The organism is Brenneria sp. g21c3 (genome assembly GCF_040240345.1).
In the GTDB taxonomy this organism is placed as follows: domain Bacteria; phylum Pseudomonadota; class Gammaproteobacteria; order Enterobacterales; family Enterobacteriaceae; genus Brenneria.
In genome coordinates this window covers 1-57,465 of sequence record NZ_JBEIAB010000014.1, presented here as the reverse complement: position 1 = coordinate 57,465, position 57,465 = coordinate 1, and the positions used below count along the sequence as shown (strand labels likewise).

Genomic DNA, 57,465 nt, shown 5'->3' with positions numbered 1-57,465 from the left:
GAAGGCTGTTATCACGGACATGCCGACTGCCTGCTGGTGAAAGCCGGCTCCGGCGCGCTGACGCTGGGGCAGCCCAACTCGCCGGGCGTACCGGCGGATTTCGCCCGCCATACGCTGACCTGCACCTATAACGATCTGGCTTCCGTGCGCGCCGCCTTTGAACAATATCCGCAGGACATCGCCACGGTTATCGTCGAACCCGTGGCCGGGAATATGAACTGCGTGCCGCCGCTGCCGGACTTTCTGCCGGGGCTGCGCGCGCTGTGCGACGAGTTCGGCGCGCTGCTGATTATCGACGAAGTGATGACCGGTTTTCGCGTCGCGCTGGCCGGCGCGCAGGCGCACTACGGCGTGGCGCCGGATTTGACCTGTCTGGGGAAAATCATCGGCGGCGGCATGCCGGTGGGCGCCTTCGGCGGCCGGCGCGACGTGATGCAGGCGCTGGCCCCCACCGGGCCGGTTTATCAGGCGGGAACCCTGTCCGGCAACCCGATAGCCATGGCGGCGGGTTTCGCCTGCCTGAGCGAAGTCGCCAAACCCGGCGTGCATCAAAAACTGACCGCACTGACGGAACAACTGGCGGCGGGTCTGTCCGCGGCGGCGCAGGCGGCGAATATTCCGCTGGTGGTCAATCAGGCCGGCGGGATGTTCGGGCTATTTTTCACCGATGCCGAGCGCGTCACCTGTTATCAGGAGGTGATGACCAGCGACGTAGAGCGCTTCAAGCGCTTCTTCCATCTGATGCTGGAGGAAGGGATCTACCTGGCGCCTTCCGCCTTTGAAGCCGGCTTTATGTCGCTGGCGCACAGCCCGCAGGATATTGAACGCACGATAGAAGCCGCGCATCGTTCTTTTGCGCGGCTGTAATCAAATGGCAGGCCCGGTTGTCCTCACTCCGTGGGGCTTTATCGGGCCTGCCGGCGCAGCAGATAAACGAAATACGGCGCGCCGATAAAGGTCGCCAGCAGCCCGGCCGGAATCTGGTTCGGGAACAGCAACATTCTCCCGCACCAGTCGGCCGACACCATCAGCCCCCCGCCAAGCAGCGCGGAAGCGCAGATCTGCGGCATGATACGGCTGAACCCCATCATGCGCGCCAGATGCGGCGCCATCAGTCCCACAAAGCTCATCGGCCCGACGATTAACGTCGCCGCGGCGGTCAGTACCGAGGCCAATAACAGCACCAGCAGACGCACCGGGGTAACCGCCACCCCAAGCGAGCGGGCGGTGGCGGCGCCTAACGGCAAAATGCGTAGCCAGCGCTGACACAGCGGGACTATCAACAGCAGCGATACGGCGATAACCACGGATCGCACGGCATCCGGCCCTTCCACGTTATAGGTCGACCCGGACAGCCAGGTAAGCACGCTCGCCACCCGCGGATCGCCGCTGGCCAACAGCAACGTAATCACCGTGGCGAACACCATGCTCAGGGCGATACCGGCCAGCAGCATGCGCTGGGTGGAAAAGCCGCCGCGCCCGGCAATCATCACCATCGCCAGCAGCGCCGCCGCGGCGCCGGCGCTGCCGGCCGGGATCAGCCACGCAAAGGCGTCGCCGGGTACGAAAAACAGCAGAATGATGACGCCGAAGGAGGCGCCGGAGCTGATCCCCAGCACTTCCGGGCTGCCCATCGGGTTGCCGGTCAGTTTCTGTATCAGCGTGCCGGCCACCGCCAGCATCACCCCGGCGGCCAGTGCCGCCAGCACGCGCGGCCAGCGCCACGGCAATAGCTGCGTTAACTGATCGCCGCCGCTCCAGTGCCACCCCTGCGCGTTTTTTCCCAGCGTCAGCGCGATTAACGCCACGGCGATCAACAGCGCGCCGCCCGCCAGCATCCACCATCCCCACCGGCGTCGCTCCGTCTCCCGTATTCCGCCCGGCTCCATCATCGAAGGCTGTCCGCCGGTGCGCAAACGCGGCAACAGCCACAGCAGCAGCGGCGCGCCAATCACCGCCGTCGCCGCGCCGGTCGGCACTTCGCGCCATACGCCGCTCAACCAGATGACGAGTTGATCGGTCACGCCCAGCAATAAGGCGCCGAGCAACGGGGCCAGCCAGAGCCGATGCAGTAAACGCCTGGCGCCCAGCATTTTGGCCAGCAGCGGGGCAAAAAGGCCGATAAAACCGATAATGCCGGCCGCATTGACCAACTGAGCGCTAAGGAAAATAGCCAGTCCGAGAGCGCCCAGCCGCGCCAGCGATATGCCCAGCCCCAGATTGCCGGCGACGGCGTCGTCCAGTCCCAGCAGGGTTAGCGGACGCAGCAGCAGCAACGCCAGGCAGAAACAGAGCAACAGACGCGGAAAGATAAAGCTCACGTTACTCCAGTCCTGCTGATTCAGCACTCCGCTGCTCCACAGGAACATATTCTGTAGCTGGTCATGATAAAACAGCGCCAGCAGTTGGTTGAGCGCGCCGCAGTAAAAGCTCACCACCAGCCCGGCCAGAATCAGCGTAACCGGCGACAGGCGTCTTCCCCAGGCGACGCCGAACACCAGCGCGCCAACCGCCAACGCGCCGATCATCGCCGCTATTTGCTGCATAAACACGCCGCCGGGCAGCGCCGCCAGCGTGACGGCCGTCACCCCCAACTGCGCCCCGGTGGCGATGCCCAACGTCGAGGATTCCGCCAGCGGATTGCGCAAAACCTGTTGAAACAGCACCCCGCTCAGCCCCAGCCCGGCGCCCACCAGCAGCGCCAGCGCCATACGCGGCAGCAGACTATAGTGAAACAGCAGTTGGCGAATATCCTCGGAGGAAGGCCGCCATAATCCCTGCCACCACTGCGCCGCGGGCAGTTGCCGCAACAAATTGTAACCGCCCAACAGCAGTAGCGCCGTCAGCAAAAAACCGATCGGCAACACGGGCGACAGCCGGTTTCTAGTTAACGTCACGCCGCGCCTCCAGAGCCTGTTCCAGCAGACGGCAGAAGCGCATGGCCGACAGCGTGGCGCCATACAGCCAGACCGGGGGTACCCGCTGCAAGCGGCGTTCACGCACGAACGACATCGCCTGCCACAGCGGGCTGTCCGCCAACTGCGCCATCACGGCGTCGTCGCCGTGACCGAAGCAGAGGGCGTGGGCGCCTTCAATCCCGGCCAGACGTTCAATGCCGACAATGGTGCTTCCCCAGAAACTGGTTTCGCCGCGCCAGGCGTTTTCTATCCCGACTTCATCCATTACTTCCTGAAACAGGCTGTTTTCGCCGATCACCACCGCGTGACGCAGATCCAGCAGGGTAAACAGCAGCAACGGACGACGGGTATAAGGCTGTAAACGCGTTTTTGCCTGCTGCATAAATTCGGCGAACTGGCGTAAATGCCGGTGCGCCGCCTCGGGCATGCCCAGCGCCTCCGCCAGCTTCTCCAACGAGGGCTTGGCCAACGCCAGCGGCTTGCCGCTTCCATCGTTAAAACCGAACCCCATGGACGGCGCGATACGGACGAGTTTCTCCGCCGACGGGCCGTAACCTTCGGAATGCAGGATCAGCGAGGGGCGCAGTTCGGCCAGCAGTTCCAGATTCGGTTCGGTACGAAAACCGACATCAATCACCCCCGGCGGCAGTTCGGGTTCCGCCACCCACAAGCGGTAATTATGGATATCCGCGACGCCCATCGGCGCAATCCCCAGCGCCATCAGCATTTCAACCTGCCGCCACTCCAGCGCCACGATGCGGCGGGGGTCGGGATAGGCCGCGGCGCGGCCGGCGGCGGAATAAAGAAGCGGGGAGAGCGCCAGCGCGGTCAGCAGGCGGCGGCGCACAATATCGGCGCTACGGCCGGACGATAATGGATAAGACATAGTCAGCAAACGAAACTTACCGGCGCGCCGCCGCCGGGATGAGGCAATATTCCCATGGGAATCCCATAAATACTTTCCAGCACCGGACCTTGCATCAGCGCCAGAGGCTCGCCTTGCGCAATCATTTCGCCGCCGCGCAGCGCCACCAGATAATCGCAATAACGCGCCGCCATATTGATGTCGTGCAACACGGCGATCACCGTCAGCCCCCGTTGCCGGCTCATCCGCTGGATCAACGCCAGCACCTCGACCTGATGCGCGATATCCAGCGCCGACGTCGGCTCGTCCAACAGCAGACAACGGCTATCCTGCGCCACGGTCATCGCCAGCCAGGCCCGCTGCCGCTCGCCGCCGGACAGGCTATCCACCAGACGATTGGCGAAGGACTTCAACCCTACCAGCCTAATCGCCTCGTCGACCTTTTCCCGATCGGCGCCGCCGAAACGCCCCAGAGCGCCGTGCCACGGATAGCGCCCGATGGCGACCAGTTCGCGCACGGTCATGCCTTCCGCCGCGGGCAGTTGTTGCGGCAGGTAGGCCACCTGACGGGCAAAGGCTTTACTGTCCCAGCGTTCGAGGGAACGTTCGCCCAGCCACACCGAACCGCCGCTGGCCGGCTGGTGGCGGCCAAGAATTTTCAGCAGTGTGGATTTGCCGGAGCCATTGTGTCCGATCAGACCGCAGACTTTCCCCACGGGAAAAGTCAGGGTCAGCGGACGCAGCAGCATACGGTCGGCAATAGAAAAGCTGACATCGTCCAGCCTGAAGGTGGTATCGGGCAGTGCATGTTGGTTTTGCATAACGTTTTGGATTTCACCGCCGGCCTGAAATCAAGGCGGCTAATGGTTATCAAACTAAAGGACAATGATAATAATTATTATAAAGATTGCATAATAGGCGTAACGGAATGCGCTCCGCAAGGAATTTACACGGCAGGAAATCAAAGAAGGAGACGCCGAAACGCCAGAAACAAAGCGGAAAGCCCCCCGGCGACGCGCTGTCTCTTATACACAAATGCGGGAGCGCTGACGGAAGTGGGTGTTACGCGGCGTAAAAAATTATGCTGAGGCGATAGCAGGCTTAGGATGAGCCGCAAGGATGCGGCGAAAGCTTGCGCCACGTCTGGAACGTGTCGCAAGCGGTCCGTTAAGCCTGATACCGACGAAGGCACCGCACAGCGGCATAATTTAGCCGCAAGCCCGGGTTCATAGGGGGCTGGCGCTTGAGCCACCTATGTCGGGCGCGTGCTACGACGTAGCATGGAAATGGCGGCATTGTGGCGCACGAAACTGCCTCTGAGTCCGCATAAAAATGTGACTAAGAGACAGCAGCGACGCGGGGGCGGAAGCAAAAATTATTGCCCGAACATTTCCCTGATCCAGTCCGCCACGCCGTCGCCGTTTTGCTGTGCTGGCTGCGCCGGTTGCGTCGTCTGCGGCTGGCTGGCCTGACACAGCGCCTGCGGATTATCCGTCCAAATCGGTAAAGACCGCCCGGCGCTGCTGCCGTTACAGATAAAATTGCCGCTGGCATCCACCGTCATGGCCGCAATGCCTTCCGGCGGCGTCAGCATCAGCGGCAACGGCGTCTGATTTTCCAGGTAGCGGCGGTAGAGGGTCAATGCGCCGTTCGCGCCGGTCAGCTTCGCCGGCCCGTTGTTGTCGCGCCCCACCCAGCTTATCGCCACTTCCTTGCCGTCCACCCCGGCAAACCAGCTATCGCGCAGATCGTTGGTGGTGCCGGTTTTCGCCGCCAGGTGGTAATTCGGAAATTTAACCGCCAGCGAACGCGAAGTGCCGCGTTCCACCACCTGCTGCATGCCGTACAGCGTCAGGTAGGCCGCCTGGGCGGGAACCGCGCGCTCGGCCTGCGGGAAACTCTGGAACAATACCGTGCCGTCTTCGGCAATCACCGAACGTAAAGACGATAATGGCGCGCGATTGCCGCCGCCGGCGATGGTCTGGTATTCCTGCGCCACTTCCATCGGCGTCAGGCTGATCGCCCCCAGCAGCATCGAAGGCATCGGCGAGATCACATTTTCAGGAATCCCCAGCCGTTTCAGCGTGGCGGTAACCTGATCCAGTCCCACCGCCATCCCCAGATTCACCGTCGGCACGTTAAGCGAGTTAGCCAGCGCATCGACCAGCATCACGCGTCCGCGGAACTGGCGATCGTAGTTTTTCGGCTGCCACAGCTGGCCGTTGGGCTGCTTGAGCGACAGCGGCTCATCCGCCAGCCAGGTATTCAGCCGATAGGTATCCGGCTGGCTGAGCGCCGTCAGATAAGTCGGCGGTTTAGCCAGCGAACCGACCGGACGACGCGCCTGCAAGGCGCGGTTGAACCCGGCGTATTGCGTCTGCGATCCGCCGACCATCGCCCGGATCTCGCCGCTGAAACGATCGACGATCACCATGGCGGCTTCCAGATCGTTAACGCCGCGCGCGGCCCTTAATGCCGGAATCCCCTCTTCCACCGCTTTTTCCGCCGCATCCTGCGAGACCGGATCAAGGGTGGTGAACACCTTCACGCCGGACAGATCGCTGACCTTATCGCCCAGCTTTTGCTGTAATTCCTGCCGCACCAGTTGCATAAACGCTGGCTGAGGACTGATGACCCCGCCCCTGGGCTGTACGCCCAGCGGACGCGCGCTCAGCATGTTATACAGTTCGACGTCTATCACCTGCTGGTTCTGAAGCAGGCGCAATACCAGATTGCGGCGCTCCAGGGTGAGTTTAGGGTTGCGCCACGGATTATACAGCGACGCCCCTTTCACCATCCCCACCAGCAGCGCCTGCTGATCGAGACTGAGCTCATTCACCGGACGGCCGAAATAGTAAAGGCTGGCCAGCGGGAAACCGCGGATCTGATCGCCGCCGCTCTGACCGAGGTACACTTCGTTGAGATACAGTTCCAGAATGCGATCTTTGCTATAGCGATAATCCATGATCAGCGCCATATAGGCTTCGTTGGCTTTACGCCACAGGGATCGCTCATTGGTGAGAAACAGGTTTTTCACCAGTTGTTGCGTCAGCGTACTGCCGCCCTGGATCGCCCGTCCGGCGGTGATATTGGCTAAAAACGCGCGCCCGATCGAGAACAGGCTGATACCGTCGTGCTCGTAGAAATGACGATCTTCGGTCGCCACCAGCGTATCCACCAACAGATCGGGGAAGCCGGAACGCGGCACAAACAGACGTTGCTCGCCATTCGGCGACTGCATCATGGTGATCAATTTCGGATCGAGGCGGAAGAAGCCGAAGTTACGCTGATTCTCCAGATTCTGGATCTGCGACAAACGCTCGTTGCTGAACGTCAGACGGGCGTGAATCTGCCCCTCTTTGCCATCGGGGAAATCAAAAGGACGGCGCAGCATTTCAATGCTGTTGCCGCGTACGCTGAATTCCCCCGGGCGGGTAATACGGCTCACCTGACGATACTGCATCCCTTCCAGCAGACTAATCATCTCTTTCTGGTTATAGGGCATGCCGGGTTCAAGATTGAGCATTCGGCCGTACACCGCCGCCGGCAACTGCCACACCTTGCCCTCGATACGGGTGCGGATTTGGCTGTCGAGATACACGCCGTAAATGGCCAGCGTCACGGCAAAAATCAGGGCCAGTTTGATGAACAGTCCCAGCCAGCGACGTTTCTTACGCGGTTTGCCGGTCATGCTGTCCTCGTCATCATAGCCATTATCATCGTCATCAAAATCATCCTGATCATCTTCATAATCATCATCATAGTCGTCATTCCTGCGGCGCCGAACTGTTTGCCTGCGCGCAGGTTTACGTCCCGACGCTTTTCCCTTGCGTCCAATAGGTTCGCGATCATCCCCAGACATGCTTGTTGCTTCTCCGTCAGGTTGTCACAGCCATCCGCTTTACGCTTAAGCCGCCTTACTCTGTTTCCCGCGCCTTTCTCAAGGAAGAGGAAACATCTGAAATTAATGATTCTGATACTTTTTGGTGCGTCGCGTCGGGAGCGCATTCGCCGGGTCGTCCGGCCAGACGTGCTTGGGATAACGCCCCTTCATCTCTTTTTGCACCTCGCGATAAGCGCCTTGCCAGAAAGCGGCCAGATCGCGCGTAATCTGCAAAGGGCGTTGAGCCGGCGATAACAGCTCCAGCACCAGCGCGACGCGGCCTTCCGCCAGCAGCGGACTTTGCCGCTCGCCGAACATTTCCTGCATCCGCACCGACAATACCGGCGGTTTGTCTTCATAGTAGGTAATCGCCAACCGGCTGCCGCCCGGCACGGTGTAATGGCTGGGCAACGCGCTATCCAGCCGTTGCCGCAACGGCCAGTCCAGCAAACGCATCAACGCCTCGACCAAATCGATTTGCCGCAATGCGCGCAGATCCCTCACGCCGGATAAAGACGGCTGTAGCCACTGTTCCAGCGTCGCCAGCAGGGTTTCGTCATCCACCGTCGGCCAATTCGCCTCGGGCAACCACTGTCGGGCGCACAACAGCCGGACGCGCAGCTGTTGCGACGCCGTATCCCAATTCAGCGCGGCAAGCCCTTGTTCCCGCAGCCAGGCCAGCAGCGCCAACTGCAACTCCTCATCGGAGGGCTTATTTAACGGCCGGGAACGCAACGTCAGGCATCCTATCCGACTGTGTTTGCCGGCGCGCAGCGTACCTTTTTCTTCGTCCCAACGCACCACATTATGTTCGCTAATCAAGCCGGGCAACTGTTGTTCCAGATGCGCGATATCCAGCGGCAGCGCCAGCAGGATGCGCGCATCCGCACTATGGTCGTTCTGTAATAAAGCCGGCGCCATCAGCCAGTCGGCGCCGGACAACGCTTCGTCCGGCGACATCATCGCGCCGGCGCCGTTCGCCAACTGGTAGCGGCCGTCCTGACCGCGCCGCCGGGCGATGCGATCGGCAAATCCCTGCGCCAGCAGCCAGGCGGCCCATCCCGCATCGATACGGCCCGCCGCCGCCGATAAACGGCGCGTAAGCTGTTGCGAACGCCGCAGCCAGTGCGGCAGCGGACGATGCAGCCAGTCCAGCAGATTCATCGACCCGCCGCGCGGCGGCTCTTCCAGTATCGCCGCCAGACAGCCCGCCGTCGCCAGCGCATCTTTCTCCCGGCGAGCCGCCGCAACCAACATCGTCGCCAGCCGCGGATCGCAGCCGAGAGCGGCGATTTTGCGGCCATCCGACGTCAGCTTGCCCTGCCCGTCGGTAGCGCCGAGTTGACGCAAAAGCTGACGCGCGGCCTGCAAGGCGGGAAGCGGCGGCGGATCCAGCCAGACTAACTGTTCGACATCCGTGCAGCCCCACTGCAACAGATCCAGCCAAAAACTGCTGAGATCGCTATTCAGTATTTCAGCATCGCTTTGCGCGGCGGCGCGTTCGGCCTGTTCTCGGGAACATAAGTGCCAGCAGATACCGGCGCTCAACCGGCCGGCGCGCCCGGCGCGCTGCACCATTGACGCCTGGCTGACGCGCTGCGTCACCAGACGGGTTAAACCGCTTTTGACGTCAAAACGCGTGGTGCGTTCCAGACCGCTGTCCACCACCAGGCGGATCCCTTCGATGGTCAGACTGGTTTCGGCGATATTGGTCGCCAGCACCACCTTGCGCCGTCCGTCCGCCGCCGGCAGGATGGCTTTCTGCTGCTCCGCCAGCGTCAGGGCGCCGTATAAAGGACACAGATCCACATCCGCCGCCATGCTATCGGCCAGCAAGGACTGTACCCGTTTGATCTCCGCCACGCCGGGCAAAAACAGCAACAGCGACCCGGACTGTTCGCTCAATAAGCGTCTTACCTGGCGGGCTACGCCCTCTTCCAGCCGTTCGTGGCTATTTAACGGATGATAGTGCCGTTCCACCGGATAACTGCGCCCTTCGGAAACCACCGTCGCCGCCTCAGGCAGCAGCGCCGTCAGCCGGGTATTGTCCAGCGTGGCGGACATGATCAACAGCTTTAAATCCTCACGCAGCCCCGCTTGTACATCCAATAATAGCGCCAGCGCCAGATCGGCCTGCAAACTGCGCTCATGAAATTCATCCAGAATCACCAGCGCCACGCCGTTCAGTTCGGCGTCCTGTTGCAGCATGCGCGTCAAAATGCCTTCGGTCACCACCTCCAGACGGGTGGCGGGGCCGACGCGGCTTTCACCACGCATCCGATAACCCACCGTCTGACCTGGCTCCTCGCCCAACTGCTGCGCCAGACGCCAGGCGACGCTTTTCGCCGCCAGACGACGCGGCTCCAGCATAATTATCTTGCCGTCCGACTCTCCCAAGCAAAACAGTTGCAACGGCAGCCAGGTTGATTTCCCCGCACCGGTCGGCGCATGCAATAAAACCTGAGGCGACACGCGCAGCGCTGTTATCACGTCATTCAGTACGGCACTGACGGGCGGTAAAATCACAGAAATCTCCGTAAAGGTTAACTTTCGACGGCGGGCATTGTAGCATCGGATGGAATCAGAACTTAAGAGAGCGACATGCACCCGACCCGACGCCTGTTTTTTGCCCTATCATTGCCGGAAAAAATCCAGCGGGAGATCGTGCGCTGGCGCGCCGACCATTTTTCTCCGGAGGCCGGTCGTCCGGTGGCGGCCGCCAATCTTCACCTGACGCTGGCTTTTCTTGGCGAAATCAGCGAACAAAAAGAACTGGCGCTGCGTACGCTGGCCGGGCGCATCAGCCAGCCTGAATTTACGGTCGACCTGAATGACGCCGGCCAATGGCCGCGCCCCGGCGTGGTATGGATGGGTTGCCGGCAGGCGTCCCGGGGGTTATTGCAACTGGCCGACCTATTGCGCTCGCAGGCGGCCCGCAATGGCTGCCATCAAAGCGCGCAACCGTTCCACCCGCATATCACGCTGTTACGCGGCGCGACCAGACCGGTCGCCCTGCCGCCCGCGGATTTCAACTGGTCGATCCCCATGCGCCGTTTCTCCCTGTATCAGTCGCTGTTTGAACATGGCAAAACGCGCTATCAGACCATCGCCAGCTGGCCGCTGACCAAACAAAAATAGGATACCGATGCAATACACGCCCCGCTTACAGCCGGCCCGGTTAATTCAACGCTACAAACGTTTTCTTGCCGACGTGGTGACGCCGGAAGGAAAAACCCTCACCCTTCATTGCGCCAATACCGGCGCGATGACCGGCTGCGCCACGCCCGGCGATACCGTCTGGTACTCCACCTCGGACAACCCCAAACGTAAATATCCGCACAGTTGGGAGTTGACCGAAACGCAGCGCAACGACTGGATTTGCGTCAACACGCTGCGCGCCAATACGTTATTGCACGAAGCCTTGCTGGACAATCGGGTGGCGCCGTTGGCGGGTTATACCGCTTGCAAGACCGAGGTGAAGTACGGCGCGGAAAACAGCTGCATCGACCTGCTGCTACAGGCGCCGGACAAGATTAACTGCTATATTGAGGTGAAATCCGTTACATTGCTGCAACAGGGACAGGGCTACTTCCCCGATGCAGTCACCCTCCGGGGGCAAAAACATCTGCGCGAACTGCAACAGGTCGTCGCCAACGGTGAGCGGGCGGTGCTATTTTTCGCGGTGTTGCATTCCGGCATCAAACAGGTTTCCCCTGCCCGTCATATTGACCCGCGTTATGCCGAATTATTCACCGCAGCGCGGCGACAGGGGGTTGAAGTTTTATGTTACGGCGCCACATTATCTCCCGATGGCATCAAGTTAGCCGATCCGTTGCCGTTATTGATATGAAAGATAAATAAAGTGGCCATGCAATAACACGCTAACACGTTGTTTATCATCCGATGATAATACGTTGTTCCTCACACTTTATCAGGCCGGTGTCAGGAACCATTGCCAACCTAATCTTCATCTGCTATTTATAGCGGCCTGTTTTTCCCCCTTGGGGGATCGATATACCCAGTAATTGGATTTGCAGTAAGCAAAACGAATGAATCTGACGCGCCGGCGAAAGTCGGTCAGTCAGGTAAATACGGGCCGCTGAACAATGCTGTAACTTCGAGTGAGAAGGGTATAGTGCGTGTCGTGTTATGTAGGAGAAGCAACATGCAAGAAGGGCAAAACCGTAAGACATCTTCTCTGAGCATTCTCGCAATTGCCGGAGTAGAGCCGTACCAGGAGAAGCCGGGCGAAGAGTATATGAACGACGCTCAGCTGGCTCATTTCAAGCGTATTCTTGAAGCATGGCGCAACCAACTCAGGGACGAAGTGGATCGTACTGTATCGCATATGCGCGATGAAGCAGCGAATTTTCCCGATCCGGTGGATCGTGCCGCTCAGGAAGAAGAGTTCAGCCTGGAGCTGCGCAACCGCGATCGTGAACGTAAGCTGATCAAGAAGATCGCCAAAACACTGCAAAAAATCGAAGACGAAGACTTCGGTTATTGCGAATCCTGTGGCGTAGAGATTGGCATTCGTCGTCTGGAAGCCCGTCCAACGGCTGATTTGTGTATTGACTGCAAAACGCTGGCAGAAATACGCGAAAAGCAGATGGCAGGATAATTATCCATCCTGACAGCCTACGCCTGCGGGCAAGGTCATCTGACCCAGGGGTAGGCTGTACGGGATTTACCCCGCTTAATTGATTGAAACTGCCGCCGTACTTTGATGTTCACCACGCAATAGCGGCGTCGTGCTTGTCTATATGTCCGAAACAGATCATTACATCGGTCGCTTTGCGCCTTCCCCGTCCGGCGATCTGCACTTTGGTTCACTGATTGCCGCGCTCGGCAGTTATCTGCAAGCTCGCGCCAAACAGGGACGCTGGCTGGTGCGCATTGAAGATATCGATCCCCCGCGTGAAGTTCCCGGCGCCGCCGCACGAATACTCTCTCAGTTAGAACACTACGGCCTTTATTGGGACGGTGAAGTCACCTATCAGTCGCAGCGCCGCGCGCTTTATCAGGAGACGCTCCACTGGCTCGCCCAACAGGGATTAAGTTATTACTGCACCTGTTCCCGCAGCCGTATCCAGCAGTCCGGCGGCCGATATGACGGCCACTGCCGGGAACTCGCCCTGCCGGCGGAAGGCGCCGCTATCCGCATACGCCAGACTTCGCCGGTATTCAGCTTCCATGACGGCCTGAGCGGCGAGATTCACGCCGATCCCGCGCTTGCGGGCGAGGATTTTATTATTCATCGCCGAGATGGTCTGTTTGCCTATAATCTGGCCGTGGTGGTCGACGATCATGCGCAACAGGTTACGGAGATCGTGCGCGGCGCCGATCTGATTGAACCAACGGTACGGCAAATTTCGCTATACCGGCTGCTGGGATATCAGGAACCCGATTATATTCACCTGCCGCTGGTGCTGAATGCGGACGGCCACAAGCTCTCCAAACAGAATCACGCTCCGGCGCTGCTGGATAGCGATCCGCGTCCGGTATTAATCGCCGCCCTGGAATTTCTCCATCAGCCGTTGCCGGAAAGCTGGCAAGACCTGACGCTCACGGCATTGCTGGCCTGGTCCGTGGCCCATTGGTCGCTCTCTCCCATTCCCCGTCAGGGGGCAAAAACCGGTCCGCGATCACTTCAGCATTCTCAAATCGAGCCTGGTGAGCTATGATTAGCCGCTATTTTTTTGGTTGTGTTTTTAATTATTGATCACTATCGAGGTGTATTATCTTTACCCGAGTCGCTAATTTTTGCCGTAAAGTACTGAATCGTGAGCACGAAACGGTCAAAGCCGAGGAGCCGCGTCAACATCTGACCGTGATCCCTCGCGACCAACATAATATTTCACGCCGCGACATCAGCGATAATGCGCTGAAGGTACTTTACCGTCTGAGCAAAGCGGGCTACGAAGCTTATCTGGTCGGCGGCGGCGTGCGTGACCTGCTGTTGGGCAAAAAGCCTAAAGATTTTGATATCACCACCAGCGCAACCCCCGATCAGGTACGCAAGCTGTTCCGCAACTGTCGTTTGGTGGGCCGCCGTTTCCGTCTGGCTCACGTGATGTTCGGGCCGGAGGTGATCGAGGTCGCCACGTTCCGCGGACACCACGATCAGCATCAGGAACAGAGCGAAGCGAAGAATTCCGCCCAGCAGGCCCAGAGCGGCATGCTGCTGCGCGACAATATTTTCGGCTCCATTGAAGAGGACGCGCAGCGCCGCGATTTCTCCATCAATAGCCTGTATTACAGCATTGCCGATTTCACCGTCCGAGACTACACCAACGGCCTGAACGATCTGCGTCAGGGCGTGATCCGCATGATCGGCGACCCGGAAACCCGCTATCGCGAAGATCCCGTACGCATGCTGCGCGCCGTTCGCTTCGCCGCCAAACTGGATATGACCATCAGCCCGGAAACGGCGGAGCCGATCCCTCGCCTCGCCTCGCTGCTGCACGATATCCCGGCGGCGCGGATGTTTGAGGAGTCGCTGAAGCTGCTACAGACGGGTTACGGTCATCCGACCTACAAAATGCTGTGTGAATACCAGCTTTTCCAACCGCTGTTCCCATTGATCAGCCGTAACTTTACCGAAGCCGGCGACACCACGCTGGAACGGATGCTCGAACAGGTGCTGAAAAACACCGACCAACGTCTGCAAAACAATATGCGGGTCAATCCGGCGTTTCTGTTCTCCGCCATGCTGTGGTATCCGCTGATTGAACATGCGCAGAAACTGACGCAGGAAAGCGGTCTGGCTTATTTCGACGCCTTCTCGCTGGCGATGAATGACATTCTGGATGAACAATGTCGTTCGCTGGCGATCCCCAAACGCATTACGTCATTAGTCCGCGACATCTGGCAATTGCAACTGCGCCTGTCGCGGCGTCAGGGTAAACGCGCCTACAAACTGATGGAGCACCCTAAATTCCGGGCGGCCTACGATCTGCTTTGCCTGCGGGCTGAAATAGAAAAACATCAGGATCTTCTGCGTCTGGCGCAGTGGTGGGGAGAGTTCCAGGTCGCCGCGCCGCCGCGTCAGCAGACGATGTTGCACTCGCTGGATGACGGCCCGACGCCACACCGTCGCTCTCGCCCGCGGCGATCGCGCAAACCGGCGGCCGCACACAGAGAAAAAGCCTGATGACGCGCGTTTATCTGGCGCTGGGCAGTAATCTCGCACAACCCTTACAACAGGCGCATGCGGCCCTGACGGCGCTGGATAACCTGCCGCAAACCCGTCTGGTCGGCTGCTCCTCTTTTTACCGCAGCCGGCCATTGGGTCCGCAGGATCAGCCCGATTACCTGAACGCCGTCGCGGCGCTGGAAACCGGTCTGGATGCCGAGCGACTGTTGGATCATACGCAAGCCATTGAGCGGGAACAGGGCCGGGTGCGTAAAGCGCATCGCTGGGGGCCGCGCACGCTGGATCTGGATATTTTGCTGTTCGGCAACGACGTCATCCGCACGGCGCGGCTCACCGTCCCGCATTACGACATGAAAAATCGCGAGTTTATGCTCTATCCGCTGGCGGAGATCGCCCCTGAACTGGTTTTTCCCGACGGACAATCCCTTGCCCATCTTCTGACAAGCATCGATCGCAACGGCCTGACGCTGTGGCATAACGACGCCGACTGACCGCTGTTCGTCCAAGTGGGCGCTTGATCGCTATCGCTGCCCGCCTGCATCCATTAGAATGATCTCCCTCTATTCTTTGTCCTATTGATTGAATCAGGAAGGCTGTCATGAAACCGACGACCCTATCTCACTTGCGCCGATGGAAACAAGAGCAGCGGAAGTTCGCTTCAATTACGGCTTACGACGCCAGTTTCGCTCGTTTGTTTTTTGAACAAGGCATCCGTGTGATGCTGATTGGCGACTCGCTGGGAATGACATTGCAAGGGCATGATTCCACCCTGCCCGTCACCATCGACGACCTGGTTTACCACACGCACTGCGTGCGCCGCGGCGCGCCGCTGGCGCTGATTCTTTCCGATATGCCGTTTATGAGCTGCGCGACGCCGGAACAAGCCTGTAATCAGGCGGCCAAACTGATGCGCGCCGGCGCCAACATGGTGAAACTGGAAGGGGGCGCCTGGCTGGCCCCTACCGTGCGGATGCTGACGGATCGCGCGGTTCCGGTCTGCGGCCATTTGGGCCTGACGCCTCAATCCGTCAATATTTTCGGCGGTTATAAAGTTCAGGGTCGGGATGAAGCGGCGGCCAATCAACTGTTTGATGACGCCCTGGCCATAGAGCAGGCCGGCGCGCAGTTGCTGGTGCTGGAATGCGTGCCGGTCGCGCTGGCAAAACGCATTACGGAAGCCCTCGCCATTCCGGTCATCGGCATCGGCGCAGGCAACGTTACCGATGGACAAATTTTGGTCATGCATGACGCATTAGGCATCACAGGCGAGAAAACACCCAAATTCGCCAAGGATTTTTTAGCACAAAGCGGCGATATACGCGCAGCCGCGCGTCTTTATGTGCAGGAAGTTGAACAAGGCATTTATCCAGCCGAAGAGCACGCTTTCTATTAATATCGCTGCGTTCGTTAAGGAGTATAGACGTGTTGATTATTGAAACCCCTCTGTTGTTACGTCGTGAAATCCGCCGCTGGCGCCAGGATGGGAAACGTATCGCCCTGGTTCCCACGATGGGTAACTTGCACGACGGACACATGAGGTTGGTTGATGAGGCCAGAGAACGGGCCGACATCGTCATTGTCAGTATTTTTGTCAATCCGATGCAGTTTGAACGACCGGATGATTTAGCCGGCTATCCACGAACCTTGCAGGAAGACTGCGAGAAGCTGACCCGCCGCGGCGTCGATCTGGTTTTCGCCCCCGCGCCGGAGGATATCTATCCGCACGGGCTGGAAGAACAAACCTTCGTCGAAGTCCCCGGCCTTTCCTATATGCTGGAAGGCGCCAGCCGTCCCGGTCATTTCCGCGGGGTCGCAACCATTGTGAGCAAGTTGTTTAATATGGTGCAACCCGATCTGGCCTGCTTTGGCGAGAAAGATTACCAGCAGTTGGCGTTAATCCGTCAGTTGGTCAGCGACATGGGTTATGACATCAGCATTATCGGCGTGCCGATTGTGCGCGCCAAAGACGGGCTGGCCCTCAGTTCGCGCAACGGCTATCTCAGCCCTGAGCAGCGCCGGATAGCGCCGCAATTAAATCAGATCATGGCGACCCTCGCGGCGCAACTGGCTGACGGCAATCGTCAGTTGGACGAGTTAATCGCGCAGGCTGAAGTGTCCCTGAGACAAGCCGGATTCACGCCGGACGAGCTATTCATTCGCGACGCCGAAACGCTGCTGCCGCTGACGGTAGACAGTTCCCGCGCGGTGGTATTAATGGCCGCCTGGTTGGGTAAAGCGCGATTAATTGATAACCAGCAGGTCGATTTGACTGTTTGAACCGAGGTGATAAACCATGATACGCACCATGTTGCAGGGTAAACTGCATCGGGTAAAAGTGACCCAGGCTGATTTGCACTATGAAGGATCCTGCGCCATCGATCAGGATTTCATGGATGCGGCCGGCATACTGGAATACGAAGCGATTGATATCTATAACGTCGATAACGGCCAACGCTTCTCAACCTACGCGATCGCCGGCGAGCGAGGCTCGCGGATTATTTCGGTCAACGGCGCCGCCGCGCGCTGCGCCTGCGTAGGCGACAAACTGATTATCTGTTCCTATGTGCAGATGTCCGACGAACAGGCGAGAGACCATCATCCCAAAGTGGCTTATTTCGCCGGCGACAACGAGCTACAGCGCCAGGCCAAAGCCATTCCGGTGCAGGTAGCCTGAAGAAAGGCGGCGACATGCCGCCTCAGGCTGTAAAAAGCCCTTCCGCTTCCAACCCCATTGCCTTCCCATTGCAGGAAGGCAATGGGCGTCGTTCTCCCCCAACCATCGATGGATGGTTATTCCTCCCGACGGCTGCTGCCGATCTGCCAGATAAAGGTGGGCGGCGTGGCGCTGATCTCCCAGGCGCCGATATTGCGTAGTTTATAAATGACCGGATTATGCGACGCCACGGTGCGCGCGTTGCGCCAGTGGCGATCCAGCGCCTTATCGGCGCGGGTATCGGAGGCGCCCAGCGCGTTAAACAGCTCCGTCGCCGCTTTGGGGATCAGCTCGGTGGCGATAGCCTGGGCTTTGGCCGCGTCGACTTCGGCGGCGATATTCGCCTCCAGCTCCAGCGCCTCGTCGCCGCTGAAGTGCGCCTCGTAGGCGCGCTGCAACGATGTCGCCGCCTGAAGAACCGAGGCTTCCACCGCGTAGGACCAGGCCGATATCTGCCCGACCACCTGCTGAACCTGTACGTCGTCCTTAACCAGATCGCCGTTGCCGTGGCTGTAGATGCGCTTGCGCCGGCTGACGCCCTGCGCCGCATCGCGGGTCACTGCCCTGCCGATGCCCGCCTGCACCGCCAGCAGCACCTGCTGATAAAAGGCGGTCTGGTAGCGGAAGCGATCGGCGAAATCATACACATGCTCGGCCTGCACGTGCGCCTGCTTAAAGCGGGTGGTGCCGCTGCCGGTCAGGCGCTGGCCGAAACCGTCCCAGTCGTCGTCGCGCTGTACCGCCGCCTGCGCGGTGCTGACCAGCGCAATCACCGATCCGCCGTTGTCGGCGCGCTCGGCGTAGACGTCAATCCAGTCGGCAAACAGCGTGCCGGTGCTGTAAAACTTCTCGCCGTCCAACCGCCAGCCGTCGGCGGCGGGCGTTACCCGGGTGTTGACCTCCCCCAGCTTCACCGCGCCGATTTCGCTCCAGGCGCTGCCGACGGTCTCGCCGGCGACGAAACGGCGCAGCCAGCGCTCGCGCTCCGGGCTGTCCGGCGCATTCAGACGATCCTCGACGAAGGCCAGATGTCCGCGCAGCGCCTGCGGCAGGTTGGGATCGGCCTCGGCCAGCTCAATCAGCAGTTGGAACAGCTGCGGCAGCGAGGCGCCGTCGCCCCCTTGATCCTGGGGAATACGCACCGCGCCGAATCCGGCCTCCTTCAGCCAGCGCAGCGGCTCATCGGGCAGTTGGCGCGTACGCTCCCGCTCCAGCGCGCCCGCGGCGATGCGGGTAAATATCGGACGAAACCGGGCGGCCAGCCGGACGTAATCGGCGCCGGTCGCAATCAGCGGATTTGCGCTCATGCTTCACTCCTTTCATCAGTTACATCGTCGATATCCTGTTTGGTCGGTTCATGACGCACCGCCAGCAGGAAAATAATCGGGATAATGGCGCTGAGCGATACCAGCCAGAACATATCGGTGCCGAAGCGCGCCTGCAAAATGGGCAACACGAACAGCGCCAGCGCGCTGCCTATCCCCGACAGCGAGCGGCTGAAGCCGACGCCGGTGGCGCGAATCGACGTAGGATAAGAGAGCGCCGGATAGATCATCAGCTGCGCCCCCGGCCCGAAGCCTTCGGCAAACAGCCACAGCGCCAGCATGCTGACCGCCAGCACGATGCCGATGGTGGCCTGCGGCTGACCAATCAACGCCAGCGCAATCAGGGCGATGAATTGCAGCGCGAAACCGGCGATCGCCACGTGGCGCGACGGAAATTTCCACGCCAGCCGCATGCCGAGCAAACCGCCGGTAAAGGCGAACAGCGCGTTCAGCCCCAGCGATGCGGAGATGGTTTCAAATACCCCGGCGCCGAGGAACTGGGCCAGAATCGAAGGCAGGAAGAAGGCGATGGCGGTATATTCGAAGGCGATACACAGGTTCATCACGCCCGCCACGATGGTGCGTTCCCGGTACGGTTTCTGAAACAGCACGCGGAAGCTGACCTTGGGCGGCTTGGGCTTCTCCTCCACCGGGCGATCCGGCTCCGCTTCATGGGCCTGGATGCCGTAGGACTCGCGCAGAATGCGCACCGCGCTTTTCAGGTCGCCCTGATTGGCCGCCCACAGCGGCGATTCATTCATGAATTTGCGCCGCACGGCGATAATCAGCAGCGCCGGCACCGCGCCGAACAGCAGCGAGGCGCGCCACAGCCAGTCCATATGCTCCGCGGGCAGCAGAAAATAGAGGCCGAAGATAATCAGAAAGCACATGGATGAGGCGGCGTACCACATCGGACACCAGGCGGCGAGACGCGCGGCCTTGTTGCCTTTGCCGCTGAATTTGGAAAACTCCGCCAGATAGGCCATCGCCACCGGCAGATCGATCCCGACGCCGATCCCCATCAGGAAACGCGCGCCGATCAACACCCAGACGTTCGGCGCCAGCCCCGCGGCGATCGCCGACACCACGAAGAACAGCATGTCGGCCATAAATACCGAGTAGCGCCCGTATTTATCGGTCAGCCAGCCGCCAATCAGGTTGCCGATAATGGTGCCGATCATGATAGACGAGGTGACCAGCCCGGTGACCACCGGCGTCAGCGAAAACTCTTTCACCACATCGTCAATACCGTAAGAGAGCGTGGTGAGGTCGTAGGCATCGAGAAATATTCCGCCCAGCGCCAAAAACACAATCATGCGCGCATAGCTGGTGCTATCGGTGCGGGTGTTAATCAGCCGCGCCACATCGCCGGCCGAGCGCACCGGCGCCGATAACGATGGATCGATTCCATCATCGATATTTAATGTACTCATAATTCCCTCTAGCTATCGTTTATTTATGCAGGTGACTCACTCGGCGGAAACCGGCACCAATACGCCTTGCACCAGCGGATCGTCGGTTTCCCTTAACCACTGCTGCACCCTTGCGTCGGCAAAGGCTTTTTGCAGTTTTATAATGTTTTCGTTATGTAAATAATCGGTGCCGATCACTAACTGCGAGGCGAAGGTTTTCGGCGCCGGCGGAAATAAAATGCCTTTCTCACGCGGCACTTTGCCGGCGTCGAATTGCGAAACATAACCAATGGCGGCGTCCACCGAATTCAACGCGCGCGGCATGGTGAGCAGATCCAGTTCCTTAAAGCTAAAGCGGCGCGGATTCTCCCTGATATCTTTTAATTTGGCGGTACGCGGCTCTATCGCCGGATCGAGGCCGATCACATTCAGCCGCTGCAACAGCCACAGCGCCTGCCCCTGATTGGCGCCGTCGTTGGGGATGACGATTTCCGCGCCGTCCGGCAGGTCGTCGAAGGAGCGATAACGATCGGAATAGATGCCGAACGCCCACTGGAACACCGGCAGCGTGGGGGTCAGCTTGAATCCGTTGGCGTCCACCACCTGTTTCAGCCACCACTGGTGCTGGTAAATGGTGGCGGCGTATTTCCCCTCCGCCACCGCCCGGTTGGCCTGCACCGGGTCCTGCAAGCCGCTGGCAATCAGCGTCAGGCCGTAGTCCGGCGCGATATGCTCGGCGACGAACTGGATCACCCGCTCCTCCCCGGCCATCGCCGGTTCGAAATGCACCTCCAGCGTGCTGCCGAAATTCACCGCCTGCGCCTTCTGCTGGGCGAAATACCCGACGCCGACGGCGATGGCCGCGACAACCGCCAGCGCCAGCAACCACGGCCAGCGTCGTTTTTTACGTAATGTGAAAGTCGTCTGATGGGTCATGATGAATGCGTTCCCTGTGGATGACGTAGTGCGGCAACCAGCCGGTCGCCGATAAACTGAATCAATTGAATGGTGACGATCAGCGCCACAATGGTGGCGATCATGATGTGATGATCGAAACGCTGATAGCCGTACACCACCGCCAGATAGCCGATGCCGCCCGCGCCGATGGTGCCGGCGATCGCCGAGTATTCGATCATCGAAATCAGATTGAGGGTGATGGCGGAGACCAGCGCCGGCAGCGCCTCGCTCAACTGGGCGCGGGTAATGATCTGCCAGTGGGAGCCGCCGGACACCAGCCCGACCGCGGTCACCTCCGGCGGCAGCTCATTCAGGGCGTTCTCCACCAGCCGGCCGAAGAACGGCACGCCGGCGACAATCATCGGGATCACCGCCGCCGGGATGCCGATGGTGGTGCCGGTCAGCCAGAAGGTAAAGGGTATAATCGCCGCCATCAGCACCAGAAACGGCAGCGAGCGCCCCATATTCACCAGCCAGCTTAATGTCCGATACGCCAGCGGACGGGGAAACAGACCGCGCGTCGAGGTGTTGAACAACACCACCCCGACCGCCCCGCCGACGGCGACCACAAACAGCATCACGATGCCGACCATCAGCCAGGTTTCGCCATAGGCCGGCAGCATCAGGTGATGAATCTGATCCCAGGGGGTATCCTGGCTGATAACCTTGCTTGCCGTTTGCGTCATACCGCCTCCCGCCATGCTTCAGACTCACCCGCCACCTGGGCGATAACCCCATAGTGGCTAAGCTGTTCCACCAGCGCCCCGGGCGCCAACGGCGCGCCCTGAAAATGCACCGCCAATTGCAGCCGGCCCGCCAGTTGACCGCCCACGCGTTCGATATGACCGCCGAGCAGATCGATGCGCAACTGCCGCAGTTGGCTGATGTGGCTGATCCAGTCGGCGGCCACCGGCTGCCGGGCGGAATAGGTGACGTGCAGCAGCAGATCCCCCTGGGCGTCGACGGCCTCCAGCGGGAACAGTTGCCTTCCGAGCAGCGAATCCGGCGCGGCCAGTAAATCCCGCACCGCCCCTTGCTGCACGATCGCGCCGTCGCGCAGTTCCGCTACCGCATCGGCGGCGTTGCGCACCGCCTCCATCTCATGGGTAATCAAAATAATCGACAGGCCGAATTCGTCGCGCAGCCGTTTCAGCAGCGTCAGAATGGCGCGCGTCGACGCCGGGTCGAGACCGGAAGTGGCTTCGTCGGCCAGCAGCACCGACGGGTTGAGCGCCAGCGCCCGGGCGATGCCGACGCGCTGGCGCTGGCCGCCGGAAAGCTGCGCCGGATAGTTCGCCGCCTTATCGCTCAGCCCGACGCTCTCCAGCAGATGGCCCACGCGCTGTTCGATTTCGGCCGGGATCACCCCCAGATACTCCAGCGGCAGCGCGACGTTTTGCCACGCGGTTTTGCGTTGCAGCAGCGCCGATGACTGAAATACCGTGCCGATGGCCCGCCGTTCGCGGCGCAACGCCTCGCCGGACAGGCGCGACAAATCCTGTCCGTTGACCTGAATGCTGCCGCTGCTCGGCCGCTCCAGCAGGCTGATGCATTTGGCCAGCGTCGATTTTCCGGCGCCGCTGGGGCCGACCACCGCGGTAATCGATCCGGCCGGCACCTGCAACGACACGCCTTTCAGCACCTCGACGCTCTCGCCGTTGCGCCCGCGATACTGTTTATGCAGTTGCGAAATATCGATCATGGCTGCCGCTCTCCCACCGGTTGTTCCGTCGGGTTGAGCGCCGGCCCGCGCCGGTAGGCGGCCCCCGGATGCGGCGCGGCGAGACGCGGCCCCTGTCCGAACAGTTTTTCCCGCAGGGTGCCGGGCGCATAGTCGCGTTTGAATACCCCCCGGCGCTGTAGCTCGGGAACTAACAATTCCACCACGTCGCTGAAGGTCTCATGGGTGACCGCATAGGCCAGATTGAAGCCGTCGACGTCGGTCTCCTCCACCCAGGACTGCAACTCGTCGGCCACCGTCGCCGCGCCGCCGACCAGCAGCGGGCCGAAGCCGCCGATCCCTACCCAATCCGCCAGCCCCTGCACCGTCCACTGGCGATGGGGATCGGCGGTGGAGAAGTTTTCCACCGCCGACTGGATGGCGTTGGTATGCAGATGCTTGAGCACCTGATCCGGCCGGTATTGCCCGAAATCGATGCCCGTCCAGCCGGAAAGCAGCGCCAGCGCGCCTTCATAGCTCACCCAGGACTTATATTCCCGCCATTTGTCCTGCGCTTCCTTGTCCGTCTCGCCGACAATCACGGTTTGCAAATTAAAAATTTTGATGTCGTAGGGATCGCGCCCGGCTTCGACGGCGCGGCGGCGAATATCCGCCACCGTCTTTTTCAGCAGCACGCGGGAGGGCGAGGCGACGAACACGCACTCGGCGTGCTGCGCGGCGAACTGTTTACCGCGGCTGGAGGCGCCGGCCTGATACAGCACCGGCGTCCGCTGCGGCGACGGTTCGCACAGATGAATGCCCGGCACCTGAAAGAAGTTGCCCTGATGGTTGATCGGATGAATTTTGCTCGGATCGCTGAAAATGCGCCGCTGGCGATCGCGCAGAACAGCCCCCTCTTCCCAACTGCCTTCCAGCAGTTTGTACACCACCTCCAGATACTCGTCGGCGTAGTCGTAGCGCGCATCGTGGTCGGTCTGGCTCTGCTGGCCGATATTGCGCGCGCCGCTTTCCAGATAGGAGGTGACGATATTCCAGCCGACCCGCCCTTTGGTCAGGTGGTCGAGGGTGGAGAGCCGGCGGGCGAAGGGATACGGATGCTCAAAAGAGAGCGAGGCGGTCAGCCCGAAGCCCAGATGCTCGGTGACCAGCGCCATCGGGGTGATCAGCGCCAGCGGATCGTTGACCGGCACCTGCGTCGCCTGGCGGATGGCCGCGTCGCCGTTGCCGTTCAGCACATCGTAAATCCCCAGCACGTCGGCGATAAACAGACCGTCGAACTTGCCCCGCTCCAGCAGGCGCGCCAGATCGGTCCAGTATTCCAGATCCTTGTACTGCCAGGAACGGTCGCGCGGGTGCGCCCACAGGCCGGGCGACTGATGACCGACGCAGTTCATATCAAAGGCGTTAAGCCGGATTTCACGTTGCGATGACATAGTTTTCTCCATAGCGATCCCGGACCGGTGCCCTGTCTTGGCCGGGTTATTGTTATCGGGTTAACTCAGTAGAGAAGATTCAGGATGGCGCGGGACATCGCTGCGCGTCGCCGGAAGTGACGGCGGCCAGCAGTTGGTGGGCGATGGCCTCGGCGTGGTCGGCGACCTGCGGCAAACCGATCAGTTCGCCAAAACGCCCGCGTGCCGCGGGGCCGGCCACCAGCAGGCGCGGATTCGCCCGGCCGTGCCGGTCAATAACCCGACTGTGCTCATCGACCAGCAGCCCCAGCCCGAGCGGGTCGGCGCGCAGCTCGCCGCGTTGAGCCAGCGCCCGGAACAGCGGATTGCTCTCCAGCAGCGTACCGTGGGCCGGGCCGGTGGTGACGACCAGCCGGTCGACATGCAGGGTTTCCGCGCCGCCGCCGCGTTTTCGCAGTTGCAGCGCGATGGCGTTATCGTCGCCCACCGACGCCTGTTGCAGCCGGGCGGCCAGCACCCGCAGGCTGCCCTGCGCGCGCTGTTGCGCCAACAGCGCGCTGACCTGCGGAGCGACGCGGTAACGGTGTACGTCCCAGTAGGCGCGCAGGTGGCGCAGGAAACGCCGCTGCTCGGCCTGCGGCCACTGCTGCCATAGCTGTTGCCCGTTGACGCGAATCTCATCCAGCACCTTTTGCCAGGGCTGCCGCTGGAGGGCGGCGCGCTGAACTTCCTGGCGGATGAGCCTCAGCAGCGCGCGCGGCGTGGCGGCCTGCGCCGGCGATATCTCCAGCGTCCAGTCGGGAAAGTCGCCGCCGACGTTGGGGCGGGACAGCAGGCCGCGGCGGGAAAACGCCACGATGGCGCCGCGATGCCCCCGCCGTTGCAACGACGCCACCACGTCGGCCATGGTTAAACCGCTGCCGATAATCGCCACCCGATCGTTCTCCGCCACCGCATCCAGCGCGTCGTGACGCCAGGGGTCGGCGATCAGTCCGGGATGACGTACCTGCGCCAGCGGACTCGGCAGCGACGGCTGCGGATGACTGACGGCCAGCGCCACGCCATCGGCTTTCAGCCTGACGCCCTGTTCCGTGACGATGAATCCGTCCCGCCAGTCAACGGCGCGGTCTTGCAGATGACGCAAATTCCCGCCCGCCGCCTGGGCGAATTTCTCCGCCATGTAGCGGCCGAACACGCCGCGCCGCGGGTAGATTTTGCCGTCCCGCCAGCGCGCGTCGGGGTCGTCGCGCAGGCCGCCGGTTTCCTCGAACCAGCGCTCGAAACTGTCTTGCTCGGCGCGCGACAGCCACATCCTTTCCGCCGGCACGTTGATACGGTGCGCCGCGTCGGCGCTGGAATAGGCCACGCCCTGCCCCACCTGCGCGCGCGGCTCCACCACGGTTATCTCCAGCTCCGGCCGGGCGGCGCGCGCCAGATGAATCGCCACCGCCGTACCGGTATAGCCGCCGCCGACAATCACTATCCGCCGTTTAGTCATGCGCTCTTCCCTCTCCATGACGCCGGCGCTCAACGCGCGCCGGCCTGTTTGTTAACCGGCCGTTTATCGCCGCCGATGGTTTCGCCGAACGGCCCGGTATTCACCTGACGCGCCTGACGCTCCGCCGCTTCGGAGACCGGCAGCAGCGGCATCACCAGTTCGGCAAAGCGGTGCGCTTCCTCCAGGTGCGGATAGCCGGAAAAAATAAAGTTCTCGATACCCAGCGCCTGATATTCGCGGATGCGTTCGGCCACCTGCTGCGGATTGCCCACCAGCGCGGTGCCGGCGCCGCCGCGCACCAGTCCCACCCCGGCCCAGAGATTGGGGCCGATGCGCAGACTGTCGCGCGAACCGCCGTGCAGAGCGCTCATGCGCTGTTGTCCGGTGGAGTCCATGCGGGCGAAGATTTTCTGCGCGCTGGCGATGGTCTCCTCGTCAAGATGGGCGATCAGCCGGTCCGCCGCCGCCCAGGCTTCCTCCTCGGTTTCACGCACGATCACATGCAGACGGATGCCGTAGCTTAGCGTGCGTCCCGCTGCGGCCGCCCGCCGGCGCACCCGCGCCAGTTTCTCCGCCACCTGCTCGACCGGCTCTCCCCAGGTGAGGTAGCTGTCGATCTGATTGGCGGCGACGTCGATCGCTTCCGGGGAAGATCCGCCGAAATAGAGCGGCGGGCCGTTCTCCTGCACCGGCGGAAACAGAATCTCCGCCCCCTCGACGCGGATATGTTTGCCGGTGAAGTCGACCTTCTCCCCTTTGAGCAAGCGTGAATAGACGGTGAGGAACTCCTGCGTCACCTCATAGCGTTCGGCGTGACTGAGAAAAATGCCGTCGCCGCGGTTTTCCACCGGATCGCCGCCGGTCACCACGTTAATCAGCAGGCGGCCCGCGGATAAGCGATCCAGCGTGGCGGCCATACGCGCCGCCAGCGACGGCGGCTGCAATCCCGGACGCACCGCCACCAGATAACGCAGGCGACGGGTAATCGGCGCCAGCGCCGAAGCGATCAGCCACGAATCCTCGCAGCTTTTGCCGGTCGGGATCAGCACGCCGTAATAGCCGAGGTTGTCGGCGGCCAGCGCCACCTGTTGCAGATAGGGCAGATCCACCGCGCGTCCGCCTTCCGTGGTTCCCAGATAGCGGCCGTCGCCGTGGGTGGGCAAAAACCAAAAAACGTTGATAGCTTGTTGCTGCGCCTGGCTCATTATGCATTTCCTATATAACAATATGTCTTATATGTAGATAGAAAAACCGCCTTTCGTTATAAACGATGTCAGCACAATGCATGCCAAGATTAAAAACGAATAAAAAATATAAAAATCAATAAATTAAAAAAATCACCGTCATGCCGTTGCTGTTGCATATGCAACAGCGCCTTGACCCTCACTGCTGCAAAAGCAGCATTTTGCCTCTTTAGGGCTCTCGCCCTTTACCGGCGACTCGGATAGGATTTTCACACCGCCGTAACCACGGAGCTACTTATGCATAACCGACGCCCCTTCTCTTCGGACAAACCAGTGCTGATCGATCCCGCTTCCATCGCGTTTCAGAACGTACTGGATCAACTGGCGCCCACCGATGCCACCGTGCTGATCATTGGTGAAACCGGCACCGGGAAAGAGGTGGTCGCCCGCTATTTGCACCATAACAGTCCGCGCCGCCAGCAGCCTTTTCTGGCCGTCAACTGCGGCGCGCTGAATGAAAGCCTGGCCGAAGCGGAACTGTTCGGCCATCAGAAAGGCGCGTTCACCGGCGCGACCGAAACCCATCAGGGATGGTTCGAAGCCGCCGAGGGCGGCACCTTACTGCTGGATGAAATCGGCGAACTTAGCCTGTCGCTTCAGGTGAAATTGCTGCGGGTGTTGCAGGAGAGGGAGATCACCCGCGTCGGTTCGCGTCGGCCCATCAAGGTCAACGTGCGGGTGATTGCCGCCACCCATGTGGATTTGGCGCACGCCATCCGCGAAAAACGCTTCCGCGAAGATCTCTACTATCGGCTTAACGTCGCGGCCGTCACCCTGCCGCCGCTGCGCCAGCGCCGGGAGGACATTCCGCTGCTGGCGGAACATTTCCTCACGCTGTACGCTCATCGGCTGGGGCGGCCGCTGCTTCAGCTCTCCGCGGAGGCGCATCAACTGCTGATGGATTACCCGTGGCCGGGAAATATCCGCGAGTTGGAAAATACCCTGCACAATGCGGTGCTGCTGAGCAAAGAATCGGTGATCACGCCCCGGCAACTGCGCCTGACCAGCACCACGGAAATCCCCGCCGCGACGGAGACGGAAGAACTGGACCGCTTTATCCGCCAGCACCTACAGAGCGACGCCGGACAGATTTTTCAGCGGGTGACCCAATCGCTGGTGCGCAATGCTTTCGACATCTGCAACGGCAACCAGATACAGACCGCGGCCATGCTGGGGATCAGCCGCAATACCCTGCGTACCCATTTGGCGCATCAGGGGCTGGTCAAGCCGCGGCGGCGTTCGGCGTCGAGCCTGAACTGGCCGCGGCGCTGCGCCGCCGGGCCATCGCTCGATCGGGAGCTGCGCATCGGCTATCAGAAATTCGGCAATCTGGGGGTGCTTAAGGCGCGGCAAAGTCTGGAGTCGCTGTTCGCCGGTCAGGGCATCAATGTGTCGTGGAGCGAATTCCCGGCGGGGCCGCAGTTGCTGCATGCCTTGCACAGCGACGAGATCGATTTCGGCACCACCGGCGAAGTACCGCCGATTTTCGCCCAGTCCCAGGGTTGCCCGCTGGTGTATGTCGCCTACGAGCCGCCGGCGCCGCAGAGCGTGGCCTTGCTGGTGGCCCGGGACAGCCCCATCGCCAGCGTCGCCGAACTGCGCGGCAAGCGCATCGCCGTCAACAAAGGCTCCAATGTGCATTACCTGTTGCTGCAACTGCTCGATGAACACGCGCTGACCTTGCAGGACGTGCGTATTATCTACGCCCCGCCGAAATATCCGTTGGCGCCCAGCGACTATCAGGCGGTGGACGCCTGGCTGTTATGGGATCCGCTGCTGAGCGACGCCGAGCGCAACGGCGATCTGCGGGTGCTGGCGGACGGCCGCCAGCGGGTGCAGAACCAGCAGTTCTATCTGGCCCAGCGCCAGTTTTCCGAACGATCCGAGGATATCCTGCAACAATTGTTCGCGGCATTGCAGAAAACCGGCAATTACATCGACAACCAGCGAGCGGAAGCCACCGCCCTGCTTGCGGCCGAGCTGGGCCTGCCGCGCGCCACGCTGGAACTGGCCCTGTCGCGCCGCAGCAATAAGCCGCGCTTTATGAATACCCACGTTATTCGCGAGCAGCAAATCATCGCCGATCGTTTTTTCGCCCTGGGATTGCTGCCGCGCGCCATCAATATTCGCGACGCCATTTGGCGCACCGGTTCGCCGTCGCCGCCGGCGCCGCTATATGCGGAACATAGCGCCGGGCGATATTAAGCGCCGCCGGGCTGAGAGATCCCCATAAATTGGAATATGCCACATCGGAGAATATTTCGTGCGCGATAAAGCCGCCGTTTCTCTGCTATGTCGTAGCACGCGCCCGACGCAGGGTGGTTCAAACGCCACCACCCTACGGACCCGGGCTTGTGGCTGAAATCACGCCGCTGGCGCGGTCCCTTCGGCGGTCGCCCCCTTTTCCGAACCGCCAGTGACGGAATACTCGTCTCATCCCTGAGACTCGCCCTACCGGGCCAGCGCAAGCGCTGTTCAAAAACGCTCCCGGCGTTTTTGTCCGACGCGGCACTGGCTTGAGCAGCATCCATGCTGCTCATTCGCGGGGTCGTCCACCTCAGCGTAATTTCTTACGCCATGGGGTGAATGGCTTAAACACTGAATTTGTATTTAATATGAAAACGTTAAATACAAAGATACAAACAAGGTATTTTTGTGGGGATCCCTCAGCGCCGTCGGGGGGATTATCCGCTATTTGCGGATTACGAATATCAACAGCCGGAAATCATATTTCTCCTGTTATCACGCGGGTATAGATTAGTTAACCATCTGTAAACCACGTTAATGAGTAGAGAGCGGCTTACGGCCGTTCTTCGACATGATGTCATCTTTAGGAGATAGAATGAACGTTATCACCCTGGCCGGCAGTCCGCGTATTCCTTCCCGCTCAAGCGCGCTGCTGACGTTTTCCCAACGCTGGCTTGAAGAAAAGGGTATTAACGTGATTCCCTGGAACCTATTTAATTTTAATCCGGAAGATCTGCTGTACGCCAAATTCGACAGCCCCGGACTAAAGGTTTTTATCGACCAGTTGGCCGCCGCCGACGGGGTGATTATCAGCACGCCGGTATACAAAGCCTCTTTCACCGGGGCGCTGAAAACCCTGCTTGATCTGCTGCCGGAGCGGGCGTTTGAAAATAAAGTGATTTTGCCGCTGGCCAGCGGCGGATCGTCCAACCATATGCTGGCGCTGGATTACGCTCTGAAGCCGGTGCTGAATGCGCTGAAAGCGCAGGAAATATTGCACGGCGTCTTCGCCGAGGACAGTCAGATTACCCACTACGACCACACGCCGCTGTTAAGCGCGTCGCTGGAAGCCCGCCTGACCGCCTCGCTCAGCGACTTTGCCCGCGCGCTGGATCGGCAAGCCCACTATCGCGCGCCGGCGTTTTCATAAACGATCCGCCGGGCGGCATGGTAAATCCATCCCCCCGGCGGATTGGCGGAACTCAGCTACGCAAGCCGCGGCCGTTCTCAATCAGCCACCATGCCAGCAGGTAAAACGCCGCGATAAAGGCGATCAATACCGACATGGTGAACGCCAGCGGCACATCCTGAATGCCGAGGAAACCATAGCGAAAGCCGCTGATCATATACACAATGGGATTCAGCTTCGATACCGACTGCCAGAACGGCGGCAACAGCGCCAGCGAATAAAATACGCCGCCCAGATAGGTTAGCGGCGTCAGCACAAAGGTGGGGATTAAGCTGATGTCATCAAAGCTTTTGGCAAACACCGCGTTCAACAACCCCGCCAGCGAGAACAACACCGCCGTCAGCAACAGCGTCACTACGATAATCCACCAGGCATGAACATGCAGGGGGACGAAAAACAGCGATACCGCCGTGACCAGCACCCCGACGCAAATCCCGCGCGCGACGCCGCCCCCGACATAACCGGCGATCACCACGTGCGTCGGCACCGGCGCCACCAGCAGTTCTTCAATATTGCGCTGAAATTTCGCGCTAAAAAAGGACGACGCCACGTTGGCATACGCATTGGTGATCACCGACATCATAATCAGTCCGGGGACGATAAACTGCATATAATCAAAACCGTGCATATCGCCAATGCGTGAACCGATTAGATTGCCGAAGATGATGAAATACAACGTCATGGTGATAACCGGCGGGACCAGCGTCTGTATCCAGATACGGCCGAAACGATGCACCTCTTTAATCCACAGGCTCTGCAACGCCACCCAATACAAACGCATCATGCTTTTTCTCCATTACCATTAACCAGAGCGACGAACAGCTCTTCCAACCGGTTGGCCTTGTTGCGCATACTCAACACCTGAATGCCCTGCGCGCTGAGCTGGCTGAATACGCCGTTCAACCCCTGTTCGCGCATCACTTCGACCTCCAGCGTGGAGGTATCCAGCAAACGATGCTTATACCCGTCAAGTTTCGGCAGCGGGCTCTTGAGCGCCAGATCGAAAATAAAGGTTTCTGATTTAAGTTTGGAAAGCAGGTGCTTCATGGAGGTATTTTCCACCAGTTCGCCATTCTGGATAATGCCGATGTTGCGGCATAGCATCTCTGCTTCTTCCAGATAGTGGGTGGTCAGAATAATCGTGGTTCCCTGCGCGTTGAGCTCTTTCAGAAATCCCCACATGGAGCGGCGCAGTTCGATATCCACCCCGGCGGTGGGTTCATCGAGAATCAGTAATTTCGGCTCATGCATCAGCGCGCGCGCAATCATCAGACGCCGCTTCATGCCGCCGGACAACATACGCGCGCGTTCGTCGCGTTTTCCCCATAAATCCAGCTGTTTCAGGTATTTTTCCGCCCGTTGCTGCGCGTCCTGACGCTTGACGCCGTAATATCCCGCCTGATTGACCACGATCTGCAAGACGGTTTCAAACGGATTAAAGTTAAATTCTTGCGGCACCAGCCCCAATTGACGCTTCGCGTTAACCACATCCTGCTCAAGATCGTAACCAAACACCCTGACCTTGCCGGCGGTTTTATTGACGAGGGAGCTGATAATGCCGATGGTGGTGGACTTCCCTGCGCCGTTCGGTCCCAACAGCGCGTAGAAATCGCCCGCCTCGACGCGAAGATCGATGCCGCGCAGCGCCCTGACGCCTCCTGAATAGGTTTTGGTTAACTGCGACAGTTCCAATGCATATGTCATAAAAAATGCGTTGCCTTATTATCAGTAAGTTCTACAGTTTCAATTCTTCAACTATCGTTTTTCAAACGGCGATTGTTGTCCTATATTACCTCTCTGCTATTTGTTTGTTACAGGTCATTTACTTTCATGAAAGAAATCGAAACGCTCATCGCCAATAACCAACGCTGGTCGACAACGATGGTGGAAGAAGACCCCGGTTATTTTGAACGACTGTCGCTGGCGCAACGCCCCCGTTTTTTGTGGATCGGCTGTTCGGACAGCCGGGTGCCGGCAGAAAGTCTGACCAGCCTGGAGCCGGGCGAATTATTTGTGCATCGCAACGTCGCCAATCTGGTGATCCATACCGATCTGAACTGTCTTTCCGTGGTGCAGTACGCCGTTGAAGTTCTGGAAGTCGAACATATCATCATCTGCGGCCACTACGGCTGCGGCGGCGTACAGGCTGCGGTGGAAAACCCGGAATTGGGCTTAATCAATAACTGGCTGCTGCACATCCGTGATTTGTGGTACAAGCATAGCTCGCTGCTGGGAGAATTACCCCCGGAACAGCGGTTGAATACGCTGTGTGAAATCAACGTGATCGAGCAGGTTTACAACCTCGGTCATTCTACCGTGATGCAGTCGGCCTGGAAACGCGGCCAGAAGGTGACAATCCATGGATGGGTTTATGGTATTCAGGACGGACGACTGCGCGATCTGGAAATCAGCGCCACCAGTCGGGAAACGCTGGAACAACGCTATCGTCGCGCGATGTCCTCTCTCTCCTGAGCGCTAATGACGCCCGGCGCCGGGCGTCATTAAGTCCATTTATTCCTGCGGAATAACCTTGCCGACATAAGGCAAGTGACGGTAGTGCTGCGCGTAGTCAATTCCATAGCCGACGACGAACTCATCCGGGATCGCAAATCCGACCCATTCGACCTGCACATCCACTTCCCGACGTTGCGGCTTGTCCAGCAGGGTGCAGATGGCCAGCGATTTCGGTGAACGCAGTTGCAGGATTTCCCGCACTTTGCTCAGCGTATTACCGGAATCGATAATATCTTCGACGATCAGAACATCCTTACCGCGGATATCCTCATCCAGATCTTTCAGGATCTTCACGTCGCGGGTGGTGCTCATACCGCTGCCGTAGCTGGAGGCCGTCATGAAATCGACTTCGTGTGAAACATCGATCGCCCGGCACAAATCGGCCATAAAAATGAATGAACCTCGCAATAAACCGACCAACACCATATCGCTGCCGCTGTCACGATAGTGTTCGCTGATTTCCCGGCCCAATTCGGTAACGCGCGTCCTGACTTCCTGTTCGGAAATCATGACTTCTACGGTATGTTTCATCATACTCATAACTCTTTGAATAAAGGTATTCAGCACCATCAATAGGGTTCAGGATTTGATTATTGACGATGCGCCAGTGCAGACGGATAGCGCCTAAGGGCGCGAAGTATACCAGAAAGCAGGGGCCAGCCCCATCCCCCATCTTTACCGACAGGAATTATCATGAGCCAACAAGAAACAGAGATTGATTACAAAGTAAACGTTCCGGTTTCCAGCCGGCAATTTATCGAACTGCTGACCAAAACCTCTTTGGGCGCGCGTCGTCCGCTGTCCGATAGCGAGACCATCGAAGGCATGCTGGAGAACGCCAGTCTGCTGGTTTCCGCCTGGCAGGGCGAGACGCTGGTCGCCGTTGCCCGTAGCGTTACCGATTTCCATTTCTGCTGTTATTTGTCCGATCTGGCGGTATCGGAAGCGCTGCAACATCGGGGAATAGGGAAAAAACTGATTCAGGTCACGGCGCAGCAACTGTCTCCGAAGTGCAAAATCATTCTGCTCGCCGCGCCGCAAGCGGTGGATTACTACCCCAGGCTGGGCTTTACCCGACACGATAGCGCCTGGGTCATTCCGGTGAAGGCGCTGTGATGCGCCCTGTCGGCATATCGATTATGCGACCGCCGGCCCAGTGGTTTTTCCGCTACTGAAGCCGGTAATGCTCATAATTGTTAACGAATATACAAGATTGCGTTATCGCAGAATAAATCTGCGTAAAGCGCATTGCAGCGTCGCCTGATTGCGTTTCTTATAGCTGACGAAAGACCCAATTATCGGAGGTTGTATGAAAAAACTGACCACGTTATCCGGCGTCGCCGCGCTGATGCTGGCGCTGTCCGGAGCCTCGGCCTGGGCCGCGCCTGACGCGGGCAAACCTGACGGCGCGAATCCGCAGAGCGTAATCCCCCGGCAACCGGCGCCGCTGGCGCAGTTTCCCCATGCCGGGCCGGGCTTACCGCCGCCGCCGGCGCCGCTGTATGAGGCGTCTCTTCAGACGCGTCATCCCGACGAAGCGTTGAATAAGCTGGTCGCCAATGCGCCGAAGGGGGCGGATAAAAACTACGAAGTCAGAGTCATGGTAAGAGAGCTGCCGCCCGAGCCCCCTATCGCGCCGGAGCAGGCTGCCAATAAATAATTTTCACCCGTTTGCGGAACAGACAAGATTGAAATCTGTTGAAACAAGAGCGATACGGAGTACGGTATGAAAAAATCACTGACGATGCTTGTGGCATTAAGTCTGCTACTGCCGGTGAGTACGATGGCGCACCCCGGCCCCGGCGGCCCCGGTGGTCCTGGCGGCGGATTCGGCGGGCCGGGGCCAGGCGGTTGGGGGCCGGCTCCCGGCGCGGCCTTCGACAGATTGCCTTCCGGCGTGGAAACCGTGCTTATCGCCGGACTAACCTATTATGTGCTGAACGGCATTTTCTACCAGCGCCAGCACGACCAGTACGTGGTTGTTGAAGCGCCTCCCGGCGACGCCGTCGCGACGACCCGCAACGGCATCACCGTGCTGGACATAAACGGCGAACGTTTCTATGTCAAAGACGGGAGCTACTACAAACGGAATATCAACGGCGAATATATTGAGGTTCCCAAACCCGCCGGATTATAAAGACAAGCATGTGGCTATGAGCCGGGAAACAGAATAGGTTGTTCGCTCTTTATGCTCAGCCTGACCCGTTGCCCCGGCTCGAACCCGATGCGGCTTTGCACCTGTATAACCTGTTCATCCAGCCTGATGCGATAGTGGTTGGACGACCCCATGAAGATGCGATCTTCAATCTCCGCCGCGCCGTCGGGATCCAGCGCCAAGGCGATATCATGCGGCCGAATCAGCCAATCACAGCGAGAATCGATGGCTTGCCCATGCGCATGCGGGGCGGTGTGATCGCCAAAAAGACTGTGCCACTGATGATCGCTCAGAATCGTGACCGGCAGGTAGTTGCTGCTGCCCAGGTAATCCGCCACAAAACGGCTGTTCGGCCGCTGATATAAGGTTGCCGGATAGCCTTCCTGCACAATGCCGCCGTTATCCATCACCGCCAGCCTATCGGCAAACGCGAACGCCTCATCCTTATCGTGGGTCGCCAATATCGTCATGACCGGCAGTTGTTTGAGTATCAGGCGCAGTTCAGCAATCAGATAATAACGGGCCGGGCTATCAATATGGGAAAACGGTTCGTCCAACAACAGGATCTTCGGCTTACAGGCTAATGCCCTGGCAATCGCCGTCCGTTGTTGCTGTTCGCCGGTCAGTTCATGCGGATAACGCGCTTCCAATCCTGCCAGCTTGAGCAACGCGATCATCTCGGCAACCGCCGTTGCGATAACCTCCTGCGGCTGGCCGTACAAGCCAAAAGCGATATTTTCCGCCGCCGTCAAATGAGGGAACAAAGCCGCGTCCTGAAAGATCATCCCCGCCTGACGCCGCTCAGGCGGCGCCAGCGTCTGCCCGTCGCTGATGATCTGTTCCGACAGCGCTATCCTTCCTTCGGCGAGGGGAATCAATCCGGCCACGGCTTTTAACAACGTGGTTTTGCCGCTGCCGCCGGCGCCCAGGAGACAGACAATCTCCTGTTCGCGCAGCGACAGGGAAACCGTGTTCAGCCCCTCATGTTGCGGGTCGCGACAGGTCACATGCTCAATGGTCAATATAGCGGGCGAGTCGATCATCTTTTATTTTCCAATACGGCATTCAGCCAAATCACAGGAACCAGCCCGACCAGCACCAGCATCAATGCGGGCAACGCCGCCTGCTCCAACTGCTCGTCAGCGACGAAGGTAAACACATAGGTCGCCAGCGTGTCGAAATGCAACGGGCGCAGCAGCAAGGAGGCGTTCAGCTCTTGCATACTTTCAATAAACACCAGCAACGTACCCGTCAGTACGCTCCGCCGCAGCAAAGGCCAGTGTACGCGCTTAAACATCCGTCCCGGCGTACCTTGCAGCATCCGACTCGCCATATCCAGCGAGCCGGGAATTTTCGCCATGCCGCCATCAATACTGACGATCATCATGGCGCAGAAACGGACGCTGTAGGCGAAGACCAACGCCACGATCGAGCCGGACAACAACAGACCGGGCAACGGCAGCGATAGCATGCCGGCCAGCGCATTCACGCCGCGATCGAACGCGGCAAGCGGAATCAATAACCCGATCGCCAACGCCGTGCCGGGTACCGCATACCCGAGACCGGCAAGACCCAGCATCGTCTCCGTTGAAGGCCGACCGCCGAGACGCGAATAAAACACCAGCAGCAGCGAGACCAGCAGCGTTATGCCGGCGGCCAGCGCGGAGAGCAGCACGCTATTCAACGCATAATGAAAAAAAACCGCGCTCCAGGCGTGCGTAAAATAGCGAAAGCTCCAATTGATCAACATCATATAAGGGATACCGGCCGCCAACAGAATAAGTCCCCAGCAGTATCCCTGCGCCAGTATATTCTTTATGCCGGACAAGGCCGGGACGTTGTCCCGCGCCTGCTCCGGATTTTTTTGATAAAGCATCTGGCGGCGTCGACTGTAAAACGCGGCCGTCACGATCAAAAAGACCAACGGCAACATGATGGCGGAAATCCGCATGGCCGTCCCCCGATCGCCATTCCCCAACCAGGCGTCGTAGACCGCAGTGGTCAACGTGGCCGGCGCCAGGTAAGAAACGGCGCCGAAATCCCCCAGCGCTTCCGCCGCCGCCAGCAATGCGCCGACGGCGACCGCCGGCCAGATGAGCGGCAAGGTGACGCGCCGCAAGATGCCGTCGGGTGAGTGATTCAGCAGGCGGGCAGAGTGCGTCAATGCGGCCGGCAGTTCCAGCAGCGCTTTACGCGCCAGCAGATACACGTACGGATAGAGCGTCAGCGCCAGAATCATGCAGGCGCCGCCGGACGAACGAATGGGCGGAAACCAGTCATCGACGGCGCTATGCGGGGAAAACGCCTGGCGCAGCCATCTCCGCACCGGCCCGGCATCGTCCAACAGGTCGGCATAGATATAGGCCGCCAAATACGGCGGCACCGCCAGCGGCAGGCACAACATCCACCGCAGCAGCCGCTGGCCGGGGAAACGATAGCTCGTCATCAGCCAGGCGGCGGGCAAGCCGAACGCCAGACTCAGCGATACCGTCCCGACCACCACCCCCAGCGAGTTAAGAAGGTAGGTCGGCAAGACACTCCGCCAGAGAGGGATAAAACCCGCGCCGCCGGCGAAAAAAGCCTGAAAAAAGATGACGGCTATCGGCAACAGTAACAATCCTGCGCATAGCCAACTCCCCGCGCGCCAGCGCCGGATACCCAAACCACGATAACTCGCCACGTTTATGCCGTACCACCTGTAAAAATGCCCGGAATAATAAACAATGCGATGTCTGCCGGACATCAATTTATTCTATTACCTGAATATCAGAGGATTATTTACAGATCAAACTTAACCTCATCAACCCGTTTCAATGCCTGCCGACACGTCGCGCCAATCGTGCGCGACGATCGATACTGTCCGCTTCAAGTTTCCACGGAGGTAAAGACTTCAACCGCCAACATACGCGTACCGGTGCGATGTCAGGTGGAAAACAAGAAAATTTAGTCAGGTGATCTACAATTGTGATAACGTCTTCTGACAATAATCGAAATGAGTTTAACCATGAAAAACCCCGCGCTGGTGCTGCTCCTGCTGAGTCTGATGAGCTTCTCCTCCGCCAGTAAGGCACTCAATGAATTTGAAGCGGAAGACCTCGCCGATTTAACGGCTGTTTTCGTTTATCTGAAAAACAACTGCGGCTATCAGGACCTGCCCAACGAGCAGATTCGTCAGGCGCTGTTGACGTTCGCCCAGCAAAATCGCTGGGATCTCAGCAATTACGGCGCGTATAACATGACCGAACTCGGCGAGGACAGCTATCGCGATCTGAGTAAAATCGCCATCCCGACGCCTAAAAAATGTCAGTCTCTGGCCCGTAACTCACTCGGTTTGCTCGCCTACACGAAATAATCGCTTCCTTCCTCCACGCTGACTGAAATTTGACCGTGCAAGCACGGCAAGAGTTAGCTATCATGGCGCGCCAATTTTCATGGCAGCTATCGCGGAGGAAGCCCGAACATGGCCCAGAAAGAAATTTGGTATGAAACCCTGCATGCCGACTTCGGTCAGTATTTTTCCATTGACCGGGTGCTATACCAGGAAAAGACGGATCATCAGGATCTGATCATTTTTGAAAATGCCGCGCTCGGCCGCGTCATGGCGCTGGATGGCGTGGTGCAAACCACCGAACGTGATGAATTCATCTATCACGAAATGCTGACCCATATTCCCCTGTTGTCTCACGGCCAGGCCAAGCGCGTGCTGATTATCGGCGGCGGCGACGGCGGCATACTCCGGGAAGTCAGCCGTCACCGCGATATTGAACAAATCACCATGGTGGAAATCGACGCCGGCGTGGTGGCGTTCTGCCGCCAATATCTCCCCAATCATAATGCCGGCGCTTACGACGATCCGCGCTTTCGTCTGGTGATCGACGACGGAGTCAACTTCGTTAACCAATGTAGCGAGAAATTCGACGTCATCATTTCCGACTGCACCGACCCCATCGGTCCGGGAGAGAGCCTGTTCACCTCCGATTTCTATCAGGGCTGCGCCCGCTGCCTGAATGAAGGCGGCATTTTCGTCGCCCAGAACGGCGTCTGCTTTCTGCAACAAGACGAGGCCGTCAACAGCCATAACAAACTGAGCCGCTATTTCAGCGACGTCACGTTTTATCAGGCGGCGATCCCGACCTATTACGGCGGCATCATGACGTTTGCCTGGGCCAGCAACGATCCGGCGCTGCGCCAGACCCGTTTAGAGACGCTACAACGGCGCGTTAACGCGTCCGGTCTCGAGTGCCGTTACTATAATCCGGCCGTTCATATCGGCAGCTTCGCACTGCCGCAATATTTACTGAATGCCCTATCCGCATCACGCTGATTACCGCATCCATAAGGGGGTGACTTAAATTGCACAAGCTGAAACTGCACGGCTTTAATAATCTGACCAAAAGCCTGAGTTTTTGTATCTACGATATCTGTTACACCAGAACGGCCGATGAGCGTGACGGTTACATCGCCTATATTGATGAACAGTATAACGCTAACCGGCTGACCGAGATCCTGAGTGAAACCTGCTCGATCATCGGCGCCAACATTCTCAATATCGCCCGTCAGGACTATGAGCCGCAGGGCGCCAGCGTGACCATTCTGGTCAGTGAAGAGCCGATAGATCCTCGTGACGTCGACAACTCCGAACATCCGGGGCCGTTGCCCAACTCGGTGGTCGCCCATCTGGATAAAAGTCATATTTGCGTACACACCTATCCGGAAAGTCATCCCGAGAGCGGACTCTGTACCTTCCGCGCCGATATTGAAGTGTCGACCTGCGGCGTTATCTCCCCGCTGAAAGCGCTGAACTATCTTATCCACCAGTTGGAATCGGATATCGTCACCATTGACTACCGCGTGCGCGGATTTACCCGCGATATCAATGGCGTAAAGCACTTTATCGACCATCAGATCAACTCGATCCAGAACTTTATGTCGGCGGACATGAAATCGCTCTATCATCTGATGGATGTGAACGTTTATCAGGAAAATATGTTTCACACCAAGATGTTGCTGAAAGATTTCGACCTGAAGCATTACCTGTTCAACGTCGATCCCAACGCCTTGAGCGCTGAAGAACGTAAACGCATCACCGATTTACTGTATCACGAGATGCAGGAAATTTATTACGGCAGAAACCTGCCGGTCTTGTGATCATAATAGGTAAAGGGAGCGCGGCTCCCTTTTTCCTCATCCGCGCCTGAATTGCACAAAATCACGCCGAAAAACACGCGCATTTTCCCATCGGAGAAAGAAAATTTTTTTCTTGATTTCTCTTTTTCCCTTGCGGCGTCTGGGCTGAACCCCGCTGCGAAAAAATTCAGCCTATTTCCTATATATTGTATGGTTGAAATTTAAAATACCTACATCTAGTATTTAAACCGTAGCCGCCACCACGTAATGGCTGCGCCGAGGATCGGTTGGAAGCAGAAGCCCGGCAACATAACCGTTTCGATAAACTTCTTTCAAACCAAAGGGTAAATACGAATCATGCGTATTACTATTTTCACAAAACCAGATTGTGTTCAATGCAACGCCACATGCCGCGCACTGGATAAACAGGGAATTGACTATCAGCTGGTGGACCTGACGGAAGATGAGCAGGCACTGCGCCAGGTAAGAGCGCTGGGCTATCAGCAGGTGCCGGTGGTGATGACCGCGAACGATCACTGGAGCGGCTTCCGTCCGGACAAAATCAGCACCCTAGCCCAATTACAAGCATCCTAGGGGGCAAGATGAACCCGCTGGTCTACTTTTCCAGCCAGTCGGAGAACACCCATCGCTTCATCGCCAGGGTCGGGTTGCCGGCCCTGCGCATTCCGATAGCGACTGAGCGGCCCGCGCTGAAACTGGATCAACCCTATATTCTGGTGGTTCCCAGCTATGGCGGAGGCAGCGCCAAGGGCGCGGTTCCCCGTCAGGTGATCCTGTTTCTCAACGATCGGCAAAACCGCGACTACCTGCGCGGCGTGATCGCGGCGGGCAATACCAATTTTGGCGCGGCGTACGGCCTGGCCGGCGACATCATCGCGCAAAAGTGCCAGGTGCCCTATTTATATCGCTTCGAATTACTGGGTACGCCAGAAGACGTGGCAAACGTGCGTAAGGGAGTAACTGAATTTTGGCAACGACAGAATCCGTGATCACCAAACCAGCCAACACGGAGCTGGATTACCATGCGCTAAATGCCATGCTGAACCTCTACGACGACGAGGGCCGCATCCAGTTCGACCAGGATAAGCTGGCGGCGCGACGCTATTTCTTACAGCACGTCAATCAAAACACCGTCTTCTTCCATAACCTGGAAGAAAAGCTGCGTTATCTGGTGGAGGAAGGCTACTACGAAGCCGAGGTACTGGAGCAATACGCCTTCAGTTTTATCAAGACCCTTTTCCAGCAGGCCTACAGCCATAAATTTCGCTTTCAAACCTTCCTCGGCGCGTTCAAATATTACACCGGCTACACGCTGAAGACCTTTGACGGCAAACGCTATCTGGAACGCTACGAAGACCGCGTCTGCATGGTGGCGCTGACGCTGGCCGCCGGCGATACGGAGCTGGCCGGCGCGCTGGTGGAGGAGATCATCAGCGGACGTTTTCAGCCCGCCACCCCCACCTTTCTCAACTGCGGTAAGAAACAGCGCGGCGAACTGGTGTCCTGTTTTCTGCTGCGCATTGAAGACAACATGGAGTCGATCGGCCGCGCGGTCAACTCCGCGCTACAGCTCTCTAAACGCGGCGGCGGCGTGGCTTTCATGCTGACCAATATTCGCGAAACCGGGGCGCCGATAAAAAGAATCGAAAACCAGTCATCCGGCATCATACCGGTAATGAAAATGCTGGAAGACGCGTTTTCCTACGCCAATCAGTTGGGCGCGCGCCAGGGCGCGGGCGCCGTCTACCTCAACGCGCACCACCCGGATATTCTGCGCTTCCTCGACACCAAACGAGAAAACGCCGATGAGAAAATCCGCATTAAAACGCTGTCGCTCGGCGTGGTGATTCCGGATATCACCTTCCAACTGGCGAAAAACAATCAGGTGATGTATCTGTTCTCGCCTTATGACGTCGAGCAGGTATACGGCGTGCCGCTGTCGGAAATCAGCGTCACGGAAAAATACCAGGAAATGGTCAACGACAAGCGCATCCGCAAGTCGCAGATTAAGGCGCGGGAATTCTTTCAGATCCTGGCGGAAATCCAGTTTGAGTCCGGTTATCCCTATATGATGTTTGAAGATACGGTAAACCGCGCCAACCCGATTCAGGGCCGCATCAATATGAGTAACCTGTGCTCGGAAATTTTGCAGGTCAATGACGCCAGCCTATACGATGAAGACCTCGGCTATCGCCACGTCGGTAAAGACATTTCCTGCAACCTTGGCTCGCTGAATATCGCCAAGGCGATGGCATCGCCGGATTTCGGCCTTACGGTGGAAATGGCGATCCGCGCGCTGACCGCCGTCTCCGATATGAGCCATATCCGTTCCGTGCCTTCCATTGAAAAAGGCAACGACGCATCGCACGCCATCGGCCTCGGGCAGATGAATCTGCACGGCTACCTGGCCCGCGAGAGGATATTTTACGGCTCCGAGGAAGCGATCGACTTCACCAATATCTATTTTTACACCGTCGCCTACCATGCGCTGCGGGCGTCGAATCAGTTGGCGATCGAGCGCGGTCAATCCTTTGCTGGCTTCGAAAACTCGAAATATGCGTCCGGCGAATACTTTGATAAGTACGTGGAACAACATTGGCAACCGGCGACGGAACGGGGGCGTGAACTGTTCGCACAGGCGGGAATAACCCTCCCCACGCAGCAGGACTGGGCCGCATTGCGCGAGTCGGTGATGGCGCACGGTATCTATAACCAGAATTTGCAGGCGGTGCCGCCGACCGGTTCGATCTCTTACATCAATCACTCCACCTCGAGCATCCACCCGATTGTGTCGCGGATTGAGATCCGCAAGGAAGGCAAAATCGGCCGGGTTTATTACCCTGCGCCTTATATGACCAATGACAATCTGGAATATTACCAGGATGCCTACGAGATCGGACCTGAGAAGATCATTGATACCTACGCGGCCGCAACCCAGCATGTCGATCAGGGGCTGTCTTTGACGCTGTTCTTCCGTGATACCGCCACCACGCGGGATATCAACAAAGCGCAAATTTATGCCTGGAAAAAAGGCATCAAAACCATTTACTACATTCGTATACGGCAGATGGCATTGGAAGGCACCGAGGTTCAGGGCTGCGTGTCCTGTGCGTTATAAGCTATCGCTGAAGGAAATCTGAATATGACATCGCTGACACGCGTCCAGGCCATTAACTGGAACAAAATTGAAGACGACAAGGATCTGGAGGTCTGGAACCGGCTGACCTCGAATTTCTGGCTGCCGGAGAAAGTCCCTTTGTCCAATGATATCCCCTCCTGGGGAACACTAAACGCTCAGGAGCGACAACTGACTATCCGGGTATTTACCGGACTGACGCTGCTGGACACCATTCAGAACACGCTGGGCGCGCCGACGCTGATGCCCGATGCGGTCACGCCCCACGAGGAGGCGGTGCTGTCCAACATCAGCTTTATGGAAGCGGTACACGCGCGTTCTTACAGCTCCATTTTTTCCACGCTGTGCCTGACCAGCGAAGTGGATGACGCCTACCGCTGGAGCGAGGAAAACCCGGCATTGCAGAAAAAAGCGGCCATCATTCTGGGTTACTATCGCAGCGACGACCCACTGATGAAAAAGGTCGCCAGCGTGTTTCTGGAATCCTTCCTGTTCTATTCCGGCTTTTATCTGCCCATGTACTGGTCAAGCCGCGCCAAGCTGACCAATACCGCCGATTTGATACGGCTGATTATCCGCGACGAAGCCGTACACGGTTACTATATCGGCTATAAGTTTCAGCAAGGTCTGGCAAAGGCCGATGCCGCACGCCGGCAGCAGGTGAAAAGTTTCGCCTACGATCTGCTGCAAGACTTGTATGACAACGAAGTGCTGTATACCCAGGAGTTATATGACGGTGTGGGCTGGACGGAGGATGTGAAGAAATTTCTGCACTATAACGCTAACAAGGCGCTGATGAATCTGGGTTATGAAGCCCTGTTTCCCGCCGGCATGACCGACGTCAATCCGGCTATCCTCTCCGCGCTTTCGCCGAACGCCGATGAGAATCATGACTTCTTCTCAGGCTCCGGTTCATCATATGTCATCGGCAAAGCGGTAAACACCGAAGATGAAGACTGGGATTTCTGATCCCGCAAATGATGGGGCATCCGCCCCATCATTCCCACGCTGACGCCATCCTCCGCCACATAGAAAAAAACCATAAATATATCGACTGTAGTTCGACAACCTCTTTCATCAATTTTTCACTCATTAACACCATGAAATATATTGAAATCCATTAAACTTATTTAAGTTTGAAAAGTAAGGTTGCTACATATACCATAAAAACCAAATCAAACCATACCAATCATCAATATAAAATGGGGAATAATTAGCAGCAAATCATTCACCACTCATCACTATAAAACGCACACTAATAAAATATTACCACTCTTATCCTGGATATTTATATCCCAGATAATTTCGTCATGAATTTACATCCTGGATATTAAAATCCACACTTACAATAACGGAGCGTTACAATGACAAATCGTGTTTATATAAATAAAATATCTTCATTTATGCCGGGTGAACCGGTTGACAATAATTCGATTGAAAAAGTATTGGGATATATTGGCGGAGCGCCGTCCAGAGCAAAAAAAATCGTATTACGCAGCAATGGTATCAAGACCCGTTATTATGTGTTGGATCCGGAAACTGGAGAACCGCGTTATACCAATGCGCAACTCACGGCGGAGGCGATAAAAGGCCTGTTCGACGACGATTTCGCACCGAGCGATATCGAATGCCTTGCAACAGGCACCAGCATGCCCGATCAACTGATGCCTAACCACGGCGTGATGGTGCATGGCGAATTAGGCAATCCTTCTTGCGAGGTGATTTCCACGGCGGGGATCTGCATCGCGGGCGTGACCGCCTTGAAATACGGCTGGCTGTCGGTGCTTTCCGGCGCTTCCCGCAATGCCGTCACCACCGCATCTGAAATCGCCTCAACGGTGATGCACGCGCGTAACTTTATCAATGAAAATCAGGCGAAAGTCTCTGCGCTGGAAAAACACCCTGAAATCGCCTTTGAAAAAGATTTCCTGCGTTGGATGCTGTCAGACGGAGCGGGCGCTATCCTGCTGGAAAACCAACCACGAACAAACGGCCCTTCGCTGCGTATCGACTGGATTGATATCTATTCCTACGCTAATGAGTTGGAAACCTGTATGTACGCCGGGGCGGAAAAAGACGAAAACGGCGCGCTGGTTGGCTGGATGCGTTTCCCGGTCAAAGACTGGGGCGATCGTTCCATTTTCGCCGTTAAACAAGATGTTAGATTATTGAATGAAAATATTGTCGATATTGCTTTAGGAAAGCCGCTGCTTAAAACAATTGAGCGTCGGGGGATTTCGGCGAAAAATATTGATTGGTTTCTGCCTCATATGTCATCAAATTATTTTCGCCAGCCGATTGCCGAATGTATGGAAAAAAACAGTTTTCATATCCCACAGGAACGCTGGTTCACTAATCTGACCACTAAAGGCAACGTCGGCTCTGCTTCTATTTATATTATGCTGGATGAACTGATTAAATCCAACGACTTAAAAAGCGGACAAACTATCCTTTGCTTTATTCCGGAAAGCGGACGCTTCAATGGTTCATTTATGCAACTTACGGTAATGTGAATCTTTTTCCACTACCGCATCGGTAATGATACTGAATGTGCGTTTTATTTAATGCACATCCATTTCTGCTTAATAAAGAAACCGGATCACTATCGATTCGGTTTCTTTTAACATCTGGCGCAACGCCATTACTTGTCGTATAGCGCGTGTCGGACATGCCATCAACCAAATTTTGTACCGCGCTGGCGTTCTCAAGATAAGAATAGGTCCGCGCAAACGCTCATCAGGTATTTATAATATTTCTGGCTGGAGCCTATCGCTGTCTATCGGCCTGGCGTCCGGCAAACTGGAACTAACCGGCCACCATTCATTCATTGATAGCTACGTCAGGCGTCGCAAATACACCGTGCAACGCACGCATATAGCCGGCCTACGAAATTTCTCTTTCTGATGCGTAAGCCATTTCGCGCCGGATACCCCGCTACTCTGGGGGTATCATAGAGACGAAAAAAACCGTATGCCTTTTACAGCGATACGGTTTTCATTCATCCAGAGATGTATAGGAACATCCCGGAATAGATAAGTGGCGGAACGGACGGGACTCGAACCCGCGACCCCCTGCGTGACAGGCAGGTATTCTAACCAACTGAACTACCGCTCCACTCTGTGCTCATTGAGCGGGTTGAATACTAAGATGACGGCACTATTACGTCAATGGTTTTTATAACTAACCGATTCTGTTTGCTCATAATTTCATCTTAACGTCTATTCCATCACCGCCGTCATACTATTCATTGCGCCACAGACAACTGCCGCCTTTTTTCGCAATCAAATCCAGACGTTTTTCATGCATCAGCAACTCTTCATCATTGGCGTATAGCACTTTTAACGCCGAAGCCGGTCGAGTAATGCGCTGAATGCTTTCGCTCTCATTTTCCTGACGCTGTGTTTCACCTTCCATCGAGAACGCCAGCGATGTCTGGCCGCCGGTCATCGCCAGATAAACTTCCGCCAGAATTTCGGCATCGAGCAAAGCGCCGTGCAACGTTCGTTTGCTGTTGTCTATCTGATAGCGATCGCATAACGCATCCAAATTATTCCGCTTGCCCGGAAAGATTTTACGCGCCATCAACAGGCTATCGGTTATCTTGCAGAAGGTCTCCGTCTTGGGAATATCCCGCTTTAACATGCGGAATTCATAATCCATAAAGCCAATATCAAACATAGCGTTATGAATGACTAACTCAGCGCCGCGGATAAAATCGATGAAGTCGTCGGCAATATCCGCATAGGTGGGTTTATCCGCCAGAAATTCATCGCTGATGCCGTGTACATGATAAGCTTCCGGATCGACCAAACGATCGGGCTTGATATACACATGGTAGTGTCGCCCGGTCAGACGACGGTTAATCACCTCAACAGCGCCAATTTCAATAATTTTGTGTCCTTCGTAATGAACCCCCAGCTTGTTCATACCGGTGGTTTCCGTATCCAGGACGATTTGTCGCGTAATTTCAGTGCTCATCGTTTTCGTTTATGTCAGACTTGCCATTTTCACCATAAGGAAGAGTCTACCAGAGATGCTTAAACAGGTAGAGATTTTCACCGACGGATCTTGTCTCGGCAATCCGGGTCCTGGCGGTTACGGCGCCTTGCTGCGCTATAAACAACATGAAAAAGTCCTGAGCGCCGGCTATCGGCTAACCACCAATAACCGCATGGAACTGATGGCGGCTATCGCGGCACTTGAAAGCTTAACCACGCCCTGTAACGTGGTTTTAAGCACCGACAGCCAATACGTCCGCCAGGGGATCACCAGTTGGATCCATAACTGGAAAAAACGCGGCTGGAAAACCACAGATAAGAAGCCAGTAAAAAATGTCGATCTTTGGCAACGTTTAGATCAGGCGATTCAGCGCCATACCTTGCGCTGGGAATGGGTAAAAGGCCATGCCGGCCACCCAGAGAATGAGCGTTGCGACGAACTCGCCCGCAGCGCCGCCAGCGCCCCGACGCTTGACGATATCGGTTACAATCCCGAAAAATAATCCGACTATCGATTACGGAAAAGCTTCGTTACGCCGACCGTACGGCGCAAAGGAACTTTACTACGCCGGGCGCGCATCGGCGTAAGACTCAGCGGAATGGTTCGCTTACGCGCGACAATCAACGATAGACAACCGAATAAGGGAAAATGTTTATTCAATTTTCCCTTATTTTCACGCCATGGCGTAACCTGAAGACTGGCGAGATGTACCACTTCATAATTCAGCAGACTGAGCCAGTCTATAATTCGCATTTGGGTAAACATCCGGCTGCAATAGGGTTGCCGTTTATTTAAGCCGGGAATCAATTTTGCGATCCCTAATAAACTGACTGGATTAAAGCTGCTCAATATCAGCCACCCGTCATCAATCAGCACCCGATCCACTTCCCGCAGAATACGATGCGGATCGGCTGCATAAGACAACGTCTGCGCCAACAAACAGGCATCCACCGATTTCTCAGAAAAAGGCAAATGATGCAGATCGGCAATGACCTGCACATTATCGCCGCCCGGTGCGACATTCACCTGATGCGCTATAGCGCAATCTTGTGTGTTTATCGCCGCGCTCAACGCCCCGACTTTCAACAAATGAAAACCGAATAATTTCGGCCACCAGGGTAACAATGCCTGCTCAAGCGATTCGCGGTAATATCCCCCGCAGGAAATATCGTTCCACGAACCGGGACTCAAGACAGTTTGAGGTGTTTGTGCTGGCTTCATGTTCTATTATCTTCCCCGGGCTGAGAGCAAAACGAGGTAATCCATGAATCTTATCAGTATTGCGGCACTTCAGGACAACTACATTTGGTTACTGAGTGATAAAGACAACCACTGTGTCATCGTCGATCCCGGCGAAGCCCAGCCGGTATTGAACGCGCTCAATGAGCATCAGCTTACGCCTGACGCGATTTTGCTGACTCATCATCATCATGACCATGTTGGCGGCGTTGCGGAACTTGTCGCGCGCTATACGAATCTGCCGGTATTTGGCCCTCGGGAAACCCAGAAATGCGGTGCAACGCATATTGTTGAAGAGGGAAACATCCTGTCGCTGCTAGATTCAGACTTTTCTGTACTTGCCGTACCAGGCCATACATCCGGACATATTGCTTATTATTCCCATCCTTTTCTGTTCTGCGGGGACACGCTATTCTCCGCGGGATGCGGCCGTATTTTTGAAGGCACGCCAAAGCAAATGTATGATTCAATAGAAAAAATATCAAACCTCCCTGATGATACCCTGATTTGTTGCGCACATGAGTACACGCTGTCAAACTTAAAATTTGCTAATGCAATATGGCCGGAAGAGCCCACAATTAAGGCCTACCTCCATAAGATCAGTCAGATACGTGAAAAGTCACAGTCTACTCTGCCTACAACCCTGGGTTTAGAGCGAAGAATCAATCTCTTTCTCAGATGCCATGATCTTGATTTAAAAAGAAAACTATCAAATGAACCGGAAAGCATGGAGAATTGGCAAGTTTTTGCCCAACTACGCAGCAAGAAAGACTGCTTCTGAAGGTTTATGTTGTGCTAATCCTCTAATCAAAGTATCATTGCTCGTCTTTTAAGCAACTATTGACCCATATATGAAGGCTAGAGCGATGATACTCGCCTCAGTCTTGCTGGCCGGTTGCCAGGTACCGCCTAACGATACCTCCCAACCGAAGCAGCATGCACAGAGTCTGTCTTCGGCAAGTCAAAGTGAAGCAGTAAAGTACGCAGAGGGTCGAGAGACCTCGGCGCGATGGCTGGATGATGACAGCATCGCGCAACAAGATCTGTGGAACTTCATTAGCGACGAGCTGAAGATGGAGGTTCCGGAAAACGCCCGGATCCGCGAACAAAAAATGCGTTATTTAAAAAATAAGAGCTATCTCCACGATGTAACATTACGGGCAGAGCCGTACATGTACTGGATTGTCGAGCAGATTAAGCAACGCAAAATGCCGATGGAACTGGTACTGCTACCCATAGTGGAGAGCGCTTTTGACCCACACGCCACATCATCTGCTAATGCCGCAGGGCTATGGCAGATAATCCCTGGCACGGGGCGTAATTATGGTTTGAAACAAAACCAGTGGTATGACGGACGTCGCGACGTTGTTGCGTCGACAACCGCCGCCCTGGATATGATGCAACGCCTTAACAACATGTTTGACGGTGACTGGCTCTTGACTGTCGCCGCGTATAATAGTGGTGAAGGTCGCGTCATGAAAGCCATGAAAGCGAATAAAGCGAAAGGACTATCAACGAATTTTTGGGCGCTGGCGTTGCCTCGTGAAACGTCAATCTATGTACCCAAAATGCTGGCCCTGAGCGATATTCTCAAGCATAGCAAAAAATACGGTTTTACCCTGCCCAAGCCCAACGAAAGCCGAGCATTAGCCAGAGTTGACCTTGGACAACAGATGCAGTTGACGCAAGCAGCAGAGATGGCTGGTCTGCCGCTGAATAAACTGAAGAGCTACAATCCGGGCTATAAACGTAATGTGACCGCACCAAACGGCCCGCATTACATCATGGTGCCGAAGGCTCACATCGATCGGTTGAAAGACTCGCTGGCGGATAGCGATATCGCCGCCATAGAGTCAACAACGCGTTTGGCGCAGTCAACGCAGGAGTCTCAGTATAAGGTTCGCGCCGGCGATACCTTGTCGACGATTGCCGCACGGCTGAATGTCAGTACGAAAGATTTGCAAAGCTGGAACAACCTGCGCAGTGCTCATGCACTAAAAGTGGGCCAGACGTTGCAAGTCGCTCAGGTGTCTGACATTGACAGTAGCGATGAAGGCAGATCAATCACCTATCAAGTTCGTAAAGGTGATTCGCTTTCCAGCATCGCCAAACGTCACGGCGTCAACATAACTGATGTTATGCGCTGGAATTCGGTTATCAAAAACGCCAATATCCAGCCGGGCGATCGCTTAACGCTTTACGTCAGTAAAAATGCCCGACCGGACTCGTAACTGAGTTATATAAAAAAACTGCCTATATGGCAGTTTTTTTATGTCTGTTGAGCAGGAATTCAACCAGCAACGGATTATGATCCGATGCCTGTGTTTCCAATATGGAAGATTGGGCGACTTCTAGCTGACGGTAAAATACAAAATCCAGCGGTCGTCCAAACACCTTGCGGCGGAGATCGTCAGCAAAGCAAACCTCCTGTAAATCCATCCTCAAAGCAAATCGGTAGAGCGCTTTAATACGGGGCTGGCTCCAGGCATTGAAATCCCCAGCCATGATCACCGGTCCGCGATGAGAAAACAACTGCTCGCCGATGGCTTCAAGCTGTTTACTGTAAACGTCCACACCAAAGCTAAAGTTCACCGCATGAATATTCACAACCATTAACTGTCGACCATCTGGCAAAGAATAAACCGTTACCAACGCCGATTTGGATAAACGCAGTAAGGGTTCTTTTTCCCGCAAAGGACAGCAGTACATAGGTTGGGCCGCGGATAACGTCATCACGCCAGAGGGGTGCTGCGGTAAAATGATGGCTGGCACCTGGTCGGCAGAAAGGTAATTAGACGTTGCGAAGCTAATGAGCTCTGGCGAGCTTTGCGCCTCCTGAAGTAAAACCAACTGCGTGTTTTTGCCAAAGTTCTGTAGCACGGAAAGCCAGTTCATTCTCTGCTGTTTAAAGATGTTCCACACCATAATGCGTAAAATATCTTCCTTCAGCAGTAGCGGGCCTGAAGCCAGCACCTGCTCCGGTTGATGCATTGTTCCGGGTGGAAAGATACGCTCAGCCGGCTGACCCGCAACGTATCTCATCGCATATGTTTTTTTTCGCACGCCTCGCCTTGCTATACATTCCAGTACGTAAATTCACCTTCATAAAGCAAAGGTACACTTCTGTTATAAGGATTGTATAGCAGACTTTCAATGCATGGCAGTTGTTACGCGAAATAATAAACAATCTGCGAAGACAGTGAACAGGGCTGAATAGCAAATAACGTAAAACCGGGGAAATAATATTGAGAACTCAGGGTTAGATGGCGCGAGGTCAATGCTCGCCACAAGTTATGAGATATGTCATAGAAGCGCATGCAAAAAAATCCTTGAGTATTAACTCAAGGCTTATGCAATAAGTGGCGGAACGGACGGCCTTTGACTTTTCAACGTAACCCAATGAAAATCAATAAAAATTCATATCCAGTACCGCAGCCATCTGCTGAATAACACACTCATTTACCGATACGAATCAACTTTCAAATCAGGTTAACTGTCCGACAGAACAATGTTTAACCCATCACACGGCCCGCGTGCTGACGGCCAAATACTGTGAGCACCTGCCGCTGTATCGCCAGTGCGAAATCTTCGCCCGTCAGGGTGTGGAGTTGAGCCGGTCGCTGCTGTCCAACTGGGTGGACGCCTGCTGCCAGTTGATGGCGCCCCTGAACGAGGCGTTGTATCGCTACGTGATGGATACGCGCAAGCTGCACACAGATGACACCCCGGTGCCGGTGCAGGCACCGGGTACAAAGAAGACAAAAACCAGGCGCGTCTGGGTGTATGTGCGCGACGACCGCAACACAGGTTCGGCAGATGCGCCGGCGGTGTGGTTCGCCTACTCGCCCGACCGTCAGGGCAAACACCCGCAAGCGCACCTTCACGGCTTCCACGGAGTGCTTCAGGCGGATGCGTACACCGGCTATGACCGGCTGTTCAGCGCGGAGCGTGAAGGCGGGGCACTGACGGAAGCCGCCTGCTGGGCCCACGCCCAGCGCAAGCTCCACGACGTGTACATCAGTAGTAAGAGCGCGACGGCGGAAGAGGCGCTGAAACGCATCGGCGAGCTGTACGCCATCGAGGCGGAGATACGGGGCAGGCCGGAAGCGGAACGTCTGGCGGTGAGGTAGGAACGAAGCCAGCCGCTGCTCGACGCGCTGTATGAGTGGATCCGCGGCGCTGTCGAAAAAATCAAGGCTGGGGGAAGCGTTCACCTACGTGCTGAACCAGTGGGACGCGCTGTGCTACTACAGTGGTGACGGTCTGGCCGAACCGGACAACAACGCGGCGGAGCGGGCTGTACGGTCGATATGTCTGGGTAAGAAAAATTATCTCTTCTTCGGCAGTGACCACGGTGGCGAACGTGGTGCGCTGCTGTACGGCCTGATAGGGACATGCCGCCTCAACGGCATCGCGATCCAGAGGCTTACCTGCGCCACGTCCTCAGCGTGCTGCCGGAATGGCCCGTCAACAAGGTGGCGGAGATGCTGCCATGGAACGTGGTTCTACCTGCCTGAACGGCGTCAACACGGCGCTCGATGTGCGCTTAACTATTGTCTGACTTTATCAAACCAGTTTTAACCCCCAAGCGGGAACATATTGGTATTCTTTACTTCTTTGATTGCAATGCTGGACTGAATTGACCATACGTAGGGAAGTCTTCTCAGGGCTGTCACCCTTCTATAATATTGCTCAAGATCACTGGCAACGATTTGGACGACAAAGTCCGCTTCTCCTGTGACGCAAAAACATGCCATTACCCAATCAAACTCCTGAATCGCAAGTTCAAACTTCTCGGTATCAACCGGATGATGGCTATTTAATCTTATCTGACTAAAGCCAACGACTTCCAAGCCAAGTTTTTTTCTATCTAAAATAGCACTATAACCAGTGATATAGCCTTCTTGTTCCAGTTTTTTCCACCTTCTCCAGCAGGGACTATCACTCAAATTAACCCTGCCAGCCAGGTCACTCACGGTAAGACGGCTGTTATTTTGCAACTCTTCGAGTATTTTTATATCCACTTTACTCAAACTTTCGGTAAAATTTTCCATTTTTACACCTTATAAAGAAACAATTAACCCAAATTACAATCATAGATATTAAAAATCAACCAAATATTTTCTTTTTTATTTTGTATAATAGTCCATGATTTTATTATATGGATGTAAATGATGAACAAAATATCGGTTGAACTTAACTTGCCAATATTCAGCGATTCTCTTGTCACTTTCGACGATGCAAATAAAATACTTAAAAGCATTTATGTTACCAAACTTAATAACTATGTATTGGGACCTCAAGGTAGCAATATATCCCAGGCTGCACTTGGTTGGTCGAAAAAAAATAAATTAGCTTTAAAAGAAAATATTATTTTTTGTAAAACTCCAGAAGAGGCTATTATAAGGTCTGAATCTGAGCATTATCAGGGTGAAGTCAATCTGGCATGGACATGTGCGGTTTATTTCCGTCAACATGAACTGTTTTTTTCTAACCATAATCATTCACTTTTTTTTGATCAATACAGAATGAAGTTAGATAACATGCAATTGGCATGTAAACCTAATCAAAATATTTCCCTGAACCTCAAAAACAAAATAGCTTCACATCCATCACCATCAATTCTTTTAAAAAATATAGAGTCAAAAATTGAAATAATTGATGCTAACAGTAACTCCGACGCGGCTAGGTTATGTTCTGAGGGAAAGGTAAATGCATGTATTACCACTGAGTCAGCAAGAAAAATTTATGGTCTTAAAAGTATTCATGAATTTGGTTCTCCTGAAATGGTATTCTTTGCAAGCCTTCCGCCTTCATCTTCAAAATACTTAAGAGAATTACAGCATGAATTTAAATAAGATGATATTAATACCAAGTGGTATAGCATATGTAGGATCTGAAACTGTTTCGGAATCACCAATGGTGGAGGTAAATATTGATACTTTTAGAATTTCTAAGTATCAGGTAACAAATTATCAGTTCCGTGAATTTATAATTAATGGTGGATACGATAAACCTGATAACTGGTCTGAGGAAGGTTATGCCTGGCTGAAACATACTAATAACGTGCAGCCAGCATTTTGGAATGAAAATCGCTACTCAGGAAATAATCAGCCAGTTACGGGAGTGAGCTTTTACGAAGCCGAAGCATATGCAAAATGGTTAAAGTGCCGCTTACCAACGGAAGTTGAATGGGAAAAAGCGGCGAGAGGAACGCAGGGATTAACATACCCATGGGGTAAGGAAGAACCGACCCTGGCAATTGCCAATTTTGCACCTGACTATGTACCAGTTGAAATAGCATCGGTTGATGTCGATCAATTCCCAGAAAATATCTCCCCGTTTGGTTGTATTCAGATGGCTGGAAACTTGTATGAATGGTGTTCAGATTATTTTCATACCGACACGCCTCAACAACGGTTTATCGATTTCTATCAGGAAACACGAGTTTCTCGTCGCAGAGTTCTGAAAGGTGGCGCATGGACAACAGATGCATCCAGGCTCCGGGCTGCGGCACGCTGGTCATATACACCAGACTTACGGGATAACATTATCGGGTTTCGAATTGTACAGGATGTAAGGAATTAAAAATGCGTATACCAACTTTCTTCTGGGAATATGTCGGAAATAAAGAAAAAGTGACAGTAAAAGCAGACGAGCACTACCTCGAGATTACTGGAATGGTCGAGACCCCTGTAAGTATTGCACTTAATCAGTTGCATAAACATATTCCACAAACTACCGGGCGCAGACGCTTTTACTGCGTTAATGGCTGGAGTCTTGAGTGCGAGTGGACAGGATTCAGACTCGCTGATTTTCTTGCACTTGCTAACCCGCAAGGTAAGTTTGTGAAAGCAAAAAGTCTTGGCGGCTATGTCGATATAACATCTATAGAAACATTATTACGCGGCGATAGCTGGTTAGTTACTCACATGGATGGAGAGCCACTTTCATTTAAGCGAGGTCAGCCTGTCAGACTAATGGTATTTGATCTCTATCAATTCAAAGGTGTTAAAGCACTCAAATCAATAGAAATAATTGATAGTTATGAAAAGGGAACGTGGTCATCTGTCGGATATACTGATGCAACCATTCAGCCCTATCCTCATAAAGCGCTAGACCTGAATGAAGAACGAATGCCAGAGCCGCACCTTCTTGAATTATTTGAGAAAAGCCAGATTGAAGGAGAGTCCTTATGAGTAAGATTCTTGATAACAAAATTGTTATTATTATAGACGATAATATGAATAAAGGGGTAACAGCTAACAGAGCTGCAGTATTAATGTCCGGGCTCGCTGCGAAATTCCCGGCGATCATCGGAAAAAATCATATGACACGAGATAATGTTGAAATTGAGGGGTTTACCCAGTTGCCCGTTATTATCCTTTCGCGTCCTGAAGATAAATCCTATGCTAATTTGGTTGAGTCCATTCAGAAAGAGGGTTGCTATCATACAATTTTCCTGAAACGGGCTGAAGGTGCCCGCTCTTATGTTGATTATTCAGATTCTATTTCAGCAGACAACTTTGAAGATCTTGACATTGATGGCATAGCAATATTCGGAAAAAGAAAGAAGGTTGATAAACTTACCAAGAACTTTTCTTCTTTGAGGTAGCTATGAATTTTGCAGAGCTATTTGCTTTACTTGCTGTCACGGTGGTGACTATTATGATTCCAGGCCCCGATTTCGTGATTGTTTCGAGGAATGCTATAACCTGCTCCCGGAAAGCAGGAATTATTACGGCTTTTGGCGTATCAACAGCCATCTGGGTTCATATTATCTATTCAATATATATAATTCGGTTTGCCCATGAAAATTCTGAATTTTTAATGAGTTTCCTGAAGTACTGTGGTGCAACATATTTACTATATCTGGGTTACCGTTCCCTGAGACCGGGACTGCAATCATCAACCAGACTAAAAGAACAAAAGCGTGAAAATTACTGGGTTCAAGGGTTCGTCAATAATTTGTTAAATCCAAAGGCAACCCTGTTTTTTATTAGCGTATTCAGTCAGGTTATTTCAAAGGATACGATATTACTCACGCAAATTGAGTATGGTCTTGTTATTACAGTTGTCTGCTTAAGCTGGTTTACAATCTTGCCATGTCTGTTGACCACAGACCGAATGGCACCTGTTGTAAAAAAAATACTCAACCCACTAGAAAAAATTGCAGGTGTTTTGTTTATTGCCTTTTCTATGAGTACATTTTTTTTATAATTTGATCTGTCCTTGATTTAGCGCCCACCTTGTTTTCAAATCAATCAACGAAAGCGAGGTCACCATGTCAAGACAACAATATACTCCGGAGTTCAAGCGCAGAGCCGTTGCATTGCTGCTCGAAAGCGGCAAGTCTGTTACCCGTATGGCACAGTAGCTTGATATCAAAGAGAACACGCTCTACAACTGGAAAAAACTCTATCAGGATAAGGCGGGGGCTGCTTTCTTCAACACCCCGCAGCTTCCCGAACAGGAACTGGAGATCCGCCGTCTTAAAGCCAAAATCGCTGAACTGGAAGAGGATAAACTTATCCTGAAAAAAGCGGCGGCGTTCTTTGCGCGGGAAAGCCGCTAAGATACGCCATGGTCACGCAGTTATCGGCTTTCCATGAAGTGAAGCGAATTTTGCCTGTTGCTCAATGTCATCGGGTAATCCCCCCGAAAAAGCGGAGTGTTCATAAGTAGAATTTTCTCGTAATCTGAACGCAGGAGATTCGCTATGAAAAAATCACGCTTTACCGACAGTCAGATCATCGCCATCCTCAAACAGGCCG

Annotated in this window: 54 protein-coding genes, 1 tRNA gene and 2 pseudogenes (1 of these 57 only partly in view); 34 read left to right on the top strand and 23 right to left on the bottom strand. The window is 55.9% G+C overall.

Annotation, left to right across the window (positions count from 1 at the left end; translation table 11 throughout):
• Positions 1 to 867, top strand: the 3' portion of a protein-coding gene (gene hemL / locus ABRZ28_RS18100; protein ID WP_330521059.1) for a glutamate-1-semialdehyde 2,1-aminomutase. It extends 414 nt beyond the left edge of the window; only the last 867 of its 1,281 coding nucleotides appear in the window; its start codon lies beyond the left edge, outside the window; it ends in the stop codon at positions 865 to 867.
• 38 nt (positions 868 to 905) lie between these two features.
• Here hemL and fhuB read toward each other — a convergent pair whose 3' ends face one another.
• The 5 genes from fhuB to hrpB form a co-directional block, all read right to left on the bottom strand.
• The gene (gene fhuB / locus ABRZ28_RS18095; RefSeq protein ID WP_442878718.1) at positions 906 to 2,897 is read right to left on the bottom strand and encodes a Fe(3+)-hydroxamate ABC transporter permease FhuB; all 1,992 of its coding nucleotides are present in this window, start codon (positions 2,895 to 2,897) and stop codon (positions 906 to 908) included.
• A complete protein-coding gene (gene fhuD, locus ABRZ28_RS18090; RefSeq protein WP_319604336.1) occupies positions 2,884 to 3,804 on the bottom strand; it encodes a Fe(3+)-hydroxamate ABC transporter substrate-binding protein FhuD in 921 nt (306 codons plus the stop codon). Before fhuD ends, fhuB begins: the two co-directional genes overlap by 14 nt.
• A 2-nt stretch (positions 3,805 to 3,806) precedes the next feature.
• On the bottom strand, positions 3,807 to 4,604 hold the full coding sequence (fhuC, locus tag ABRZ28_RS18085; protein WP_330521058.1) for a Fe3+-hydroxamate ABC transporter ATP-binding protein FhuC: 798 nt from the start codon (positions 4,602 to 4,604) through the stop codon (positions 3,807 to 3,809).
• A gap of 554 nt (positions 4,605 to 5,158) precedes the next feature.
• Positions 5,159 to 7,645 (bottom strand): bifunctional glycosyl transferase/transpeptidase, encoded by a 2,487-nt coding sequence (gene mrcB / locus ABRZ28_RS18080; RefSeq protein WP_330521057.1) that lies wholly within the window; start codon positions 7,643 to 7,645, stop codon positions 5,159 to 5,161.
• Between the two features lie 102 nt (positions 7,646 to 7,747).
• Positions 7,748 to 10,192, bottom strand: a complete 2,445-nt coding sequence (gene hrpB, locus ABRZ28_RS18075; RefSeq protein WP_330521055.1) for an ATP-dependent helicase HrpB — start codon at positions 10,190 to 10,192, stop codon at positions 7,748 to 7,750.
• A gap of 75 nt (positions 10,193 to 10,267) precedes the next feature.
• Here hrpB and thpR point away from each other — a divergent pair, with 75 nt between their 5' ends.
• The 9 genes and pseudogenes from thpR (at position 10,268) to panD (ending at position 17,496) form a co-directional block, all read left to right on the top strand.
• On the top strand, positions 10,268 to 10,804 hold the full coding sequence (thpR, locus tag ABRZ28_RS18070; RefSeq protein ID WP_319604340.1) for an RNA 2',3'-cyclic phosphodiesterase: 537 nt from the start codon (positions 10,268 to 10,270) through the stop codon (positions 10,802 to 10,804).
• A 7-nt stretch (positions 10,805 to 10,811) separates the two neighbouring features.
• Positions 10,812 to 11,516 (top strand): DNA/RNA nuclease SfsA, encoded by a 705-nt coding sequence (gene sfsA / locus ABRZ28_RS18065; RefSeq protein ID WP_330521054.1) that lies wholly within the window; start codon positions 10,812 to 10,814, stop codon positions 11,514 to 11,516.
• 315 nt (positions 11,517 to 11,831) lie between these two features.
• Positions 11,832 to 12,287 (top strand): RNA polymerase-binding protein DksA, encoded by a 456-nt coding sequence (dksA, locus tag ABRZ28_RS18060; protein WP_136168102.1) that lies wholly within the window; start codon positions 11,832 to 11,834, stop codon positions 12,285 to 12,287.
• 142 nt (positions 12,288 to 12,429) lie between these two features.
• Positions 12,430 to 13,343 (top strand): annotated as a pseudogene (gene gluQRS, locus ABRZ28_RS18055) (tRNA glutamyl-Q(34) synthetase GluQRS).
• 63 nt (positions 13,344 to 13,406) lie between these two features.
• Entirely contained in the window at positions 13,407 to 14,819 is a 1,413-nt protein-coding gene (gene pcnB, locus ABRZ28_RS18050; RefSeq protein WP_330521084.1) for a polynucleotide adenylyltransferase PcnB, read from the top strand.
• A complete protein-coding gene (gene folK / locus ABRZ28_RS18045; RefSeq protein WP_330521051.1) occupies positions 14,819 to 15,313 on the top strand; it encodes a 2-amino-4-hydroxy-6-hydroxymethyldihydropteridine diphosphokinase in 495 nt (164 codons plus the stop codon). Before pcnB ends, folK begins: the two co-directional genes overlap by 1 nt.
• Before the next feature lie 107 nt (positions 15,314 to 15,420).
• On the top strand, positions 15,421 to 16,215 hold the full coding sequence (panB, locus tag ABRZ28_RS18040) for a 3-methyl-2-oxobutanoate hydroxymethyltransferase (protein ID WP_319604344.1): 795 nt from the start codon (positions 15,421 to 15,423) through the stop codon (positions 16,213 to 16,215).
• 29 nt (positions 16,216 to 16,244) lie between these two features.
• The gene (gene panC / locus ABRZ28_RS18035) at positions 16,245 to 17,099 is read left to right on the top strand and encodes a pantoate--beta-alanine ligase (RefSeq protein WP_330521050.1); all 855 of its coding nucleotides are present in this window, start codon (positions 16,245 to 16,247) and stop codon (positions 17,097 to 17,099) included.
• Positions 17,100 to 17,115: 16 nt separating this feature from the next.
• Entirely contained in the window at positions 17,116 to 17,496 is a 381-nt protein-coding gene (panD, locus tag ABRZ28_RS18030) for an aspartate 1-decarboxylase (protein WP_319604346.1), read from the top strand.
• Between the two features lie 116 nt (positions 17,497 to 17,612).
• Here the strand turns inward: panD and ABRZ28_RS18025 are convergent, their stop codons facing one another.
• The 8 genes from ABRZ28_RS18025 to ssuD form a co-directional block, all read right to left on the bottom strand.
• On the bottom strand, positions 17,613 to 18,842 hold the full coding sequence (locus ABRZ28_RS18025) for an acyl-CoA dehydrogenase family protein (protein ID WP_330521049.1): 1,230 nt from the start codon (positions 18,840 to 18,842) through the stop codon (positions 17,613 to 17,615).
• Positions 18,839 to 20,293, bottom strand: a complete 1,455-nt coding sequence (locus tag ABRZ28_RS18020; protein WP_319604348.1) for an MFS transporter — start codon at positions 20,291 to 20,293, stop codon at positions 18,839 to 18,841. Before ABRZ28_RS18020 ends, ABRZ28_RS18025 begins: the two co-directional genes overlap by 4 nt.
• 36 nt (positions 20,294 to 20,329) lie before the next feature.
• Complete coding sequence (locus tag ABRZ28_RS18015; RefSeq protein WP_330521048.1) at positions 20,330 to 21,208, bottom strand: MetQ/NlpA family ABC transporter substrate-binding protein; 879 nt, start codon at positions 21,206 to 21,208, stop codon at positions 20,330 to 20,332.
• Positions 21,205 to 21,915, bottom strand: a complete 711-nt coding sequence (locus ABRZ28_RS18010; protein ID WP_330521046.1) for a methionine ABC transporter permease — start codon at positions 21,913 to 21,915, stop codon at positions 21,205 to 21,207. The genes ABRZ28_RS18015 and ABRZ28_RS18010 overlap by 4 nt, the downstream gene beginning before the upstream one ends.
• A complete protein-coding gene (locus ABRZ28_RS18005; RefSeq protein WP_330521045.1) occupies positions 21,912 to 22,931 on the bottom strand; it encodes a methionine ABC transporter ATP-binding protein in 1,020 nt (339 codons plus the stop codon). Before ABRZ28_RS18005 ends, ABRZ28_RS18010 begins: the two co-directional genes overlap by 4 nt.
• On the bottom strand, positions 22,928 to 24,343 hold the full coding sequence (locus ABRZ28_RS18000; protein ID WP_319604352.1) for an LLM class flavin-dependent oxidoreductase: 1,416 nt from the start codon (positions 24,341 to 24,343) through the stop codon (positions 22,928 to 22,930). The genes ABRZ28_RS18005 and ABRZ28_RS18000 overlap by 4 nt, the downstream gene beginning before the upstream one ends.
• 79 nt (positions 24,344 to 24,422) lie before the next feature.
• A complete protein-coding gene (locus ABRZ28_RS17995) occupies positions 24,423 to 25,820 on the bottom strand; it encodes an FAD/NAD(P)-binding protein (RefSeq protein WP_330521044.1) in 1,398 nt (465 codons plus the stop codon).
• Positions 25,821 to 25,849: 29 nt separating this feature from the next.
• Positions 25,850 to 27,025 (bottom strand): FMNH2-dependent alkanesulfonate monooxygenase, encoded by a 1,176-nt coding sequence (gene ssuD, locus ABRZ28_RS17990; protein WP_319604354.1) that lies wholly within the window; start codon positions 27,023 to 27,025, stop codon positions 25,850 to 25,852.
• A 276-nt stretch (positions 27,026 to 27,301) separates the two neighbouring features.
• Between ssuD and ABRZ28_RS17985 the strand changes: the two genes are divergently transcribed.
• Positions 27,302 to 29,269: an aliphatic sulfonate ABC transporter substrate-binding protein gene (locus ABRZ28_RS17985; protein ID WP_330521043.1), complete on the top strand. Its 1,968-nt coding sequence runs from the start codon at positions 27,302 to 27,304 to the stop codon at positions 29,267 to 29,269.
• A gap of 637 nt (positions 29,270 to 29,906) precedes the next feature.
• Entirely contained in the window at positions 29,907 to 30,461 is a 555-nt protein-coding gene (gene ssuE / locus ABRZ28_RS17980) for an NADPH-dependent FMN reductase (protein WP_330521042.1), read from the top strand.
• 52 nt (positions 30,462 to 30,513) lie between these two features.
• On the opposite strand, the gene ABRZ28_RS17975 is transcribed toward ssuE, so the two are convergent.
• Positions 30,514 to 31,284 carry an ABC transporter permease gene (locus ABRZ28_RS17975; protein WP_319604357.1) on the bottom strand — a complete coding sequence of 257 codons (771 nt, stop codon included), beginning with the start codon at positions 31,282 to 31,284 and terminating at the stop codon, positions 30,514 to 30,516.
• A complete protein-coding gene (locus ABRZ28_RS17970; protein WP_330521041.1) occupies positions 31,281 to 32,204 on the bottom strand; it encodes an ABC transporter ATP-binding protein in 924 nt (307 codons plus the stop codon). The genes ABRZ28_RS17975 and ABRZ28_RS17970 overlap by 4 nt, the downstream gene beginning before the upstream one ends.
• A 126-nt stretch (positions 32,205 to 32,330) precedes the next feature.
• Here ABRZ28_RS17970 and can point away from each other — a divergent pair, with 126 nt between their 5' ends.
• The gene (gene can, locus ABRZ28_RS17965) at positions 32,331 to 32,972 is read left to right on the top strand and encodes a carbonate dehydratase (protein WP_319604359.1); all 642 of its coding nucleotides are present in this window, start codon (positions 32,331 to 32,333) and stop codon (positions 32,970 to 32,972) included.
• Between the two features lie 39 nt (positions 32,973 to 33,011).
• Here the strand turns inward: can and hpt are convergent, their stop codons facing one another.
• Complete coding sequence (gene hpt / locus ABRZ28_RS17960) at positions 33,012 to 33,554, bottom strand: hypoxanthine phosphoribosyltransferase (RefSeq protein WP_319604360.1); 543 nt, start codon at positions 33,552 to 33,554, stop codon at positions 33,012 to 33,014.
• 153 nt (positions 33,555 to 33,707) lie between these two features.
• Here hpt and ABRZ28_RS17955 point away from each other — a divergent pair, with 153 nt between their 5' ends.
• The 3 genes from ABRZ28_RS17955 to ABRZ28_RS17945 all read left to right on the top strand — a co-directional run bounded on the left by ABRZ28_RS17955 (position 33,708) and on the right by ABRZ28_RS17945 (position 35,151).
• Positions 33,708 to 34,130, top strand: a complete 423-nt coding sequence (locus ABRZ28_RS17955) for a GNAT family N-acetyltransferase (protein ID WP_319604361.1) — start codon at positions 33,708 to 33,710, stop codon at positions 34,128 to 34,130.
• A 193-nt stretch (positions 34,131 to 34,323) separates the two neighbouring features.
• Positions 34,324 to 34,674: a hypothetical protein gene (locus tag ABRZ28_RS17950; protein ID WP_330521040.1), complete on the top strand. Its 351-nt coding sequence runs from the start codon at positions 34,324 to 34,326 to the stop codon at positions 34,672 to 34,674.
• A gap of 66 nt (positions 34,675 to 34,740) precedes the next feature.
• Positions 34,741 to 35,151 (top strand): DUF6515 family protein, encoded by a 411-nt coding sequence (locus ABRZ28_RS17945; protein WP_319604363.1) that lies wholly within the window; start codon positions 34,741 to 34,743, stop codon positions 35,149 to 35,151.
• Positions 35,152 to 35,165: 14 nt separating this feature from the next.
• Here ABRZ28_RS17945 and ABRZ28_RS17940 read toward each other — a convergent pair whose 3' ends face one another.
• The gene (locus tag ABRZ28_RS17940; protein WP_330521039.1) at positions 35,166 to 36,212 is read right to left on the bottom strand and encodes an ABC transporter ATP-binding protein; all 1,047 of its coding nucleotides are present in this window, start codon (positions 36,210 to 36,212) and stop codon (positions 35,166 to 35,168) included.
• Entirely contained in the window at positions 36,209 to 37,849 is a 1,641-nt protein-coding gene (locus tag ABRZ28_RS17935) for an ABC transporter permease (RefSeq protein ID WP_330521038.1), read from the bottom strand. The genes ABRZ28_RS17940 and ABRZ28_RS17935 overlap by 4 nt, the downstream gene beginning before the upstream one ends.
• Before the next feature lie 324 nt (positions 37,850 to 38,173).
• Here ABRZ28_RS17935 and ABRZ28_RS17930 point away from each other — a divergent pair, with 324 nt between their 5' ends.
• The 8 genes from ABRZ28_RS17930 to ABRZ28_RS17895 all read left to right on the top strand — a co-directional run bounded on the left by ABRZ28_RS17930 (position 38,174) and on the right by ABRZ28_RS17895 (position 45,966).
• A complete protein-coding gene (locus ABRZ28_RS17930) occupies positions 38,174 to 38,521 on the top strand; it encodes a YacC family pilotin-like protein (protein WP_319604366.1) in 348 nt (115 codons plus the stop codon).
• Positions 38,522 to 38,629: 108 nt separating this feature from the next.
• On the top strand, positions 38,630 to 39,493 hold the full coding sequence (speE, locus tag ABRZ28_RS17925) for a polyamine aminopropyltransferase (RefSeq protein WP_330521037.1): 864 nt from the start codon (positions 38,630 to 38,632) through the stop codon (positions 39,491 to 39,493).
• Between the two features lie 29 nt (positions 39,494 to 39,522).
• Positions 39,523 to 40,317 carry an adenosylmethionine decarboxylase gene (gene speD / locus ABRZ28_RS17920; RefSeq protein ID WP_330521036.1) on the top strand — a complete coding sequence of 265 codons (795 nt, stop codon included), beginning with the start codon at positions 39,523 to 39,525 and terminating at the stop codon, positions 40,315 to 40,317.
• A 336-nt stretch (positions 40,318 to 40,653) separates the two neighbouring features.
• Entirely contained in the window at positions 40,654 to 40,890 is a 237-nt protein-coding gene (gene nrdH / locus ABRZ28_RS17915; RefSeq protein WP_319604369.1) for a glutaredoxin-like protein NrdH, read from the top strand.
• A gap of 8 nt (positions 40,891 to 40,898) precedes the next feature.
• Positions 40,899 to 41,306 carry a class Ib ribonucleoside-diphosphate reductase assembly flavoprotein NrdI gene (gene nrdI / locus ABRZ28_RS17910; protein WP_319604370.1) on the top strand — a complete coding sequence of 136 codons (408 nt, stop codon included), beginning with the start codon at positions 40,899 to 40,901 and terminating at the stop codon, positions 41,304 to 41,306.
• Entirely contained in the window at positions 41,285 to 43,435 is a 2,151-nt protein-coding gene (nrdE, locus tag ABRZ28_RS17905) for a class 1b ribonucleoside-diphosphate reductase subunit alpha (protein ID WP_330521035.1), read from the top strand. The genes nrdI and nrdE overlap by 22 nt, the downstream gene beginning before the upstream one ends.
• Positions 43,436 to 43,459: 24 nt before the next feature.
• Complete coding sequence (nrdF, locus tag ABRZ28_RS17900) at positions 43,460 to 44,422, top strand: class 1b ribonucleoside-diphosphate reductase subunit beta (RefSeq protein ID WP_413556200.1); 963 nt, start codon at positions 43,460 to 43,462, stop codon at positions 44,420 to 44,422.
• Positions 44,423 to 44,817: 395 nt separating this feature from the next.
• Positions 44,818 to 45,966 (top strand): beta-ketoacyl-ACP synthase III, encoded by a 1,149-nt coding sequence (locus tag ABRZ28_RS17895; RefSeq protein WP_319604372.1) that lies wholly within the window; start codon positions 44,818 to 44,820, stop codon positions 45,964 to 45,966.
• Between the two features lie 524 nt (positions 45,967 to 46,490).
• Here ABRZ28_RS17895 and ABRZ28_RS17890 read toward each other — a convergent pair.
• A tRNA-Asp gene (locus tag ABRZ28_RS17890) sits at positions 46,491 to 46,567 on the bottom strand.
• Positions 46,568 to 46,693: 126 nt separating this feature from the next.
• Positions 46,694 to 47,431 (bottom strand): DNA polymerase III subunit epsilon, encoded by a 738-nt coding sequence (dnaQ, locus tag ABRZ28_RS17885; RefSeq protein WP_319604379.1) that lies wholly within the window; start codon positions 47,429 to 47,431, stop codon positions 46,694 to 46,696.
• Between the two features lie 55 nt (positions 47,432 to 47,486).
• Here dnaQ and rnhA point away from each other — a divergent pair, with 55 nt between their 5' ends.
• Complete coding sequence (gene rnhA / locus ABRZ28_RS17880) at positions 47,487 to 47,954, top strand: ribonuclease HI (protein WP_502880291.1); 468 nt, start codon at positions 47,487 to 47,489, stop codon at positions 47,952 to 47,954.
• Positions 47,955 to 47,959: 5 nt separating this feature from the next.
• On the opposite strand, the gene ABRZ28_RS17875 is transcribed toward rnhA, so the two are convergent.
• The gene (locus ABRZ28_RS17875) at positions 47,960 to 48,673 is read right to left on the bottom strand and encodes a class I SAM-dependent methyltransferase (protein ID WP_319604381.1); all 714 of its coding nucleotides are present in this window, start codon (positions 48,671 to 48,673) and stop codon (positions 47,960 to 47,962) included.
• Positions 48,674 to 48,716: 43 nt separating this feature from the next.
• On the opposite strand from ABRZ28_RS17875, the gene gloB reads away from it, so the two are divergent.
• Complete coding sequence (gene gloB / locus ABRZ28_RS17870) at positions 48,717 to 49,472, top strand: hydroxyacylglutathione hydrolase (protein WP_319604382.1); 756 nt, start codon at positions 48,717 to 48,719, stop codon at positions 49,470 to 49,472.
• A gap of 70 nt (positions 49,473 to 49,542) precedes the next feature.
• Entirely contained in the window at positions 49,543 to 50,922 is a 1,380-nt protein-coding gene (mltD, locus tag ABRZ28_RS17865) for a murein transglycosylase D (RefSeq protein WP_319604383.1), read from the top strand.
• A 22-nt stretch (positions 50,923 to 50,944) separates the two neighbouring features.
• On the opposite strand, the gene ABRZ28_RS17860 is transcribed toward mltD, so the two are convergent.
• Positions 50,945 to 51,754, bottom strand: a complete 810-nt coding sequence (locus ABRZ28_RS17860; protein WP_319604384.1) for an endonuclease/exonuclease/phosphatase family protein — start codon at positions 51,752 to 51,754, stop codon at positions 50,945 to 50,947.
• Positions 51,755 to 52,218: 464 nt separating this feature from the next.
• Here ABRZ28_RS17860 and tnpC point away from each other — a divergent pair.
• Positions 52,219 to 53,208: pseudogene (gene tnpC, locus ABRZ28_RS17855) on the top strand (IS66 family transposase); the annotation flags it as partial.
• Between the two features lie 60 nt (positions 53,209 to 53,268).
• On the opposite strand, the gene ABRZ28_RS17850 reads toward tnpC, so the two are convergent.
• Entirely contained in the window at positions 53,269 to 53,745 is a 477-nt protein-coding gene (locus ABRZ28_RS17850; RefSeq protein ID WP_330521034.1) for an Lrp/AsnC family transcriptional regulator, read from the bottom strand.
• Between the two features lie 117 nt (positions 53,746 to 53,862).
• On the opposite strand from ABRZ28_RS17850, the gene ABRZ28_RS17845 reads away from it, so the two are divergent.
• The 6 genes from ABRZ28_RS17845 (at position 53,863) to ABRZ28_RS17820 (ending at position 57,266) form a co-directional block, all read left to right on the top strand.
• Complete coding sequence (locus ABRZ28_RS17845; protein ID WP_330521033.1) at positions 53,863 to 54,549, top strand: hypothetical protein; 687 nt, start codon at positions 53,863 to 53,865, stop codon at positions 54,547 to 54,549.
• Complete coding sequence (locus ABRZ28_RS17840; RefSeq protein ID WP_330521032.1) at positions 54,536 to 55,279, top strand: formylglycine-generating enzyme family protein; 744 nt, start codon at positions 54,536 to 54,538, stop codon at positions 55,277 to 55,279. The genes ABRZ28_RS17845 and ABRZ28_RS17840 overlap by 14 nt, the downstream gene beginning before the upstream one ends.
• Before the next feature lie 2 nt (positions 55,280 to 55,281).
• Entirely contained in the window at positions 55,282 to 55,890 is a 609-nt protein-coding gene (locus ABRZ28_RS17835; protein ID WP_330521030.1) for a molybdopterin-dependent oxidoreductase, read from the top strand.
• Positions 55,887 to 56,306, top strand: coding sequence for a DUF2000 domain-containing protein (locus tag ABRZ28_RS17830; protein WP_330521029.1), 420 nt, complete (start codon positions 55,887 to 55,889; stop codon positions 56,304 to 56,306). Before ABRZ28_RS17835 ends, ABRZ28_RS17830 begins: the two co-directional genes overlap by 4 nt.
• Positions 56,307 to 56,308: 2 nt before the next feature.
• Positions 56,309 to 56,911, top strand: a complete 603-nt coding sequence (locus ABRZ28_RS17825; RefSeq protein WP_330521028.1) for a LysE family translocator — start codon at positions 56,309 to 56,311, stop codon at positions 56,909 to 56,911.
• Positions 56,912 to 57,074: 163 nt separating this feature from the next.
• The gene (locus tag ABRZ28_RS17820) at positions 57,075 to 57,266 is read left to right on the top strand and encodes a transposase (RefSeq protein ID WP_349824366.1); all 192 of its coding nucleotides are present in this window, start codon (positions 57,075 to 57,077) and stop codon (positions 57,264 to 57,266) included.
• The last annotated feature ends 199 nt before the right edge of the window (positions 57,267 to 57,465 follow it).

Excerpts from the sequence above, each read along its gene's own strand:
- fhuD (WP_319604336.1), bottom strand. The coding sequence starts at position 3,804 with ATGTCTTATCCATTATCGTCCGGCCGTAGCGCCGATATTGTGCGCCGC.
- fhuC (WP_330521058.1), bottom strand. The coding sequence starts at position 4,604 with ATGCAAAACCAACATGCACTGCCCGATACCACCTTCAGGCTGGACGAT.
- mrcB (WP_330521057.1), bottom strand. The coding sequence starts at position 7,645 with ATGTCTGGGGATGATCGCGAACCTATTGGACGCAAGGGAAAAGCGTCG.
- thpR (WP_319604340.1), top strand. The coding sequence starts at position 10,268 with ATGCACCCGACCCGACGCCTGTTTTTTGCCCTATCATTGCCGGAAAAA.
- sfsA (WP_330521054.1), top strand. The coding sequence starts at position 10,812 with ATGCAATACACGCCCCGCTTACAGCCGGCCCGGTTAATTCAACGCTAC.
- dksA (WP_136168102.1), top strand. The coding sequence starts at position 11,832 with ATGCAAGAAGGGCAAAACCGTAAGACATCTTCTCTGAGCATTCTCGCA.
- folK (WP_330521051.1), top strand. The coding sequence starts at position 14,819 with ATGACGCGCGTTTATCTGGCGCTGGGCAGTAATCTCGCACAACCCTTA.
- panB (WP_319604344.1), top strand. The coding sequence starts at position 15,421 with ATGAAACCGACGACCCTATCTCACTTGCGCCGATGGAAACAAGAGCAG.
- panD (WP_319604346.1), top strand. The coding sequence starts at position 17,116 with ATGATACGCACCATGTTGCAGGGTAAACTGCATCGGGTAAAAGTGACC.
- ABRZ28_RS18025 (WP_330521049.1), bottom strand. The coding sequence starts at position 18,842 with ATGAGCGCAAATCCGCTGATTGCGACCGGCGCCGATTACGTCCGGCTG.
- ABRZ28_RS18020 (WP_319604348.1), bottom strand. The coding sequence starts at position 20,293 with ATGAGTACATTAAATATCGATGATGGAATCGATCCATCGTTATCGGCG.
- ABRZ28_RS18015 (WP_330521048.1), bottom strand. The coding sequence starts at position 21,208 with ATGACCCATCAGACGACTTTCACATTACGTAAAAAACGACGCTGGCCG.
- ABRZ28_RS18010 (WP_330521046.1), bottom strand. The coding sequence starts at position 21,915 with ATGACGCAAACGGCAAGCAAGGTTATCAGCCAGGATACCCCCTGGGAT.
- ABRZ28_RS18005 (WP_330521045.1), bottom strand. The coding sequence starts at position 22,931 with ATGATCGATATTTCGCAACTGCATAAACAGTATCGCGGGCGCAACGGC.
- ABRZ28_RS18000 (WP_319604352.1), bottom strand. The coding sequence starts at position 24,343 with ATGTCATCGCAACGTGAAATCCGGCTTAACGCCTTTGATATGAACTGC.
- ABRZ28_RS17995 (WP_330521044.1), bottom strand. The coding sequence starts at position 25,820 with ATGACTAAACGGCGGATAGTGATTGTCGGCGGCGGCTATACCGGTACG.
- ssuD (WP_319604354.1), bottom strand. The coding sequence starts at position 27,025 with ATGAGCCAGGCGCAGCAACAAGCTATCAACGTTTTTTGGTTTTTGCCC.
- ABRZ28_RS17985 (WP_330521043.1), top strand. The coding sequence starts at position 27,302 with ATGCATAACCGACGCCCCTTCTCTTCGGACAAACCAGTGCTGATCGAT.
- ssuE (WP_330521042.1), top strand. The coding sequence starts at position 29,907 with ATGAACGTTATCACCCTGGCCGGCAGTCCGCGTATTCCTTCCCGCTCA.
- ABRZ28_RS17975 (WP_319604357.1), bottom strand. The coding sequence starts at position 31,284 with ATGATGCGTTTGTATTGGGTGGCGTTGCAGAGCCTGTGGATTAAAGAG.
- ABRZ28_RS17970 (WP_330521041.1), bottom strand. The coding sequence starts at position 32,204 with ATGACATATGCATTGGAACTGTCGCAGTTAACCAAAACCTATTCAGGA.
- can (WP_319604359.1), top strand. The coding sequence starts at position 32,331 with ATGAAAGAAATCGAAACGCTCATCGCCAATAACCAACGCTGGTCGACA.
- hpt (WP_319604360.1), bottom strand. The coding sequence starts at position 33,554 with ATGAGTATGATGAAACATACCGTAGAAGTCATGATTTCCGAACAGGAA.
- ABRZ28_RS17955 (WP_319604361.1), top strand. The coding sequence starts at position 33,708 with ATGAGCCAACAAGAAACAGAGATTGATTACAAAGTAAACGTTCCGGTT.
- ABRZ28_RS17950 (WP_330521040.1), top strand. The coding sequence starts at position 34,324 with ATGAAAAAACTGACCACGTTATCCGGCGTCGCCGCGCTGATGCTGGCG.
- ABRZ28_RS17945 (WP_319604363.1), top strand. The coding sequence starts at position 34,741 with ATGAAAAAATCACTGACGATGCTTGTGGCATTAAGTCTGCTACTGCCG.
- ABRZ28_RS17940 (WP_330521039.1), bottom strand. The coding sequence starts at position 36,212 with ATGATCGACTCGCCCGCTATATTGACCATTGAGCATGTGACCTGTCGC.
- ABRZ28_RS17930 (WP_319604366.1), top strand. The coding sequence starts at position 38,174 with ATGAAAAACCCCGCGCTGGTGCTGCTCCTGCTGAGTCTGATGAGCTTC.
- speE (WP_330521037.1), top strand. The coding sequence starts at position 38,630 with ATGGCCCAGAAAGAAATTTGGTATGAAACCCTGCATGCCGACTTCGGT.
- nrdH (WP_319604369.1), top strand. The coding sequence starts at position 40,654 with ATGCGTATTACTATTTTCACAAAACCAGATTGTGTTCAATGCAACGCC.
- nrdI (WP_319604370.1), top strand. The coding sequence starts at position 40,899 with ATGAACCCGCTGGTCTACTTTTCCAGCCAGTCGGAGAACACCCATCGC.
- nrdF (WP_413556200.1), top strand. The coding sequence starts at position 43,460 with ATGACATCGCTGACACGCGTCCAGGCCATTAACTGGAACAAAATTGAA.
- ABRZ28_RS17895 (WP_319604372.1), top strand. The coding sequence starts at position 44,818 with ATGACAAATCGTGTTTATATAAATAAAATATCTTCATTTATGCCGGGT.
- dnaQ (WP_319604379.1), bottom strand. The coding sequence starts at position 47,431 with ATGAGCACTGAAATTACGCGACAAATCGTCCTGGATACGGAAACCACC.
- rnhA (WP_502880291.1), top strand. The coding sequence starts at position 47,487 with ATGCTTAAACAGGTAGAGATTTTCACCGACGGATCTTGTCTCGGCAAT.
- ABRZ28_RS17875 (WP_319604381.1), bottom strand. The coding sequence starts at position 48,673 with ATGAAGCCAGCACAAACACCTCAAACTGTCTTGAGTCCCGGTTCGTGG.
- gloB (WP_319604382.1), top strand. The coding sequence starts at position 48,717 with ATGAATCTTATCAGTATTGCGGCACTTCAGGACAACTACATTTGGTTA.
- mltD (WP_319604383.1), top strand. The coding sequence starts at position 49,543 with ATGAAGGCTAGAGCGATGATACTCGCCTCAGTCTTGCTGGCCGGTTGC.
- ABRZ28_RS17850 (WP_330521034.1), bottom strand. The coding sequence starts at position 53,745 with ATGGAAAATTTTACCGAAAGTTTGAGTAAAGTGGATATAAAAATACTC.
- ABRZ28_RS17845 (WP_330521033.1), top strand. The coding sequence starts at position 53,863 with ATGATGAACAAAATATCGGTTGAACTTAACTTGCCAATATTCAGCGAT.
- ABRZ28_RS17840 (WP_330521032.1), top strand. The coding sequence starts at position 54,536 with ATGAATTTAAATAAGATGATATTAATACCAAGTGGTATAGCATATGTA.
- ABRZ28_RS17835 (WP_330521030.1), top strand. The coding sequence starts at position 55,282 with ATGCGTATACCAACTTTCTTCTGGGAATATGTCGGAAATAAAGAAAAA.
- ABRZ28_RS17830 (WP_330521029.1), top strand. The coding sequence starts at position 55,887 with ATGAGTAAGATTCTTGATAACAAAATTGTTATTATTATAGACGATAAT.
- ABRZ28_RS17825 (WP_330521028.1), top strand. The coding sequence starts at position 56,309 with ATGAATTTTGCAGAGCTATTTGCTTTACTTGCTGTCACGGTGGTGACT.